Source organism: Streptomyces sp. NPDC057302 (genome assembly GCF_042667685.1).
Lineage (GTDB): Bacteria > Actinomycetota > Actinomycetes > Streptomycetales > Streptomycetaceae > Streptomyces.
Genome location: NZ_JBHUZJ010000018.1, coordinates 1 through 55,412, shown reverse-complemented (window position 1 = coordinate 55,412; position 55,412 = coordinate 1). Strand labels below are relative to the sequence as shown.

Sequence of the window (55,412 nt, the reverse complement as noted above, 5' to 3'; positions counted from 1 at the left end):
GGGTTCGAGGATCCCGTCCGCGTGCAGGGCGAGGAAATCGGCGTCGGAGAGCAGCCGGAGCACCAGCTTGGCGGGATCGACCGGCGGCCAGGCGGCCTTGACGGCCGCTTTCACCGCGGGGTTGCGGGCCACGGCATCCTGCACGCGGTCGTCCGGAGCCTCGCCCGCCTGCTCCATCCGTACGAGGACGGCGTGCGCGATGCGCTGCGGCAGGGCGTCGCGGGCGGCTCCGTAGCGGATGTCGCGGGCGAGCAGCTCTCCCACGAGCTCTTCCACCTCGTACGCGGGAATGCGCCAGCGCCGGGATCCCCGCACCACCACGACGGGCTCGGTGGGCATGCTCACGTGGGAGCGCAGGGCCTTGCGCAGGACGGCGGCCATGCGGGCGTCGCCCTTGACGACGGCGGCGGGGGCGTCGTCGGTGCCCCGCACCTCCACGTGGGCGACGAGGTCGTCCACGGTGGCCTGCTTGACCTCCAACTCACCCAGGGCCGGCAGGACTTGCTCGATGTAGTGCAGGAAGGACTTGTTGGGCCCGATGACGAGGGTCCCGGTCCTGGCGAGCCGCTCGCGGTGGGCGTACAGGAGATAGGCGACACGGTGCAGCCCGACGGCGGTCTTGCCGGTACCGGGCCCACCCTGAACACAGACGGACCCCCCGAGCCCACTGCGGACGATCTCGTCCTGCTCGGGCTGGATGGTGGCGACGATGTCACGCATGGGCCCGACGCGGGGCCGCTCGATCTCCTGCTGGAGCAGTCTGCTGGTCCGCTCCTCCTCGTCGGCGTCGCTGAGGTGCTCGTCCTCGTACGCGGTGAGGTCACCGCCGGTGTATCCGAACCGGCGCCGCAGGGCGACGTCCATCGGGGCCTTCTTGGAGGCCCGGTAGAAGGGCTGCGAGACGGGCGCGCGCCAGTCGATGACCATCGGGTCGCCGTCGGCGTCGTGGACGTGCCGCCGCCCGATGTAGAACTGCTCGCCCTCGGCGCCTTCCGCCTGCTCGGCGCCGGGGGCGTGGAGGTAGTCGAGCCGCCCGAAGAAGAGCGGGGTGTGGGAGAGGTCGGCGAGGGACTTGATGCGCTCGTCGATCTGGCTCTGCAGAACGGCGGCGTTGACCCAGTTCGCGGTGACGTCGCGAATGTCGAGCGCTTCGGCGTCCTCGCGCATGGCTCGGAGGGCCGAGCGGGATGCGGAGAGGTGGTTGCGCTCTCGGGAGAGTGGGTCGGGGTGGGCGTGCACGGGGTGCCTCCGGCGGGGGTGCGGGAACTGGGCTGGCCGGTTGCCGTCCGGTCAGTGGCGGGCGCGATGCACGCGGGCAGACCGGGCATTTTAGGCCCCCCTCCGCAGGGGGTCCACCGAATTCCTCCGGGGCCCGCTCGCCCCGCGTCCCCTGCCCGAACGGCCTCTCCCGCCCACCCGCCCGGCACCCCGCGGCCTCCCCCTGAACGAACAAGCGTTTCCCACCCACCCGCCCGATTGCCCCGCGGCCTCCCCCTGGGCGAACCGCCCCCGCTGCCCCGCCGTAGCCGGGGCCGGATCGGTGCCGCCGCCCCGACCCCGACTGACCGCGCGAACCACTAAGGTGCCCAGCGTGTTCGCCCCGTCACTCCGCGTCAAGGCCCCCGCGCCAGCAGCCGCCGCCACCGCCCTCCTGGCCCTCTCCCTCGCCGCCCTGGCCACCCTCTGCGTAGTCCAACGCATCCCCATGGCCGACACCCTCGTCTACCGGGCCGAAGGGCAGGCCGTCGTGGGTGGGGGTGAGCTCTATGGGTTCACCGTCACCGAGTGGGAGTTGCCGGCCACCTATCCCCCCTTCGCGGCGCTCCTCTTCGTACCCACCACCTGGCTCCCCCTCCCCGCCCTCAAGCTCACCTTCATCGCGGGCAACGTCGCCCTCCTCGCCCTCCTCATCCACCTCTCCTGCCGCCTCACCAAGCTGCCCACCCGCCTCGCCCCCCTCCTCGCCGCCACCGCCCTTGCCCTCTGGCTCGAACCCGTCTTCCAGACCCTCCTCTTCGGGCAGATCAACCTCGCCCTCATCTGCCTCATCCTCTGGGATCTGACCAGGCCCCCGGGCACCCCGGGCAAGGGCTTCGCGATCGGGGTCGCCGCCGGGATCAAGCTCACCCCGGCGGTCTTCATCGCGTATCTCTTCCTCACCGGGCGCGTACGCGAAGGGATCACGGCGACCGCCGCCCTCACCGGCACCCTCGCCCTCGGCGCCCTCGTGCTGCCCGCGGCCAGCGTCGACTTCTGGACCCAGCGGATCTTCGAGACGGGGCGCGTCGGCAAGGCGTGGATCGTCGACAATCAGTCACTCCAAGGGCTCGTCGCCCGAGCCGTCCACGACCCGCACCCCGGCCTTCTCTGGGCCGTCCCCGCCACCCTCGTCGCCGTCGTCGGCCTGTGGCTGGCACGCCGCACCCCCAGCGAGCCCCGGGGTGTCCTCCTGACGGCGGGCACCGCGCTCCTGGTCTCGCCCATCAGCTGGTCCCACCACTGGGTCTGGTGCGTCCCGCTCCTGACCCTGCTCATGGCGGAGGGCCGCCCCCGCCTGACCGCGGCGGTGGCGACCCTCTTCACGGCCCGCACCCTGTGGCTCGTCCCGCACCAGGGCGACCTGGACCTGCGCCTCTGTCCCTGGCAGCAGCCACTCGCGTCGCCCTACCCCCTGCTGGCCCTCGCGCTAGCGACAGCCGCGGCCCTCAGTTGTCGGCCAGCAACTCGTCCGCGTCCACGATCCGGTACGCGTACCCCTGCTCGGCGAGGAACCGCTGGCGATGCGCCGCGAAGTCCTGGTCGATGGTGTCCCGGGCCACGACGGAGTAGAAGCGCGCCTCGTGACCGTCGGCCTTCGGACGCAGCACACGACCCAGCCGCTGTGCCTCCTCCTGCCGGGAGCCGAACGTACCCGAGACCTGGATCGCGACCGTAGCCTCGGGCAGGTCGATCGAGAAGTTCGCGACCTTCGAGACGACGAGCACGGAGATCTCGCCCTCCCGGAACGCGCCGAACAGCTTCTCGCGCTGCGCGTTGGTCGTCTCGCCCTTGATGACGGGCGCGTCCAAGTGCTCGCCCAGCTCGTCGAGTTGGTCGATGTACTGGCCGATGACGAGAGTCTGCTCACCCGCGTGCTTCTTGACGAGCGCTTCCGTCACCTTCCGCTTCGTGGCCGTCGTGGCACAGAAGCGGTACTTCTCCTCGGCCTCGGCCGTCGCGTACGCGAGCCGCTCCGAGTCCGTGAGGTTGACCCGCACCTCGACGCAGTCCGCGGGCGCGATGTACCCCTGCGCCTCGATCTCCTTCCACGGAGCGTCGAACCGCTTGGGCCCGATCAGCGAGAACACGTCCGACTCGCGGCCGTCCTCGCGGACCAGCGTCGCCGTCAGGCCCAGGCGCCGCCGCGCCTGGAGATCGGCGGTGAACTTGAAGACGGGGGCGGGCAGCAGGTGCACCTCGTCGTAGATGACCAGGCCCCAGTCCCGGGAGTCGAAGAGCTCCAGGTGCGGGTAGACGCCCTTGCGCTTCGTCGTCAGGACTTGATACGTGGCGATGGTGACCGGGCGGATCTCCTTGCGCGTACCGCTGTACTCGCCGATCTCCTCCTCGGTCAGCGAGGTCCGCTTGATCAGCTCGTGCTTCCACTGCCGCGCGGAAACCGTGTTGGTCACCAGGATCAGCGTCGTCGCCTTGGCCTCGGCCATGGCGCCGGCCCCGACCAGCGTCTTTCCCGCGCCACAGGGCAGCACGACCACACCACTGCCGCCGTGCCAGAACCCCTCGACGGCCTGCTTCTGATACGGCCGCAGCGCCCACCCGTCCTCGGCGAGCTCGATCCGGTGCGCCTCGCCGTCGACGTACCCGGCGAGGTCCTCGGCGGGCCAGCCCAGCTTCAGGAGGGTCTGCTTGACCTGGCCGCGCTCGGAGGGGTGGACGACGACGGTGTCCGCGTCCACCCGCTCGCCCACGAGCGGCTGCACCTTCTTGGACCGCAGGATCTCTTCCAGGACCGGCCGGTCGGTGGTGGTCAGGACGAGGCCGTGCACGGGGTGCTTGGACAGGGTGAGCCTGCCGTAGCGGGCCATCGTCTCGGCGATGTCCACGAGCAGCGCGTGCGGCACGGGGTAGCGCGAGAACTCCACGAGCGCGTCCACGACCTGCTCCGCGTCGTGCCCGGCGGCACGGGCGTTCCACAGGCCGAGCGGCGTCACGCGGTAGGTGTGGATGTGCTCGGGAGCACGCTCCAGCTCCGCGAAGGGCGCGATGACACGGCGGCAGGCGTCGGCCCGCTCGTGGTCGACCTCGAGCAGGAGAGTCTTGTCCGACTGGACGATCAAGGGACCATTCACGCGCGCACCCTTTCGGTAAGCCAAACGTCCAGTGTGCCGCATGGCGCGCGAATACGGCCCAGCCTCAGTCGCCGGTGACCGGCCGGGGTGCGGCAGGCGACCGGCCGGGGAGCGGCGCCCGGCTAGTCGTCCGCCAGCTCCGCGACGCCCGTGACCCGGTGCAGGGGGTACGTGCGGACCTCGTCCGCCGTGTGGTCGTACGCCGTGACGAAGCCGCCCTCCACCCGGATCGGGGCGATCACGCGCTGGCTCGCCGAGCCCTCCGCGTTGACGTAGCCGATCCAGACCGCCTCGCTCGTCAGGACCGCGGCCTGCATTGTGGCGAGGGTCTCCGCCGCCGTGGTGCGGGGCAGTGTCTCGCCCGGCTCGGGGGCCGCCTTGCGGGGCGCCGTCGAGGCCAGGTCGCCGGCGCGGATGGCGCGTACGGCCGCGCCGATGAGGGTGGCGTCGGCCAGCGGGGGGCCGTCGTGGACCGGCTCGGGGGCGGTGCGGGGCGGGGAGCGGTGGGCGTGCGCCCGGGTGATCAGTACGTCGCCGTCGGCGCTCTCCGCGGCGGGCGCGAAGCCCATTTGGCGCAGGCCTTCGAGGAGCGCGCCGGGGTCGGCCTGCGCGGCGAGCACGGTCGGCGCGAGGCGGCGCAGGCGCAGGTTCTGGGAGCGCTTGTCGGCGAGGATCTCGTTCAGGAGCGCCTCGTCGTCGCAGCGTACGTACGCGGAGGCGACGCCGATCCGCAGGTGGCCGTGTTTACGGGCGACGTCGTCGATGAGGTACGCGAGGGGCTGCGGAACCGGCGTACGGGAGTGCGCGGCGAGGAAGGCGTGCAGGTCGGAGGCGGCCTTGCCCGCGTCGAGCGCGCGCCGCACGGAGCCGGGCGTGAACCGGTACACGGTCGCCCCGCCCTTCGACTCGACGTCGGCCAGCACCGAGAGGGTCTCGGCGAGCGGCCGCTCCAGCGGGCCGGGGGCCACGGCGGTGAGGTCGGCCTGCAGGAGGACGTGGTCGAGCGGTTCGGGGAGCAGGGGGGCCAGGAGGCGGGCGGCTCTTGCGCTGCGGGCGGCGAGTTCGGCCGGGGAGGGGTGGGTGGCGCTCGTCTCAGGTGAGCTCTCCTCGCTCTCGGAGCCGAGCAGCGCCCGGCCGTGCGCGGACAGTGCCCCGCGGCCGGTGAAGCCCAGCAACTCCGCTTCGTTCAGGGTCCATTGGGCGATGCGGGCCCGCAGCTCCATGGGTGCGTTGCCCGCCGACGCGTGCGAGGACACGCCCCCGGCGGAGGCGCCGCCCCCGGCCGAGCCCCGCGGCGGGCGCTCCCACCGCAGGCGGGCCAGGACCGACTCGGGCGTGGGGCTCGCGCCGTCCGGCAGGGTGGTGAGGAGCGTGAGGACGCGGTGGCGGATCTCCGGCGCCGATGAGCGGTCCAGGTGCGGGCCGAGCGCCGACAGCGTGCGGTCCTTGCCGTCACGGCCGCCGATCAGGCCCGCCGTGCGGGTCGCCGTCAGCCAGGCGGTGGCGAGGACCGACCAGCGCTCGGGGGCGGGCAGTGCCTGCCAGTCGTCGTACGCGGGCGTCGCCGCGTACCGCTCGTCGGCGTCGCCGTCCGCTGCCACGAGGCCTGCCGCGTAGGCCAGTTCGACCCAGAACGCGGCCACCGGCTCCGGTACGTCGAGGGCCACCGCCGTCCGCTTCAGGTCGCGCACGCTGAGGCCGCCCGCGCGCAGCACGGTGGGGCCGCCCTCGTCCCAGTCCTTCATGAGCTCCTCGACCGTGTCGAGCGCCATGTACGCCTGGCTCGCCGCTGCCGCGTCCACAGCCTGTGGACGGTGTTCGCGCAGCGGCTCGATCGCCGGGGGCGCGGGTTCGAGCACCCGGTGGGCGCGGCCCGCCCGCAGGTGGAGGGCCGCCTCGCGGGGGAGTACGACGGTGCCGGGCGAGGTGGGGAGCAGGAGCCCCCGGTCCAGGAGCCAGCGCAGGTGGCGGGCCGGGTCGGCGGTGACCTGGCCGTACGGCGGGCCCCAGACGAGCCGCGAGAGCACTTCGACGGACTCGGCGGGGGCTTCGTCGAGGAGGGCGGACATGCGGGTGCGGTCGGTGAAAAGCTCGGTGAGGGAGCGGACCGCGGAGACGGCGTCATGGGTGGAGGGCAGCCCGGCCGCCGCCACGATGTCCTGCATGCGGTTCGGCGACATGCCCGCGGTGGCTTCGGCGACGGTGGGGCCCAGGCCGGTGGGGGAGGGGTACTGCGGGGCCGGGGCGAGGAGTTCGCGTGCGGTGCGCACCAGGCGCAGGCGGTCGGGCGGGCCCCAGGTGAGGGCCTGCTCGCGGAGGGTGGCGAGGGCGCGGGCCAGTGCGGTGTCGACGGTGGTGTCGCCGCCCTCGTCCCCGGCGACCAGGGCGTGCAGTTCGTCGTACGTCGCCGGTTCCGGGGCCACGGCGAGCGCCTCGGCCACCTGCTGGGCGAACCGGTCGAGCCGCTCCAGGGCGCGGACCACGGAGGCGCGGGTGGCCGCGCGGGTGGCGAGCTGGGTGAGGTCGTTCGGCACCGGGTTGAGCAGATCGGGCCGGGCATGGAGCAGCGCGCCGAGGGACGCGTCATCACGGGAGCGGAGTGCCTCGGCGAGGGACCGGGGTGTGTCCGCTGGGCGCTGGGGCTGCTCGTCGGTGCTCATCAGGCTCACGGTAGCGGGTTGGGGTGCGGTGCTGGGCGTTCCTGGGGGTGGGGCGGGCGTGGGGTGGTCGGTGGGGCTCTGTCTACGGGGCAATCGGGTGGGTGGGTGGGAGAGGCCTGTTCGGTCAGAGGCGGATGCGGGGTGATCGGGTGGGTGGGTGGGAAAGGCTGTTCGCCAACGGGGACGCGGTGGAAGGAACTGTTGGAGGCGCCCCGCCAGAAGAAGGTACGGTCGAACCCACCGGGTACAGCGGGCGGTTCGGTAACGGCGCCGCCTCGGAGGGGACTTCGTGGGGATCGAGAGCGATCAGCTCGTCTTCGACTATCTGAGCCGCGTCGGCGACCTGGCCCAGCAGCAACAGCTGCCGTCAGGCACCCGCATGCGCCTCGTCTCCGAGCTGCGGAACGAGATCGACCGGAGCCGGGCGAAATCCACGGCCGAGACCCCGGCCTCGATACGCCGCCTCCTGGACCGCCTCGGCACCCCCGAGGAACTGGTCGAAGCGGCGGGCACAGGCCCCGGCCCGGGATCGGGCGGGAGTTCCCGCACGGCGGCCACGCCCCGCCCCGCCGTCCCCACCCAGCGCACCCCGGAGCCGAAGGAACGCCCCAAGCGTCTGCGCCGCGTGGTTCCCCGGCCCCGCCCGGCCGCGGAGGAACCGGAGCTGCCCGAGGAGGACCCCGGGCCCTCCCCGCCGCACCTCGCGAGCACGGACGAGCTCGGCGCGAGCGGCTCCGAGCCCGACTGGTGGCGGGTGGACAGCAGCCCCTTCGGCCTCGCCGACAGCGTGCCGGGCTTCACCGGCGGCGTAGAGATCCCGGAAATCCTCAAGCCCCCTCACAAGAAGCGCCTCGAAGAGGAGGAGGAAGAGGAGGGGGAGGAGGAAGAGGAAGGGGAGGAGGAAGGGGAGGACGAGGAGGGAGAGGGCGTGGACGTCGCTCCCTCGCGGCGGCCCCGCATCCGCCTCCGCCGCCCCGCCGCCGCGGCCGTAGCCACCCCCCGCTTCACCAACCCCCTCCTCCTGCTCGCCGCAGCCCTCCTCACCGTCGGCGCCATCCTCGGCAACTGGCTTGCCCTCGGCGGCGGATGGCTCCTCGCCTACGCCTCGCGCAGGCTCAGCCGCGCCGAGGCCAAGTGGGCCGTCATCGGTCTCCCCGGCCTCTCCGTGGCGGCCGGGATCACCTGGCTGTGGGGCAGGAACGAAGGACGCTGGGGCGATCCCATCGTCGACGGCCACATGAGCGACGCGATGGCCGAGACCTGGCCGTGGGTGGTGCGCGGCGCCGCCATCGCCTCCGCGCTCTACCTGTTGTGGAGGTCGCAGCGGCGACAGCCGTGAGCCGTCAGCGGGTTGAGGGCCGGTCCGAGGGCGACTCGGCAGCATCGCCGCCGGGCATCTCGGGCGTCCCGGGCGTCCCGGGCGCCTCGGGCTTGGTGTGCAGGATCTCCCGCGCCTGGTCCGCCGCCCGCGCCGTACTCTCGCTGACGAAGTCGAGGAAGCGGGCGATGTTCTCCAGACGGGCCGCGGCCGGCGTGCCGGGGCCCAGGATGCCGACGCCCTGCCGCGCGGTCTCCACCACCTGCGCGGCGGCCCGCGCGCTCGCCATCATCGACTGGTACCAGACGTCGTCGTCGACCACATACCGCTCGCGGCGGCGGTCGTCGCGCTCCCTGCGGATGAGGCCCTGGGCGTCGAGGAACGTGATCGCCTTGGAGATGGACGCCGGGCTGACCTGAAGGTGCTGGACGAGTTCCGACGCGGTGAGGCTGCCCGAGTCGGTGGTGCAGAGGCAGGCATGTACCCGGGCCGTCATCTTGGACATCCCCGACTGCATGAAGACCGTGGTGAGCGTCTCCTCGTACTCGCGAACCGCCTCGGCATCGCGGCCGTGGGCCTGCGGGAGCGCCTGGGCGCCCCGGGACGCGGTCTGCCGGGGGCGGTGGCTGCGGCGTTCGGTGGCGCGGTGGGCCAGGTCGGCGCGGTAGGCGGTGGGGCCGCCGTTGCGCATCACCTCGCGAGTGATCGTCGAGGTCGGACGGTCGAGGCGTCTGGCGATCTCCGCATAGGCGTGGCCGTCGGCCAGCCCCAGTGCGATCTGCTGACGTTCCTGCTGGGTGAGTCTGCCGCCCGGCATCGCGATCTCCTTCGTGGTCCTCGGATGCCCTCACTGTAGCGTTCGCTTCCATTCCATTGCAACGAGTGGGTGGTTGTTGTTGCGTTACTTTCTGATCCGTTGCAACGAAATAGGGCCTCTGAGCTGCGTAAACAACAATCCAATGCAACGAAGTTGTTGGCAGATCAGTGAACGCAACGTAGCTTTTCCATTGTTGGAAACACCGCAACGCGGCAACGCAGACAACCCAGAGGAGAACACCATGCAGAACTTCGACACCCCCACCCCGATCGCCGCCCTCCTCGACGTCCCCGCAGGACGCATCCGGTTCATCGCCGCCGACCGGGCCGACACCGCGGTCGAGGTCCTCCCCGCGGACGCGTCGAGCAGCCGCGACACGAAGGCCGCGGAGCAGATCACGGTCGCGTACGGCGACGGCGTCCTGCGCATCGAGGCCGCACCGGCGAAGAACCGGGTCCTCGGCAGCAACTCCGGCTCCGTCGAGGTCACCGTCCAGCTGCCCGCCGGCTCCCGCGTCGAGGCGAAGGCGGCCAGCGCCGACTTCCGGGGCGTCGGACGGCTCGGTGACGTCGCCTTCGACGGCGCGCAGGCCTCGGTCAAGCTCGACGAGACCGCGGGCGCCCGGCTCACCCTCCAGGCCGGTGACATCACGGTCGGCCGCCTCGGCGGACCCGCGGAGATCAGCACCCAGAAGGGCGACCTCAACATCGCCGAGGCCGTGCACGGCCAGGTCACCCTGCGCACCGAGGCCGGCGACATCTCGGTCGGCGCCGCCCGCGGGGTCTCCGCGTCGCTGGACGCCGGCACCGCCTTCGGCCGGATCCACAACGCGCTCAACAATGCCGCCGGTGCCGACGCCGGCCTGAACATCCACGCGACCACCGGCTACGGCGATATCGCCGCCCGCAGCCTCTGACCTTCCTCACCCGCAGCCCCTGAAGGAGCACACCACCATGACCAGCTTGGCCATCGCGGCGAACGGGCTGCGCAAGTCCTACGGCGACAAGACCGTGCTCGACGGCATCGACCTGGCCGTCCCCGAAGGAACCGTCTTCTCCCTGCTCGGCCCGAACGGCGCCGGCAAGACCACCGCAGTGAAGATCCTCTCCACCCTCGTCACCGCCGACGCCGGTGACCTGCACGTCGGCGGCCACGACCTGGCCGCCGACCCGCAGGCGGTCCGTGCCGCGATCGGAGTCACCGGGCAGTTCTCCGCGGTGGACGGGCTGATCACCGGCGAGGAGAACATGCTGCTCATGGCGGACCTGCACCACCTGCCCAAGCGCGAAGGCCGCAAGGTCACCGCGGAGTTGCTGGAGCGCTTCGACCTGACCGAGGCGGCGAAGAAGCCCGCATCCACCTACTCCGGCGGCATGAAACGCCGCCTGGACATCGCCATGACCCTGGTCGGCAGCCCCCGCATCATCTTCCTGGACGAGCCCACCACCGGCCTGGACCCGCGCTCCCGCCACAGCATGTGGGCCATCATCCGCGAGCTCGTGGCGGACGGGGTCACCGTCTTCCTCACCACCCAGTACCTCGAAGAAGCCGACGAACTCGCCGACCGCATCGCCGTGTTGAACGACGGCAGGATCGCCGCCGAAGGCACGGCGGAAGAACTGAAGCGACTGATCCCCGGAGGCCACGTACGGCTCCGCTTCACCGACCCCGACGCGTACAAGTCAGCCGCCTCGACGCTGCGTGAAGTCAGCCGCGACGACGAGACGCTTGCGCTGCGGATCCCCAGCGACGGCACTCAGCGTGAACTGCGTTCCCTCCTCGACTGGCTGGACTCCGCCGGCATCGAGGCGGACGAACTGACCGTGCACACCCCCGACCTCGACGACGTCTTCTTCGCCCTGACCAGCCCGGCCGACACCATGAACCACCCCAAGGAGACCGTCCGTTGAGCGCCCTGTCCCTGGCCGCGCAGGACTCGTCCACGATGTTGCGCCGCAACCTCCTGCACGCGCGGCGCTATCCCTCCCTGACCCTGAACATCCTGCTGACACCGATCGTCCTGCTGCTGCTCTTCGTCTACGTCTTCGGCGACGTGATGAGTGCGGGCATCGGGGGCGGCGGCGCCGATCGGGCCGACTACATCGCCTATCTCGTCCCGGGCATCCTGCTGATGACCATCGGCGCCACCCCGGCAGGGACCGCGGTGTCCGTCTCCATGGACATGACCGAGGGCATTATCGCCCGCTTCCGCACGATGGCGATCCATCGCGGCTCGGTGCTCGTCGGGCATGTCGTGGGCAGTGTGCTGCAGGGGATTCTCAGCGTGCTCCTCGTCGGGGCCGTCGCCGTGGCCATCGGTTTCAGGTCCACCGATGCCACCGTCCTGGAGTGGCTCGCGGCGCTCGGGCTGCTGACGATGGTCGCCACGGCGTTCACCTGGATCGCGGTCGGGATGGGGATGGCCAGCCCCAACGCCGAGGCGGCCAGCAACAACGCGCTGCCGCTCATGATCCTGCCGCTCATTTCGAGCGCCTTCGTCCCCGTCGACGCGATGCCGGGATGGTTCCGGCCGATCGCCGAGTACCAGCCGTTCACACCGGCCATCGAGACCCTGCGCGGACTGCTCCTCGGCAGCGCGATCGGCGACAGCGGGTGGATCACCGTCGTCTGGTGCCTGGGCCTGGGTGCTCTCGGCTACCGCTGGTCGACGTCGCTGTTCAACCGCGACCCGGAGTAGCCGACATGAGCGCGCGGGCCGCTGCCCACAGCTCGTCGCGCTCCAGGGCGGCGTACTCCGACACGGCGTCGGCGTACCCCGCCCGGTCGGCGTCCTCGGCCGCTCGACGGGCGCGCGCCGCCGACATCGTCGGCTGGAACTCGCGTGGCACCCGCAGCCGTTCGGCAAGCGCGACCATCCGTACGGCGGACATGTCGCCCGACGCGAGCCCGGCCATGCCGAGCGCGTGCAGCACCGTCCCGAACACGGGGAGCTCCGTGGCCGAGCGGGGCGGGCCACCGAGCAGGGTCCGCAGGCGCTGTCGCAGGCGGTCGAGCGGCTCCGCGACCAGTTCGAGACGGCCGGCGTGCGCGTGCGCCGTCACCGCCGCCGCCTGGATCTGAAGCGCCCACGGGTCGAGCCAGGGGTCACCATCGCGCAAGGAGCCGTCCTCGGGCATGCGCTCCATGGCGCCGCGCCACAGGCCGAGGCCCAGCTCCGTCGATCCGCGGGCGAGCGCGATCTCGGCGTGGCTGCCCAGGTCGGGGCTGTAGAAGGTGTCCTCCTGCGGGGGGAGGTCGCCCTGCGAACGCCGCAGCCAGTACTCGGCCTCGTCGGGCTCGCCGCGCTGCAGGCAGGCGAGGGCGAGGGCCGAGCGGATGCCGATGTAGTCGTGCGCGTCGCCGAGCCGCGGCAGCGCCTCCAGGGCGGCTCGGAGATGCTCGTAGGCGGTCTCGCCCCGCCCTGTCCGCAAGCTCAGTTCGCTCAGCCGGGAATGGCCCATGAGCTGCAGGGACGGGTTGTCGACCGGTGCCAGCGCGGCGATCATCCGGTGGGCCGAAGCGAGGGCGCGCTCGATGTCGTGCTCGTACTCCCAGACGTAGGTGGCCACGCACGCGGCGATGGCGGCGACAAGCGGCTGCTCGCTGTCGCAGAGCCGGTGGAGTACGCCGTAGCGGGGCGGCCGCATCTCGGGGATCGCGCCGAGCACTGTCGCGGTGGCGCGCGGCAGCGTGTCCGGCGGGGCCGCGGGCAGCCGCCGCAGGGTGACGAGCTGGCGTACGGCATGCGGGCTGTAGTTCATGAAGAGGCCCGCCGTGCACAACACCGCGGCGGCGCGGGCGACTTCGACGTACTCGGGCGTGGGGCGGTAGTGCGAGAGCGGCGGGCCGGTGTCCGCGGCGAGGGTGGCGAGGCGCGGGTAGTTGGAGTCGGTGGTCCACAGGGCGGCCAGGACGGCGGTCAGGGACGCGATCGTGGGGCTGTCCGTACGAGCCAGGGCGTGCCGCAGGGCCGGCACGAGGTTGTCCTGCTCGGCCCTGATCCGCTCCCGGGCGGCGAGGGGATCTTTCCCGGTCGAGCGCCGCGGAGGGCTCGGGGACGGCTCAGGGCCGAAGAGCGCGTCGTGGTACGCGACCCCGAAGTCCCGCGCCCAGGTGAGGAATTGGGTCACGGCAGCGTCCTCCTCGGCTGCCTCCGCCCGGCGGGCCGCGCTGAACTCCCGTACGGTCTCCAGCATCCGAAACCGCACACCGACCGGTGTCTCGGCGACGGTGAGCAGCGACTGACCGGTCAATTGCTCCAGGAGGAACAGGGCGTCATGGCCGAGCACTTGCTCCGCCGCGTCGCCGCAGAAGCCGCCGGGGAAGACGGACAGCGTGCGCAGCGCCGCCCTCGCGTCCGGCGTGAGCAGATTCCAGCTCCACTCCACGACCGCGTGCAGCGTGCGGTGGCGCTCCGGCACGTCCCGCGCCCCGCCGCGCAGCAGTGCGAACCGGTCGCCGAGACGGCGGCCTATCTCCGCCACCGACAGCACCCGCACCCGCGCCGCCGCCAACTCCACGGCCAGCGGCAGTCCGTCAAGGTGCCGGCACAGCTCGGCCACCGCGTCCGGCGGCAGCTCCACACCGCTCCTGGCGGCCCGGGCCCGCTGGGTGAACAGCTCGACCGAGGTGTCGAGACCGAGCTCGGGCAGCGCGTACACCGCCTCCGACGTGAGGTCCAGCGGGGCCCGGCTGGTGGCGAGCACCCGCAGCTCCTTCGAGGACGCGACCAGGGCCTGTACGAGGGCTGCGGCGCCGCGGATGACCTGCTCGCAGTTGTCGAGCACCAGCAGGGCGGGCCCGGAGCCCAAGGCCCCCAGGACGGCGGAGACCGGGTCGGCCGAGGCGTGGCCGCTCACGACGCCGTGCCGGCCCTCGCCCGCGCCTAGCGCGGCGGCCACCTCCGTGGCCACGTCCTCGTCCGCGGTGACGGAGGCGAGCGGCACGAAATGCACCACGCGCTGCTCGGCCCTGCCGCTGACCGCGTACGCGAGCCGGGTCTTGCCGAGACCGCCGGGGCCGATGACGGTGACGGCGCGCGAAACGCGCAACAGCCCCTCCACCGCTGCGATGTCATCGCCCCGGCCGAGCAGCGGGTTGGGCTCGTGCGGCACGCCGTGCCTGACCACAGGGGCCTCGCCGCGCAGCAACTCCTGCTGTACGGACCGGAGTCCGGCGCCCGGATCCGTGCCGAGCGTCTCGCGCAGTTCACGGCGGTAGGCCTCGTAGCGCGTCAGCGCCGCGGACGGGCCCGCCGTCGCCGCTTCGCCGCGCAGCAGCTCGGCGAGCACCTCCTCGTCGCGCGGACGCCCCGCGGCGACCGCGGCCAGCGGCCCGGCCGCCTCCGCGTGCCGTCCCAGGCGGGCGAGCGCGAGCGCCCGCGCGCGGACCAGCGTGCCGCGGACGGGAGCGCGCTCGGCGTGCAACGCGGCCACCGGGTCGTCGGAGCCGTTGATGTCGCGGGCCCCCTCAGGGACGCCGTCCCACAACGCGAGCCCGGCCTCGGCCGCGTCCAGTGCACCCGCGTGATCTCCGGCCCCGGCACGCTCCGCGCTCACGGTGGCGTGCAGCAGCAGGGCGGAGCTGTCGATCCGGTCCTCGGGGAGGGCGAGCCGGTAGCCGGCCGGCGTGCTCGCGATGACATCGGCGCCCAGCTGCGTCCGCGCCCTGGACACGAGCACCTGAAGCGCCTTTCCCGGCCGCTGCGGCAACGCGTCCGGCCACAGCCCCGCCACCAGCCGCTCGGTGCCGCAACCGGAGCGCACATCGCCCGCCAGCAGCGCGAGCAGGCCGCGGATCCGGGGCGAGGTGACCTCCTGCCCGCGAAAGGCGACACGCGGCAGCAGGATCAAGTCGGTGGTCACCCGTGCAGATTAGCCAAGGGGCCTGCGCCCTGGCCCACGCCATGGATCGAGGCACCATGACCATGTGGCCCTCGTCACATATTGTCACAGCGGTCGATCACGCGGTGTCTTGTGCGTGAACCACCCGCCACGGACGAAGGAGACACCATGACTGAGAACGCCGATGTGGTAGTGATCGGCGGCGGGTACGCCGGCGTCATGGCGGCCAATCGACTGACGCAGCGCGACGACGTGACCGTGACTCTGATCAACCCCCGACCGGCGTTCGTCGAGCGGATCCGCCTGCACCAGCTGGTCGGCGGGTCGCACGACGCGGTCCTGGAGTACCGCAAGGTCCTGGCGGCGGGCGTCGATCTGGTGGTCGACACCGTGACACGGATCGACGCGGTCCAGCGCGGCGTGACGTTGGCGAGCGGCGGCACGGTCGGCTACGACTACCTGATCTACGCGGTGGGCAGCGGCAGCGCCGACCCGAGCGTGCCCGGAGCGGCCGAGTTCGCCTACCCGCTGGGCGGCCTGGAGGAGGCGCAGCGGTTGCGGCCGGTCGTCGACGCCGCGCCCGCCACGGCCGCGGTGACGGTGGTCGGAGCCGGTCCGACCGGCATCGAGACCGCCGCGGAGCTTGCGGAGGAGGGCCGCGACGTAACCCTGCTGTGCGGCGGGGCACTTGGCCCCTACCTCCACCCTCGGGGGCGCCGCTCGGTTGCCAAGCGGCTGGCCAAGCTCGGAGTGACCGTGGTCGAAGGCCCCGACTCGAAGGTGACGGAGGTGACGCGCGACTCCGTGCGGCTCAGCGGGGGGCGTGAGGTGCCGAGCAAGGTGACGATCTGGACCGCCGGCTTCGGCGTGCCGGACCTGGCCGCCCGCAGCGGGCTGACCACCGACGCGCTTGGCCGCCTGCTCACGGACGAGACGCTGACGAGCGTGGACGACACACGCATCGTCGCGGCCGGGGACTCGGCGGCGCCGTCCGACCTGCCGTACCGGATGAGCTGCCAGGCCGCGGTCCAACTGGGTCCGCAGGCAGCCCAGACCGTGCTCAGCCGGCTCGCTGGTGAGCAGCCCGCGCCGGTCGACGTGGGGTTCGTCAGCCAGTGCGTCAGCCTCGGGCGCCGAGGCGGCATCTTTCAGTTCGCCAGCAGGAACGACACCGCCAATAGGTACTACGTCGCCGGATGGCCGGGCGCCAAGGTGAAGGAGGTCATCTGCAAGAGCATCCCCTGGCAGATGGCCTACGAGGCGCGCAAGCCCGGTGCGCGCACCTGGTGGACCAAGGACGCCAAGCGGCAGCAACTCCTGGACGCCAAGCGCGGCGAGACACCGGCCGTGACCGAACCGGCGGCCTAGCATGCCCTTCGTACTGGCTCCGGTCGGCTCCGACGACCCGGCGCCGAAGGTCGCGCGGCGAAGCCCTCGACGCGGGGCGTCGCCGCACGCATACGATCATCGGCGCCGCACGGGGCGACGGGACCGGCAGAGCTGAGCAGCGGGACGCGTCGGCACCTTGGTGGCACGCCTGAGGGTTCCGGGCGACCGTGGCCGGTCGCGATGAGCGAAGGATCGAGACATGAGCGAGAACGCCACCGACCCGGCGACCGGGGTTTTCGTCGCCCAGCGCAACCTGCTCTTCACCGTCGCCTACGAGATGCTCGGGTCGGCAGCCGACGCCGAAGACGTCCTCCAGGAGACGTGGCTGCGGTGGGTCAAGGTCGATCTGGACCAGGTGGACGACCAGCGGGCCTATCTGGTCCGGATCACGACCAGGCAGGCGCTCAACCGGCTGCGCACCATGCAGCGCCGCAAGGAGGCGTACGTCGGCGCCTGGCTGCCCGAGCCGCTGCTCACCGAGCCGGACGTGACCCAGGACGTCGAGCTCGCCGAGAGCGTGTCGATGGCGATGATGCTCGTCCTCGAAACGCTGTCGCCGACCGAGCGCGCGGTCTTCGTACTGCGTGAGGCCTTCGACGTCAGCTACGAGGAGATCGCCGCCGCCGTCGACAAGAGCCCCGCGGCCGTCCGCCAGATCGCACTCCGTGCCCGTCGGCACGTCGACGCCCGGCGCCCACGCCAGACGGTCGCCCCGAACGTGGTCCGCGCGGCTCTGGAGTCGTTCCAGCGCGCCCTCGAAACCGGGAACCCGCAGGGCCTCCTGGACGTGCTCGCCCCGCAGGTCGTTCTGGTGAACGACGGCGGCGGCATCAAGCAGGCCGCACTACGGCCGATCACCGGAGCCGAGAAGGTGTGCCGCTTCATGGTCGGCGTCCTCGGCAAGAACGACCGTCCGGTCACCGTGGCCCCCACCGTGGTCAACGGCAACCCGGCCCTCCTCGTACGGCTGGACGGCGAGATCGACGGCGTCATGGCGGTCCGTGTCGAGGACGACCGCATCACCGGCCTCTACTACGTCCGCAACCCCGAGAAACTCTCCCGCGTCGAGTCCGAGACGCCGCTGACCCTGCGCTAGCCGAGTGCCGATCCCCGACGCAGGTAGTGCCCGGCGGGGGGTAGTAGAAAGATGGCACGTGTCGGTGGGTCGATCAGAGGAGACGGCGTGGCATCGGACGACAAGGACGCGGAAAGTCTGCTGGAGGGCTTGTCGGTGGATGAGGCCCGGCCCGAGCGTCCGGTGCTCCTGGACGGGCAGGGGGAGCCGCTGCGGACCTGGCGGGAGAACTACCCCTACCGGGAGAAGCTGCGGCGCAAGGACTACGAGCGGCGCAAGCGGATCCTGCAGATCGAGCTGCTGAAGCTGCAGAGATCGGTGCGCGAGCAGGGGCAGCGCGTCGTGGTCGTGTGCGAGGGGCGCGACGCCGCGGGCAAGGGCGGCACGATCAAACGCTTCACCGAACGCCTCAACCCCCGAGGTGCCCGCGTCGTGGCGCTGGACAAGCCCACCGAACGGGAAGCCGGCGAGTGGTACTTCCAGCGCTACGTCGCACAGCTGCCGGCCGCGGGGGAGATCGTCTTCTTCGACCGGTCCTGGTACAACCGGGCCGGCGTCGAGCCCGTCATGGGCTTCTGCACGCCACGGCAGCACGAGGAGTTCCTCGAGCAGGCCCCGCTGTTCGAGAAGATGATCACCGATGACGGGATCGTGCTGGTCAAGTTCTGGTTCTCCGTCTCCCGGGCCGAGCAGCGCACACGGTTCGCCATCCGCCAGGTGGATCCCGTACGCCAGTGGAAGCTCTCGCCCACGGACCTTGCCTCGCTGGATCTGTGGGACGCCTACACCCACGCCAAGGTCGAGATGTTCCGCGCCACGGACACCGTCCACGCGCCGTGGTCGGTCATCAAGTTCAACGACAAGCGCCGCGGGCGCCTCGAAGCCATCCGGCACCTGCTGCTGCGGGTCGACTACGAGGCCATGGACAAGGACGCGGTGGGGGAGGCGGACCCCCTCATCATCGGCCCGGCGGACACGCTGCTGGAGGCGGACGAGGATCCGACGGACCTGTCCCCCAGCAGACTCGCCGAGAACCACGGCGGGCCCGGTCAGCATCCGTGAGCCTGCTCGCCGTCTTCGCCCACCCGGACGACGAGTCCCTGTCGGCGGGCGGAACGCTCGCCCGTCACGCAACTGCCGGGGCGCGCACAGCAGTTGTCACGACGACCTGGGCCACGGGCACCACACGCGCCACAGAGCTGGCCCGGGCTCTCCGGATCCTCGGTGCCGGTGAACCGCGGATGCTCGGGTACGCCGACGCCCGCGTCCCGCATTCGGCCCCGGGAAAGGCGCGGTTCTGCGATGCGCCGATCGACGAGACGGTCCGCGAACTCGTCGCGCAGCTGCGGGAGTTCCGCCCAGAGATCGTCATCACCCATGACGCCTACGGCGGGCTGACCGGTCACCCGGATCACGTCCACACGCACCGGGTGACCACACTCGCCTTCGAGGCGGCGGGACTTGAGCGCCTCTACCCGGACGCCGGTCCGCCCTGGCAGCCGAGCGCCCTGTACCTGGCCACGCACCCGCATGCGGCCGTGCGCGTGTGGGGCGGGTACCTGGCCGCAGCGGGCAAAGCGATGCACAGCGTGCCGGACGCGTGGATCGCAGCGTCGGTCGACGTCCGGCCCTGGCTGGCGCGGAAGGTCGCTGCGGTCCTTGCGCACCGCTCCGAGGTGGAGAGGGGAGCCGTCCCGGGGCTGATCGCCGGTCTCTCGCCGGACGATCGGGAACAGTTGCTCCGCACCGAGTGGTTCATGCGCCACGACCCGGCGGCCACCGGGACGGTGCGGAGCGAGCTCACGGTCTGAGCGGTGCCGATGAGCGGTGGCGGAGCGTCAGTGCGTCGCGAGGTTCGCGAGCAGGCGGGCGGCGGGCCCGGGGTGGACGAGCCAGCTCAGGTGGCTCGACTCGAGGGTTGCGACATCGAAAGGGTTGTCGGGCGTGAGCACGTCGGCCTCGCGGATCATGCGGTCCTGCATGGCGAGCGGAATGCTGGCGTCGTCGGCCAGGCGTACATACGTCCTGGGAATGCGACCCCACGTCGCGGCCCGGGTCCGGTCGGCCGACGTGCCGACATCGAGGTTCTCATCGGGCTGGAAGGTGTTGAGGAACGTCCGGAACTCGTCATCGGTGAGGTCGGCGGCGATGGCCTGCTTCATCGCGGCGAGTGTCCGCGGCTCCGCGGTGCGGAAGTTGACCCGGAGCACACCGAGCTCCGCCGGGTTCCCGACGAGTGCCGAGAGGAAGGCGCCCGGGTCGACATCGGCCATCTCCGGCTCGGCGTAGTAGCCGTTGACGTCCAGGTCGACGGGACACCAGGCAGAGACATAGGCGATCCGGTCGATCAGATCGGGCCGGGCGTTGCCCACCGCGGTGATCGTGGCGCCACCCCTGCTGTGACCGACGAGGATCGTCGGCCCGTTCTGCTTCGCCCGCTCCAGGACCTCGATCACGCGGGCGGCATTGTCGGCAAGGGTGACCCCCTTGATTCTTCCTGGTTCCGTGGCGAGCGCGTCGAGATCCTGAGGCGCCTGATAGGCCGCGGCGAAGGTCGCGTCGAACCCGTGCCCCGGAAGGTCGAGCGCGACCGAACGGTGGCCGAGCAGGCAGAGCTCCGCCTGAAGCGGCGCGAACGAGAAGGAGTTGGCGAAGGCGCCGTGGACAAGTACGAAGGTCGGCTGATTCGGCATCCCCGTAGCCTCCAACGGAACGATCTTAGGAGCAAGGGGAAATCGGATACGCCCGCACCGGCCTGGCCCCCACGGCGGCTCGCCGAGGTCCCGGAGATCTTCACCCGGCGCGGATGGTCGTGGGGGACCGCCGCGCCCGAGCCGGCGTGCTTAGCATGGCCGCATGACCGTAGATCTGTTCGCGGGAATTCCCGTCAGTGACTACACCGTGGCGGTGGCCTGGTACGGGCGGCTCCTGGGCATGCCGCCGTCCTTCCTGCCCAATGAGACCGAGGCGGTGTGGGAGCTCGCCGAGCACCGGTACGTGTTCATCGAGGTGCGGCCCGAACACGCGGGGCACGCCCTGCACACCGTCTTCGTCGGGGACTTCGACGCCCGCCTCTCCGAGATCGCCGAGCGGGGTCTGAAACCGGATGTGCGTGAGACGTACGCCAACGGCGTCCGCAAGGCCACCTTCCGCGACCCGGACGGCAATGAGATCGGGTTCGGCGGCGGCGCCGAGGAGTGACCGAGAGGGACCGACGGCTCTCGCGCCCTGAACGGCTCTCGCGCCCTGAGGCGGGGAGCCGTCAGCTCTGCGGACGCGTCGCCGACGACGGCTTGGCGCACAGGTACGGGCGCGCGAGGAGCAGGCCGGTGCCGGTCAGGGCGATGCCGAAGTAGACCGGCGCGAGGTGCATGAAGTCGGTGTAGTGGATCGTGCCGTGCACCACGACGGCCGGCAGGAAGCCGGCGGCCGCCGCTGCGGCCAGGGTCCAGAACACCCAGGCCTCACCGCGCCGCCAGCCCCACGCACTGAGCAGGACGATCGCCACCGCGGCAGACATCAGGGCGCCGCCGAACCCCGCACGGTCATGGGCGAGGAACGGCACGAGCCGGGAGTTCACGGCTTCCAGGGTCGGTGCGTCCGTGCCCAGGAAGGTCAGGTCGGCGGGGACGAAGACGTCCGTCAGGCCGACCACCGAGATCACGGCCCCGCCGGCGAACAGCCCCGCTCCCGTGAGAATCATCAGGAGTTGCCCGACCAGCGCCCGTCGTCGCTCAGGCTCCGGCCCTTCGGCAGCCGGGCGCCACCTCGGGACGTGCGGGGCGCGACGGACCGCTGCCACGAACATCGGGAACAGCACGAGGGCGGTCGCCGTGTGCAGGGGTTCCACGAAGCCGGTGGCCAGGAAGTAGAACAAGGTGGGGAAGCCGATCGCCCCCGAGAGCAGATACGCCTCGCGGGCCCAGGGCCAGCCGCGTCGGATCCCGCCCACGGCGAGGCCGGTGTAGAGGGCGCCGATCGCCACCATCGTGCCGGCCATGGTGATCCGGTCGTGCTGGAGGAAGTGCACCAGGTGGTGGTTGGCGGCGTGCAGTTCGTGCAGCGTCATGCCGAGGTAGTCGCGGTCGTACCAGAGCAGCACCGGCCCGAGCGTGATCGCCGCGGCGCCGAGACCGGCGACCGTCATGCCGAGCCCGACGAGCAGCGCCCACCACCAGGCGGGCCAGCGGCGGGGATCGCGGCCGACCTCTCGCAGTACCGGAGCCGGAGCGGTGGGCGTGGCCGCCTCGGTGACGCGCGCGAACCAGCCCGGTCCCGCCGCTACGAGCACCTCCGGGCGGGCGAGCACGACGGCGCCCGGCTGCCTGAGCGCGGCAGCAGCGGCGGTGACCGACGCATCGGACACGTGAACGATGCGCGGGTCGTCGCCGCCGGTGAACCCGTCGACGTGGGGTTTGAGGGCGGCCTCGGCCTCCGGGTCCGCGGCGCGCACGACCAGCGGGATCGAGCGTCCCGCCGCGGCCTCGCGTACGGTCTGCGCGTCGTCCACCGAGACGGGGGCCACCTCGACGACACCGGCGCCGAGCGGCGACATGGCGCGGATCGTGTCACGGGCCAGCGAGGGCGGCACGGATATCCCGACACGGACGGCCACCGGCACACCGCCGATCTCCCCGGCGAGCTGCTCCGGTGGATGGCGGTGACCGAAGCCCCGGGCGATCAGCCGCGCCCCCGCGGGACGGGAGCCGACCGAGGCCAGCAGCCGCAGGGCGGTTCGCTGCGAACGGCGCAGGCCGAGTACGGCGGCTGCCGCGCCACGCAGGGGGTGATACGTCCAGTCCGGCATCAGGGTCTCTCGTTCTTCGTCGCGGCATCCCGGTCGCCGGGTGCGGTCCAGCCGAGCACCGGCGTCATGGAACGCAGCGTGGCCCGCTCGGGCATCAGCCGGGCGGCCGTGTCACGCAGCAGTACCGCGGGCGGCCACGACAGTTGGCCGATCGAGCCGAGCCGGGCGGAACGGCGCGCGATGGCCTGGGTCCGCGGGCGGCGCAGCAGGTCGTACGAGCGCAGGGCGTCGGTCACGTCCGGGGCGTCGTCGAGGCAGTGGGCGAGCGTGACCGCGTCCTCCAGCGCCTGGCACGCGCCCTGGCCCAGGTTCGGGGTCATGGCGTGGGCCGCGTCGCCAAGGAGCGCGACCCGGCCACGGACGAACGAGGACAGCGGCGGCAGGTCGTACAGGTCGTGGCGGAGCACCGCGTCTTCGGGGACGGCGGCCAGCAGCGCGGGGATGGGATCCGGCCAGGCCCCGAACCGGCGCACCAGCTCCGCGTATTCGGACGAACCGCTGACGGTTCCCGCCGGAAGCGACGCGGTCCCGAAGCAGTACATCCGCCCGCCCGGCAACGCGGTACAGCCGAACCTCTCCCCGCGCCCCCAGGTCGCCGCCCCCTCGGACGGGGGATCGGCGAGGGGTTCGGTGACCATGCGCCAGGCGGTGTAGCCGGCGTACCGGGGACCGGCCGCGTCGGGCCACAGCGCACCGCGGACCGCGCTTCGCAGCCCGTCGGCGCCGACCACGAGGTCGGGCCGGGACGTGCCCCCGGGACGCTCGACGACCGGTCCGTGGCGGTCGTCGCGGACCGCGGTCACCTCACTGTCCGGCCGCAGACACGCGGCGGGCAACGCCTCGGCGAGCACCCGCAACAGGTCCGCACGGTGCAGGACCACGAGCGGATGCCCGAACCTGCGGGACAGCTCCGCATTGTCCGTACGAGAAAGCCAGCGTCCCCGGCGATCGCGTACACCGCCACCGGTCTCGACGGCGCCCAGCGCCCGGACGGGACCGTCCAGGCCGAGCGCCTCAAGGGCACGCAGCGCGTTGGGCCACAGGGAGATACCGGCGCCGATCTCGGTGAACTGCGGGGCCCGCTCGAGCACTTCGACGCGCCAGCCCCGCCGATGCAGGGCGATGGCCGCCGCGAGGCCGCCGATCCCGCCGCCGACGATGGTCGCGGCGCGCTGTGCCATGGTGTTCCTCGCTCTGCGGTGGGGAAGGGGTTGCCCCCGGTCAACGGGGACCGGACGCGTCTGTGGGTGAGGATCCGGTCGGCGCTCTCTAGAGTCGGCGTCGTGCCGTCTCGACGCTGTCCGCGCCGTTGGTGTTGAACGCGATGGCGGCCTGGGGAGCATGGCGGTGGATCAGATTCACGATCTGCTCGAAGAGCGGAAGCAACTGCTCCGTCTTGCGGATCCCGGCCCCGACGACCACCACGTCCCACGCACGCTCGGTCAGCGCCGCGACGAGCGTGGCCTCGGCAGAATCGCCGAACACGACGAGCGTCATGGCCGCTTCGATGCCGTGCTCCCCGAACCGGGTCAACTCTTTGTCCAGGGCCGCGCGAAGGCCCTCCGCGTCGACGCCGGGTATTGCCTGCGGGTCATAGCCAACAACAAGTACGGAGGACATACGGACAACTTACTTGGGCCTCTCGGAGCGTGATCCGCGGGGCAAGAGGTCGATACGCCTGTGACAGAACGATGACGTCGCGGAGCACGGGCTGTAACTCGGTGCGAGATACAAATACTTCTGACCGCATGCACCGACCACGCTCCTTCTGGGGGAACACCGTGAAGTACACCCGCATCGCCGCTCTCGCCGCCATCAGCGTCGCCGCCAGCCTCTCGCTCACCGCCTGTGGCGGCGACGACTCCGGCAAGGACTCGTCCTCCAAGGGGTCCTCGTCCTCGTCTTCTTCTTCCTCCGGCTCCGACTCCGACAGTGGCTCGCAGTCCGAGGCCGGCGACGCGAAGGCGGACTCCGGACAGGACACCAAGGCCAACACCGACGCCGCGAACGGTGCGGCTGAGACCAGCAGCAAGGTCACGTTCTGCAAGACCGAGGACCTGGCCATCGACGCCCAGGACGCCGCGCCCGACGAGGCCTCCGGCCGGATCGACATCACCATGATCAACCGGGGTTCGACCACCTGCTCGGCGACCGGCTTCGCGGGCGTCGACATCAAGGACGAGGACAACACTTCGAACCCCATCGAGCGCGGCCACGCCCAGCCGCGTGTCACCACCCTGAAGCCCGGCGACGCCGCCGTCTTCAACCTCGCCTACGACATCGACGACAGCGGCGAGAGCCTCGCGCACCCGACCAACATCCTGGTCACGCCCCCGAACGAGACCCACTCCGTGACCCTGGACTGGCCCGCGAGCGCGGGCGACGTCAAGGGTGCCTACACCGATGTCCAGGTCTACCCCACGCACACGACCAAGTAGGTGTCACGGGCCCGTGCGGCCTCACATCCGGGATCGCAGCACGTCGACCTCGCAGCCCGGCGCGTGGGGGTCGAAGCCGTGCTCGACCAGCCAGCGAACGCTCAGCAGGCTCCGCAACGACCACCAGGCGCGGATCACGTCGAGGTCGACGTGGGTGCCGTAGCCCGCGATGACGTCGTCGAGGTGTTCCTCGTGGCCGAGCGTGAAGGTGGCGAGGTCGTACAGGGCGTCGCCCTGGCCTGCCTCGGACCAGTCGATGATGCCGGTGACCTCGCCGCCGTCGACAAAGACGTGAGCGATCTGCAGGTCGCCGTGCGTGAACGCCGGAGTCCAGGGCCGGAGCGCGGCCTCGGCGACCTGGCGGTTGCGGGTGACCAGGCCGACGGGCAGGACGCCCTGCGTCACGAGCAGCGCGCACTCGTCGTCGAGTTCCGCCGCCAGCGCGACGCGGCTCCGCCCGGCCCGGCCGGGCCGGGGCGGCAGTGGCGCGTCGTGCAACTGCCGGATGGTGGCGCCCGCCGCGGCCCACGCGGCCGGTGACGCGGTCGACGGCTCGCCGAGGCGGCCGAGCGTCGTCCCCGGGAGGGCGGCGATGGCGAGCACGGGCGGCTTGCGCCACAGGACCTCCGGGGTCGGGACCGGCGCGAGGGACATCGCCTCGACCTCGGCGTCGATGCGCGCCTGATCGGCGTCCACTTTCAGAAACACGTCGCCGACGCGCAGGGTCGCGCGCTCGGAATGGGCGACGACGACTTCGACTTCATCCATGGGGGACCAGTATCCCGGGGATGATCGTCGACGTCGCCGGGTTTGTGTCGGCGCGGGGAGCGGGCGGCGGTGTCGTGATAGCCGCGTTCCTCCCAGAAACCGCGCCGGTCCTGCGTCATGAAGCTGCCGTGCGGCTGGCCGACGCGGACGTCGTCATCTCGCAGCTGGTTCCGGCTCGCCTGCCTGACGGCGGAGCGCATCGCCGCCGCCAAGAACCTCAAGCCGGCCGCCACCGCCGGTCAACACCGCCCGCACGAAGTTGGCCGGGACCTACGGCCTGCCCTGGTCGTTCACCCGCTCCGGAGCGGCGGAACGCGGCACGCCGTCGCTCGAAGCGACGACTCGGCCCGACCGGGTGCCCGAGAGTGCCGCGACCGCGACCGCCGCCAGGGCGAGCACGGCTCCCGCGACCGTGGCCGCCGTGACCTGCGTATCGCCGTGCGGCAGCAGCAGGTCGAGGGCGAGTGAGCCGACCAACTGGCCGGTGATCGTGCACAGCCCCAGGAGCAGCACGCCGAGCTTGTGGACGGCGGCGACCGCGATGGTGATGAAGGAGATGCCGACCAGGCCGCCGAGATAGAGGTACGGCTCGGACGGCAGGTGGGGCGGAAGGCCGGTGGCCGCGGCATGCACCAGGAAGACGACTGCCAACGCGCCGGTACCTGCGGCGAAGTTGAAGAACGTCCCCGCGTAGGCGGATCCGGCGGCATTCTTCACGTGCCCGTTGACGGCCTGCTGCCAACTCACGCAGACACCTGCGACCAGCGGCAGCACCAGCATCAAGTACGGGAATCCGCCGCCCAGTTTGTCCGCCATCGACAGGCCCACGGCCGCGAGCACGAGCATCGCACCGACGACCCTGCGCCGCGTGGGCCGCTGTGGTCCGGCAGGACCGAGCCCCATCCGGTCGAAGAGCAACCCGCCGGTGACCTGGCCCGCGACGATCGCGACGGTGAACAGTGCGACCCCAAGGGCCCCGACGGTCAGCCCCTGCGCGAGCAGGAAGGCCGCTCCTCCGAAGCCGCCGAGCACCTGCCACCACTTGAGCCGCCTGCTGCGTACGTCCGCGAGCACCAGGCCGGCCCCGCGGCGCGGTCCGCGCAGTACCAGAAGCCCGAGGGTCAAAACCACGAACCCCGAGCCGAAGGAGATCACCGCGGCTGCGAACCCGTCGCCACCGAGCCCGGCGGCGAGCTCCCCGGTGATACGCGCCTGCAGGGATATCAGGGTGCCGGAGAAGACGGCGAGGAGCAGCCAGGGGGCTGCGGCGGCGGGCATGTGCGGACAACCTCTGGTGGGGGAGCGGTGGTGGGAGGGCGTGTTCCGACAGCGATACGACGGCCGGACCCTTCCCATACTGACTGATCACTCCTTTCTAACTGATCGCTCCGTCGTCGGACAGGGAGGGCCGTATGACGAGACGGTACGGGGGGCGGGCCGAGCGGCTCAGTGGCACCGCGCTCCTTCGCCGACGCACTGCGGGACGCCACCGGCATCCGCTTCACCGAGATGCCCGTGACCCGGGACCTGGTCTGGCTGGCGCTGGACCAGCAGGCAGCACGCCGGGCCGGTGGTTCCGCGACGCGGTGATCATTTCGGTTGCCGGCATCCCTCCCCACGAACGATCCTGGGCACCGGGCAAACAAGGGGGACAAGATGGGACTGATGCTCTTCCCGGGCGACGACGACGTGACGAGCCCCGACATCTCCTGGTCCTACACCGGCTTCAGCATGTTCAGGAACTGGCTCGCCCAGGCCGAGGGAGTCACTCTCTCCGAGATGCAGGGCTTCGACGGGGATCGCCCGTGGCACAGCGTCTCCACCACGCTGGCGCCGCTGCTCAGCCACCCGGACGACGACGGCCCCGACCTCACGCCCGCTCAATGCGCGGCGATGTTGCCCCGCCTGGGAGTAATTCTCGACCAACGCCGACCCGACGCCGACGACCCCGTACTCCAACGACGCACCGACGACCTCAGGCAGCTGATCATCATCCTGCGCCTGTGCGTCGACAAGGACGTCGAGCTCATCTTCGGGTAGCCGCACGGCCGCACCGTTGCTTACGAACCGCCCCGAGGGTCACGTGGCCAGGCACCCAGGGCCGGGATTCGGGAGGGAGCTAGGTCGCCTGCCGTTGCCGGGAGGCGTAGGAACGGGACTTGTTGCGGTTGCCGCAGACCTTCATCGAGCACCAGCGGCGGCTTCGGTTCTTCGACACGTCCCAGAACGCCCAGCCGCAGGTGTGCTCGGCGCAGCGCTTGAGCCGGGCGGCGTCCCCGGTCGTGACCAGCTCGCTCCACGCGATGGCCAGCACGGCCAGCGGTCCGCGCTCCGGAGGCAGACCCGCCGCAGGGGTCAGGGCGCCGCGGGCCGTGACGAGCACCGGGTGTTCGGCCAGCACCCGGTCCGCAGCGGCGAGCAGCCGTGGGTCAGGAGTGTCGCCCACGTGGGCGCCCAACTCCTCGCGGATGCCCGAGCGAAGGGCGACGTAGCTCGCGTGTGCTTCGGCGGAGACCTCGCGGGGCGCGTCGAGCAGGCCGCGGTCCTTCAGCCAGCCGGACAGTCCGGCCGGTGTGGCGATCTCGTCGCTCGCCTCTTCCACGTCGACCGTGTTGGCGAATGCCTCCACCAGGACGGCTGAGGCCGGGGGTTCCAGCATTGCGCGTCACCTCCTGCACGTTCCCGTCCTGCACGTTCCCGCCATTCTACCGCCTAAGCGTTTTACCGGTTGCGGATGGGGCGGCGTGTGCGGCAGAGTGGTCTCACCGGCTAAAGGCTTAGACGGTTACGGGGCGAGGGGGCGGTCATGGCCACGGCGATACCTGCGCGGGCGGAAGCCGGCGAAGATCTCGGCACGTTGAAGCAGAAGGTCTCCCTTCCGCCAGGCGCAGGACCAGGCTCAGGGTCAGGGCCAACTCCGGCACCCGACCCCGGCCGCCGCAACACGGTCGTCCTGGTCGGCTTCACCGCCGCGACCAACCTCGCCGACGGCGTGATGAAGATGGCCCTCCCGCTGCTCGCCACCCAGCTCACCGGCTCTCCGGCCCAGATCACCGCCGTATCGCTGACCCTCACGCTGCCCTGGCTGCTGATCGCCCTGCACGTCGGCGTACTCGTCGACCGCTTCGACCGGCGGCGGCTGCTCGGGGGCGCCAACGGCATGCGGCTGGCCGCGATGGGCTGGCTCGCTGTCTCCGTCGCGACCGGCGGCCTCACGCTCGGCCAGCTCTTCGCCGCCGGGGCGATCCTCGGCGTCGCCGACGTACTGGCCTCGACCTCCTCCTCCGCGCTGGTCCCTGCCGCGGTGCCGGAGGCGGGGCGGGCGCGCGCCAACACCTGGATGGTGGGCGCCGAGACCGTGGGCCAGGAGTTCGCCGGGCCCTTCGTCGGCGGTCTGCTGCTGGCGGCGGGGACCGGTCTGGCGCTGGGGGTGACAGGCGTCGCGTACGCGGTCGCCGCCCTCGCCCTGTTCTTGCTGGTGGGCCGCTTCCGGCCCACCGGGCCCGCACCGGAGGCGGCCCCCGTCTCGGTCAACAGCCGCATCGCCGAAGGGCTGCGCTTCCTCTGGCGCGACCGGCTGCTGCGCACGCTGTCGGTGGTCGTCGCCGTGCTCTCGGCCGTCTGGGGCGCCTGGCTGGCGATCATGCCGCTCTACGCCAAGCAGGCCATGGAGCTCGGGCCGCAGGAGTACGGCATCGTGCTCAGCGCCCTCGGGGTCGGAGGGCTGGCCGGCGCGGTGACCGTGACCTGGGTGAACCGGCTGCTCGGTGCGCACCGGGCGATGTTCGCCGACCTGATCGGCACCATCGCGATGGTGGCACTGCCCGCCCTCACCACCAGCATCTGGGCGGTCGCGGCCGGTGCCTTCCTCGGCGGTATGGGCGGCACGCTCTGGTCGGTCAACGCCCGCACCCTCACCCAGCGCATGGTCCCCGACGAGATGCTCGGACGCTATGGCGCGGCAGCCCGGCTCTTCAGTTTCGGTGCCATGCCGCTGGGCGCGGCGCTGGTGGGCATCCTGGCCGAACTGGGCGGCATGCGGATGGCCTTCGGGGTGTTCGCGGTGGCCACGGCGGTGACGCCGGTGCTGTTCCTGAGGAACGTCAGCCGGTCCGCCCTGGAATCCCGGTAGGGAAGCGTCCCGGAACGCTCAGCCGATCGGCTTCGGCAGCGGTACCACCTCGTAGGCGAGCCGGATCGTGTTGCCGGTGGCGGGGTCGCCGAGTTCCACTCGCCAGCCGTCGGCGAACTGGTCCACGCCCTCGGCCATGGGGATGGTGCCCGAGATCAGGACCGTGCCGGGGATCAGTTCGCCGCGCTCGCGCAGTACGCCGGCCCAGTAGGCGGGGGTGAGGAGTTCGGCGAGGGTGCCGTGCTGGATCTCGGTCTCCCGGCCGTCGACGTGGGTGACCCAGGCGCGCAGGGTCAGCTCGTCGATGCGCGGCTCGACGTCGGCGAGGGGCCAGGCCTGCCGGGCCAGGACGTCGGGCGCGGCGTTCTTGCTCCAGGCCACGCCGTGGACCTCGAGGTCGCGGTCGGTGTGGTCGCACGCGGCCGTGAGGAGCAGCTCGCCGCCGTCCGCGACGACCAGCGCCCATTCGGCCTCGCCCGACGTGCGGGCGTGCGGGGCGGCGACCCGGTCGGTCTGCTGCGCCAGGTAGGGGGAGACGGGGTAGAGGGCCGGGGTCACCGACGGCGCGGGCACCCCGAGCTCGGCCAGCTCGGCGACGTGCGCGGCCACGTCGGCCTGCTGCCGCCCGGCGTACCCGGCGTTGAGCACCTGCACGACGTCGACCTCACGGGTCGAGCCGTCGGGGAGTTCGAAGGTCAGCACGGTCATGGGGCACTCCAGGAAAGGGGGGGCGGGTCTCGACACGGTCAACTTCCGGCGAGGGGGTTGCGCATACGACCTGTATACAAGAAGTATGCCGGAAGGTCGATATCCGAATCGATGCCCAGGTCGATGTCCCTCGACGCAAGGATCGGGAAGCATGCAGCACACCCCTCAGGGCCCGGCGGCGGTTTCGCCGGACCGCTCCGGCATCCGCCGGGCCTTCTTCGCCAGCCTCACCGGGACCGCTCTGGAGTGGTACGACTTCGCGGTCTACTCCGCCGCCGCGGCACTCGTCTTCGGGGATCTCTTCTTCCCCTCGGAGGACCCCCTCACCGGCACCCTCCTGGCGTTCTCCACCTACGCCGTCGGCTACTTGTCGCGCCCGCTCGGCGGGATCGTCTTCGGCCGCCTCGGCGACGTGATCGGCCGCAAGAAGGTCCTCGTCGCCACCCTGGTCCTCATCGGCGCGGCCACGTTCCTCATCGGGGTCCTGCCCACCCACGCCACCGCGGGTGTCGCCGCCCCCATCGCCCTGGTCCTGCTGCGGTTCGCGCAGGGCGTCGGGGTCGGCGGCGAATGGGGCGGCGCGGTCCTGCTGTCCAGCGAGTTCGGTGACCCGCGCCGTCGCGGCTTCTACGCCTCGGCCGCACAGATCGGACCGCCCGCGGGAAATCTCCTGGCCAACGGCGTCCTCGCGGCCCTGGGCGTGCTCCTGACCGAGGAGCAATTCCTGTCCTGGGGCTGGCGCGTGGCCTTCCTGCTGTCCGGCGTCCTGGTCGGCTTCGGCCTGTGGATCCGGGCGAAGCTGGAGGAGACCCCGGTCTTCAAGGCCATGGAGGCCGAGGAATCCCGGCCCGAGGCGCCGATCCGCGAGGTCTTCACCACCCAGCCGCGCGCCCTGTGCGCGGCGATTCTCAGCCGGGTCGCCCCCGATGTGCTGTACGCGATGTTCACCGTCTTCGTCCTCACGTACGCCACCGACGAACTGGGCATGACCCGCGGCTCCGCGCTGACGGCCGTCCTGCTCGGCTCCTTCCTGCAGATCTTCCTCATCCCCCTGGCGGGAGCCCTGTCCGACCGGGTCAACCGCCGTCTGCTGTACGGCTGTTCCGCCCTCGCCGCGGGGGCGTGGCCGTTCGTGTTCTTCCTCGTGGTCGACGGCAGCAGCTGGATCCTGCTGGTGTGCGGAGTCGTGGTGGCACTGGCCATCCACTCCTTCATGTACGGGCCGCAAGCGGCTTTCGTGGCCGAGCAGTTCTCGCCCCGCCTGCGCTACACCGGCTCCTCGCTCGCCTACACTCTTGCGGGCCTCATCGGCGGTGCGATCGCCCCGCTGCTGTTCACCGCCCTGCTCAGTTCCTACGACAGCTGGGTCCCCCTGGCGCTCTACCTCGCCGCCGCGGCAGCCGTGACCCTCATCGGCCTCTGCCTGGGTAGGGACTCCGCGCACGCCGAGAAGGAGGACGCGCTGCTCGCCAACGCCGGAGCCGAGGCGCCGCAGACCGTGCCCGCCGCCCCCTGATGTTCGTCCCACCCGCCCTCCCGACGCCGAAAGGCGGTCCACCGTGCGCATCGCACTGAGTCAGCTCACCACCGGACCCGAGCCCACCAAGAACCTCGCGCTCATCGAGGAATGGACCTCACGCGCGGCCGACGCGGGCGCCGACGTCGTCGTGTTCCCCGAGGCGTCGATGGCCTGCTTCGGTACCCCCCTCGCGCCCGTCGCCGAACCCCTGGACGGCCCTTGGGCCACCGCGGTCCGCGCCATCGCCGAGTCGGCGGGCATCACCGTCGTGGCGGGCATGTTCACTCCGGCTCCCGGCGGCCGGGTGGCCAACACGCTGCTGGCCACGGGCCGCGGCACCGAAGCGACGTACGACAAGATCCATCTCTACGACGCGTTCGGCTACGCGGAGTCCGACACCGTCGCCGCCGGGTCGCAGGTCGTCACGATCGACGTGGACGGCGTCCGCCTGGGCCTGGCCACGTGCTACGACGTGCGCTTCCCCGAACTGTTCCGGGCGCACGCCGACGCCGGGGCCACCGCGACCCTGCTGGCGGCCTCCTGGGGCGCGGGCCCCGGCAAGATCGATCAGTGGGAGCTGCTGGTGCGGGCCAGGGCGCTGGACGCCACGCTGTGGGTCGCGGCCGTCGGCCAGGCCGATCCGGCGACCGGGGGAGTCGAGCCCCGAGGCGCGGCGCCCACCGGAGTCGGGCACAGCATGCTCGTCGGCCCGGACGGGACCGTACGCCACCGCCTGGGCGCCGAGCCGGAACTCCTGCTGACCGAGATCGACGCCGACGAGGTCGCGGCGGTCCGCGAGAAGATCCCGGTGCTCGCCAACCGCCGGCTGGGGACCTGAACCGAGCGGACCGAACCCCCAACTCCCGCTGCCCGTCCGGCCGGAGGGCTCCCGCCAGAGCCCTCCGGCCCGACGGTGTGTGTCGGCGGACCCGAGAATCCGCCCGCCCGTCCGCCTACCCGGCGAGCAGCACCTTCAGCGTCGACTCCAGGTGGCTGTCGATCGCGGCGCACGCGGCCTGCGCGTCACCGGCCGTGAGCGCGTCCACGATCGCCTGGTGCTCGTGAAGGACCGCTTCCTGGCGGCCCTGCTGGTTGTACAGGGCCACGACGCCGGCCCGCACCTGGCGGCTGCGCAACCCCTCGTAATGCCGGTCCAGGAGTGTGTTGCCCACGGCCGAAACGAGCGCCGAGTGGAACAGGTGGTCCACGTCGATGAACTCCTTGGCCTGGTCGGGGCCGCTGAGCACGCGCTGCCGCTGCAGGAACGCGCCCAACTCCCGCACCGGAGCCACCCCTGTGCCGATGACGTGCTGCGCCGCGTACCGCTCGACGATCCCGCGGAGTTGCATCAGCTCGGTGATCTCACGCCCCGACAAGGGAGACACCCGCGCACCGCGCTTGGGCACCAGATCGACCAGGTCCTCGGCGGCCAGGAGGAGCAGCGCCTCGCGGATCGGGGTGCGAGAGACGCCGATCCGATTGGCGATGTCCTGCTCCGAGAGGAACTCGCCCTGCATCGCCGGGTCCGTCAGCACCGTGTCCTTGAGGTACGCGTACGCCTTCTCCCGACCCGATGCCACCACTACCCCCAGAGATCGCATACACCTTGTATACGGAAGTTACCACGTGGTTCGAAGCATCGCGGGGCCTTGGGCGAAATCGAGGGCCGTCACCGTCGGGAAGCCCTCGCCGTCAGCCCTCCGCGCGCTCGGCGGCGGGTTCGCTGCCCAGGACGTAGAGCTCCGGCAGGTTCACCACGATCGCCTCCTGCGTGCTGCGGGCGATGACCACGACGGCCTCGGCGTCGGGGCTCGGGTTCTCCTCGCGGTGCGGGACGTATGGAGGGACGAAGATGTAGTCGCCCGGAGCCGTGCGGATCCGGATCTCCTCGGGCGTGCCGCCGGAGTCGTCAAGGAAGACGAACTCCGGGTGCCCCTTGATGACGTGGATGGCCGTCTCCGACGCCCCGTGGTGGTGGTTGGAGGACGCGGTGTCCGGGGCGACGTGGGTCTGGCCCATCCAGATGCGCTCCGAACCGACGCTCCCGCCGCTGATCGCGGCGAAGCGCCGCATGCCGCCCGTCTGCGCCGTGTCGCCGTCGAGGGCGTCGGCGCGGATGTGGTGGAGGCGGGCGCCGAGCGGCAGGGAGCCGGCGCCGTGGCCCGGGAGGTCCGGGTGGAACGCGTCGCGTCGAGCGGCGGCGGCCGACTCGTCGTCGGAAGGCGAGGGCGAGGGTGAGGGCGTGGTGTGCGGGGCCATGGGAATCCTGCTCGTCGGGGCGGGCCGAGACGGCCGGGCTGAGATGGGGCGGGCCGAAATGGGGTGGGCACGCAGCCGACGGACGACGTGCCCCAGATCCTTGGCCGACGCTAGGGAGCGGGGCGAATCGACGTCAAGGCGTGCCCCCCCGTAACGGTCAACTCCCGCGCCGCTGAGAGCGAGTGGCGGGGTGAGGCCGCGCTCAGGTAGAGGCGGGGACGGCGTACGGGGTGACTTCGCAGTGGTCGACCGAGTCGACCAGACCCTCGCCGCCGATCTCCACCCGGGTGGTCGCCTTGCCCTTCCCGGCCACCCTGACCTCCTCGCTCTTTTCGGTGATCGTGATGCCGCCGGCGTCCACGAAAGTGACCGACACCAAGAAGCGGCCCGTCTTCTCGTTGCCGTTCGTGACCTTGATCGTCGCGTACGGGGCGGTCTTGGTCGCGCAGCTCACCAACGTGGCCTTCGCGTCCTTCATCCGCTCGCCGCCCGGGGAGCTGGAGGAGGTGGAGCCGTTGTTCGGCCGCCGGTTGTAGGTGCCGCCGCTGGTGCTGCTGCTTCCGTCGCCGCTGCTGCCGTACGCGTCGTCATCGTCGTCGTAGCGCGACCCTGATGTCGTCGATCCGGACGACCCGGAGCTGGTGGACGACGAACTGTCGTGGTTCTGGCTCGAACTGCTGCAGCCGCCTCCGCCGCCCCCGCCGTGGCGACTGCCCCCGCCGTGGCCCCGGCCCGTCGTGAAGCCGGTCAGCGCGAGTGCCGACAGCACCAGTGTTGCCGTGACCTTGAGTGTGCGCCCCCGATTTGTCATTGGATCATCGTACCCGCGGCAGCGGTCAACTCCGGCCGCGGCGGCAGCGGTTAGGGCCTGACCTCATAGGAGTACGGGTCGGTCACCGGCGGATGGGCGCACGGTACGGCTCTCGGCGTAAATGAAATTCATGGTCAATGGAGCGCCGGGGGCGGTGCGGTCCGGTTCCCCCCGTCACTTCCTACGGGCCGGTGATCGATGACGACCGCCCGGCGACTTCTCCGGTGGCGGGGTGAAAGAAGCGTGCATAGAACGGGATACACGTACACCTGTGGGATGAGGACGTCCCGCTGAAATGGAGAGTCGAAATGGCCGCTGAGTCATTTTCTGCCGCGGGGGATCCTTCCGGGTCCGGCGAACCTTTGGTTACGACGTCGGTTCACTGGGGCACCGCGCAACTCGGCGCCCCGACCCGTGACCAGCCTGCCCCGTGGCCCCAGGCAGTCGACCACGACACCGACGACGTGCCCCCGGAACCGACCGCGCCCGACGTCGGCGGTGGGCCCGCGCGACACGCGGCCCCCGAAGCCGACGACGGCCGGCCAAAACCGGTGGCTCCCGACGCCGACGACGAGGCCGTGCAAGAGCTCATACGTGTCGCCGTGGTGTCCAGGCCCCTCGACGACGTCGTCGACCTCGTCACCCTCCTGGAGCAGTCACCTGACGGCGTGACGACCGCCGCCTCGGTACTGCGTCTGGCCGCGGTGGCCCGCTCCGTCGACGACGTCACCCGGCTGGTGGAACTGCTCGGTCCGCCGAAGCACTCCGCCGAGCACATGGACGAGGCCATCCGGCACGCGGTCGAGGAGCGGCCCATTCCGGAGGTGAGCCGCCTCGTCCACCTGCTGTCGCGCCCGCCCCACGATCCGCACAGCGGCGCCGAGGCGGTGCAAGCCGCGGGCACGGCCAGGTCCGTCGAGGATCTGATGCAGCTGATCGGCAGGCTGAGGGAACACAAGGACATCGACATCGACAGCGCCGGGGCCGGGGTCACCGGGACCCAGGCCGCGTTCGAGGCCGAGACCCCGCAGGCGCCGTCCGCGCCGCCCGCCGAGGCCGCCCACGCCGCGCCCGCTCCTGCCGACGCGGTCGCGCAAGCACCCGGCGGTACGCCGCTGGTCTGGCTGCGTCGCGCGGCGGGCGTACTCCTCCTGCTCTGTGCGGCGGCTCATTTCCCGCTGAACTGGTCGGACGCACCCAGCCTCGGCCTGCCGGCGGCGCTCGGCGTCTCCATCGTCTGCGCCCTGGCCGGCGTGACGCTGTTCCTGAGCGCGTCGCCGGTCGTGGCCGTGGTGAGCACCTTGGTGGCCGGAGCGCTGGCCGTCGGCCACCTCGTGGACGACCGGGTCGACTCCACGACGCTCGCCTACGTGCTGCGGCCCGACGGAGTGACCGCGCCCATCCCGGCGCTGTCCGCGGTGGTGGCCGCGCTGGCCTCACTGCTGGTCGTGGCCTTCACGGTTGCCGGTCTCAGGGCCGCGGCCAACCGGGAACCCGCCCCGCGCGGCTAGGCGTACGCACGCAGTTGCCCGCGCCCGTCGACGACACCGTCGATGGGCGCGAGCGCTGCGCCGGACCGGCGGTCGAGGCCGGAGCCTCGCTTGCCCTCAGCCGTCGGAGACGTTCGCCGCGTCGAGCCACGTACCGATGCTCGGCAGCGCCTGGGGCCCGCTGTCCTGCTCCACCGAGCCGACCAGGTCGGCGATGGAGACCGACTCCAGCGACGCGCGCCAGGCGGCGTCGGCCGCACTCATCGCGCGGGCGATGGGGCACTGCTTCGTGCAGTCCTCGGGCGGCGTCCCGAAGGGGCCGCGCTGACGGATCTCGGTGCACGTGAACGCCGGGCTCGCCCCGTCGACGGCCTGCACCACGTCCAGGACCGCGATGTCCGAGGCCGGCCTGGTCAGTACATATCCGCCGGTCTTGCCCTGGATGGACTTCACGAGGTCCGCCCGGGACAGGGCCTGCATCTGTTTGGCCAGGTAGCTGGGCGAGACGTCGTGCAGCTGCGCCAGCCGGGCAGCCGGGACCGGCTCGGTTGCCGCGGTCAGCACCACACAGCAGTGCAGTGCCCATTCCACGCCGCCGGACAGTTTCATACGCCCTCCCAGTTGACTCGGACACAGGCTATCCGAGTATTATCTCGGACATCAGATATCCGAGTTTGAGTGGCCTCAGGCAACCTCTGGGGCGGCAGAGGAACTCGGTCCACAGAAGGGCACGAGCATGAACATCACGGTCATCGGCGGTACCGGACTGATCGGTTCGCAACTCGTCTCCCGGCTTCGCGAGGCAGGCCACGAGGTGGTCGCCTCATCCCTGTCCACCGGAGTCGACCTGCTCACCGGAGAGGGCCTCGACGAGGCGCTCAAGGGCGCGGACACGGTCGTCAACGTGTCGAACTCGCCCACGTTCGACGAGGCATCCCCGGACTTCTTCCGCACCACCATGGGGCAGCTGCTGGCCGCGGGGGAGCGCGCCGGCGTCCGCCATCAGGTCACCCTGTCCATCGTCGGCGTCGACCAGGTGCCGCAGCTGGACTACTACCGCGCGAAGACGCTCCAGGAGGAGCTGCTGCGGCAGGGCCCCACCCCGTACTCGATCGTGCGCGCCACCCAGTTCTTCGAGTTCATGGACGCGGTGATGTCCTGGACCGCCGACGAGGAGACCGTCCGGCTGCCCGCCACGCGCATTCAGCCCATCGCGACGGCCGAGGTGGTCCAGGCCCTCGCCGACGTCGCGACCGCCCCGCCGCTCAACGGCACGCTCGACGTCGCCGGCCCCGACGTCTTCCGGCTCGACGAGCTCGGCCGCATCACGCTGGCGGCCCGTAAGGACAGCCGAGACGTCGTCGTGGACGAGAAGGCGGGCATGTTCGCCGCCGTCGACGGTGACGTGCTTGTCGCGGGACCCGACGCGCGCGTGGCCGCGACCCACTACGAGGACTGGCTCGGCACCACTCGCTAGCGGCCCGCGTGCTCCCGCACGCATGCCCCGGCTCCCCGGCGCGCACGAAGCGCACCGGGGAGCCGGGGCTTTGTGCTGGAGGCGTGGGGGCTGTGAAGCGGCTGACCTGCACCTTCGCGGTGAGATCGGCCTGGTGGGGCGCCGAGTCGGCCGGGTGAGGCCTCAGAAGAGGTCGTCTACCCCACTGGCACCGTTCTCAAGCTCCTCGGAGCCGAAAAACACCGCCGAAGCTGTGAGCCCACCCATAGGAGCCACGTCACATGCTAACGACGGTAGTAGTCCCGGCGGGGCGCCCGCGGTGGGCCGTGGGTCTCTTGTAGGGCCTCTGACCAGGGCGTCCTGCGTACCGGGGTAGTACGTCACATGATTGCGTCCCGCTCGGGCCAGCGCTAACCCTTGCTGAAGTTCCGGAGAGCCGGGATCGCACCGGGCGAATCTCGCTCGCGTCGACCAGGCCCTCCATCCCCTTCGCATTGGAGAGTCACCCCCGCATGGCCACCACCCAGACGCAGACCAGCACCAGCCGCACCACTCGACTGCGCAAGATCTCCGTCGCGGGCATCGCCACCGCCGGTGCCGCTGCCGCGGCCCTCACGTTGATCCCCTCGCAGGCCCAGGCCGCCGAGCCGACCGCGGCGAGCGCCAAGGCAGCCCAGGCGGCTCAGGCGGCCAAGGCCGCCGCGGACGACAAGAACTACGGCAACAACCTCGACGGGTGGATCCGCGAGTCCCTCGACATCATGAAGGACAAGGGCATCCCCGGGTCCTACGAGGGTCTGCACCGCAACATCATCCGCGAGTCCGCGGGTAACCCGAACGCGCAGAACGGCTGGGACGTCAACGCGCAGAACGGCACCCCGTCGAAGGGCCTGCTCCAGGTCATCCAGCCGACCTTCGACACGTACCACGTGTCGGGCACCCCCAATAACCTGACCGACCCGGTCGCCAACATCACCGCGGCAGCCAACTACGCCGCCGACAAGTACGGCTCGATCGACAACGTCGACTCCGCCTACTGAGCAACCGGTCAACGAAAAGGGGCAGCGCATGCCGCACGAGAGCGGTGACGAGCAGCAGGCGCACATGGCCGACGGCCCCGCAGTGCCCGACTACGGGCCCGCCCGTGTACGGGGCTCCCGGCGCAAGCCGCGGAAGAAGACTCTGCGCTACGTCGCGTGGGGCGCCCTGGGAGCGGTCCTGATCGGCGGAGGCGGTGTGGCCTACGCCTGGCAGCACCTCAACGGCAACATCCAGGGCACGGACATGAACGCGGCCCTCGGGCACGACCGGCCCAGCCAGCAGAAGAACGGCTCGATGAACATCCTCCTGCTCGGGTCCGACTCCCGGGCGGGAACCCACGGCAAGTACGGCAGCGGCGTCAGCGGCGCGCGCGCCGACACGGCGATGGTCCTGCACGTCGACAAGACCCACAAGAAGGCTTCGGTCGTCAGCATTCCGCGCGACACGATGGTCGAGCGGCCCCAGTGCGCCAAGACGCACGGCGGCAAGGCGGCCGGCGCGCAGCAGGCGATGTTCAACTCGTCCTACCAAGTGGGCGGACCGGCGTGCACCGTGAAGACGGTCGAGAAGATGTCGGGCGTCCGCATGGACCACTACCTCGAAGTCGACTTCAAGGGATTCCAGAAGCTCATCGACGAGCTCGGCGGCGTGGACATCACCACCCGCAAGGCGATCCACGACCCCAACAGCGGTCTCGCCCTGAGCTCCGGCAAGCACACCCTCAAGGGCAAGCAGGCACTGGAGCTCGTGCGCACCCGGCACGGCGTGGGCGACGGCAGTGACCTGGGCCGCATCCAGCTCCAGCAGGCGTTCATCAAGGCGCTGATCCACCGCGCCGAAACCGTCGATCCGCTGGGCAGCCCGGCCAAGTCGTACGACCTGGCGGACACCGCGACCAAGACGATCAGCGCCGACTCCGAACTGGCGTCCGCGGACAAGCTCCTCGGTCTGGCCAAGGAGCTGAAGGGCATCAGCCCCGACCGCACCAACATGGTCACCATGCCGGTCACCTACGACTCCCAGGACTCGGGACGCGTCCTGCCGCTGGACAAGGCGTCGCACAAGGTATGGACCGCTCTGCGCGAGGACCGGCCCATCCCGAAGTCCGCGACACAGGACTCGGTGGGCGACAAGACCGACTCGCCGGTGACCGCGGGTACCTGACCCGGGCGGCGCCCGGCAAGGTCACGGTGGTCATGGGCTCGCTGCCCGGCGTTCCCACGGCACACGGCTCGATGTCGGACTCGACGTCGCCGGACAGCAGTCAGCCGAAGCGATCGCCGGGCAGCCCGGCGGCCTCGTCGCGCTCCGGTGCCTGCGGGGCCATGGAGTCGGAGATGGGCAGCAGGGCAGGGGGCGTATAGGTCACCCCGTACACCCGGGCGAAACGGTTGGCGGCCGCCGCCGAGCCACCGAGCCGTTCCAGAAAGAACGCGCGCGCCATCGAGTCCATCTGCTCACCGCTCACGTACACGACCCATCGGTTGGACGCCGCGTTGAAGCGGGCCGAGTCCACCGCCGATTCCAGCCCCGGAGCGGGCCCGCACCGCAGTCGTCCGGCCAGGGCGAGGAACCGCCTCAGGGCGTCCAACTCCGAGCGGCGCAGGCCCACCAACTGCAGGCCGGGCGCGGGAGCATCTACGGTCGGCGGAGCCGCCCGCATCTGGGCGTAGAGGAGCGCATCCCACCCGTCGTCCGTCAGCTGCACCGCCCAGTTGATCGGCCTGCCGGCCCTCGCCGATAGCTCCGCCCGGTCCTCGCGGTGCGCCACCCGGGCCAGCCCGAGTTTCACCAGGGGGCCCGTGGTACGTCCGTCGAGTCCGGGCCCCGCCGCGGCCCATCCATCGGTTGTGCGCTGCACGTCAGCCACGTATCGCAGCAGCACGTCATGCCCGGCCGAGCGCCGCATCCCTGCCCCTCCCGCCAAACGGTGCGTTGCGGCGACGCTAGCGTGCGGGCCTGCCTGTAGGGGTGCTGTTGAGGTGGTCTACGCCCGAATCGGGGTGCGGCCGGAGACAGTCGAACATGCGCTCTTGCGAACGGGCGGACGTGCCGCACCCGCCGCTTGCGTGGCCGACTTGGGCCTGCCCGAGCAGGTGGTCGGCGCTGCACTTGTTTGAGATCAACGCAGATGGCTACTCGATCACTGCGAATGCGCAGCGCTGTGCGAACGTAGGCGCCGGTCGGTTGGGACAGACAGCCACCGGCGCTGTCGCATGCACGGAAACAACAAACTCTGGCCATGGATGTGTGGGATCTGCGATGCTCACCTCAGCAGCAGTCCTGCCGACGCGACAGTGGCGGCGTGAGCAGACGAGAGGCAGAGCGGGTGGCTTCCTCATCGGACTCCCTCAACACACCGGCGCTGAACCCCCCTTGCGATCGCGTCCCCGAGCCGCAGGCTCCCGACGCCGATTGCGCGGATGAGGCCGCCGAGATCAAGGCGCTGCGCACCGAGGTCAACGACCTGCACCGCGCCATGGAGTCCCACCCCTCCATCGACCAGGCGCGGGGCATGCTGATGTCGCTGGGCCCGTGCACCGCGGACGAGGCGTGGGGGATTCTCGTCGAGGTGTCGCAGAACTCCAACACCAAACTGCGAGCGGTGGCGGACGAGTTGATCGCCACGACGGAGGGCGAGCCGCTGCCCGGCGCGATCCGCACGGCGCTCGGCGAGGCGCTGAGGAAGCGGCAGGAAGCCGCGGGCTGAGCCGGGCCGTCGCACTCGGGCTGCCAAGCCCGTCAGCCCGTCACGGCATCAGGCCTGCAGCTCGGCGAGGTCGGCGGCGTCGAGGCGCAGACCTGCCGCGGCGAGGTTCTCGGTGAGGTGGGCGGGCGAGCCGGTGCCGGGGATGGCCAGCATGTTCGGAGAGCTGGCGAGCAACCAGGCGAGGGCGACCTGAGCGGTCGTCGCGTCGTGCCTCTTGGCGACCTGTGCGAGACGGTCGTGCTCGATCGGATCGAAGCCGCCACCGAGAGGGAAGAACGGGACGTAGGCGATTGCGTGTGCCTCGCAGCGCGCGAGCACGGCGGCGTCATCGGGACGATGCACGTGATACTGGTTCTGCACCGCGACGACCGGCGCGATGCCCCGCGCCTCGTCGAGCTGCGCCACGTCGACGTTGCTGACCCCCAGGTGGCGAATCAGTCCCTCCTCGCGCAGCTCGGCCAGCGCCGCGAACCGGTCGGCCACGCTCTCGCCGCCCGGCTCGCTCATCCCCCCGACCCGCAGGTAGACGAGGTCGAACCGGTCGAGACCGAGGGCGCGCAGATCCTCGGTCACCAGCTCGCGCAGCTGCTCGGGACCGGCCTGACCGGTGGGCATGCCGTCCGCTCCGCGCAGCGGGCCGACCTTGGTGGCGATCAACAGGTCGGCCGGGTAGGGCGCGAGCGCCGTGCGGATCAGGTCGTTGGCGCTGACTTCACCCCGGGCGTAGAAACCGGCCGTGTCGATGTGGTCGACACCCGCCTCGACTGCCTGCCGCAGGACAGCGACACCGGTCTGCGGGTCGCGGGCAGGACCGGTGAACGTGCCTGCCGCCAGGCGCATCGCGCCGAAGCCGAGGCGGTTGACGCGGCGGTCGCCGCCGAGCATGAACTGGCCGCTCGCCGCGGCCGTGATCTGTGTGGTCATGGCCCTACCCTCGACCCGCCAGGCCCCGCCGGCGACCGGATGGCAACGTTTTGCCAAGAGTGTGAGGACGGGCGGGAACACGGCCGGGAGCACCGGTGTGCGCCGGACTGAGTGACACTGGGAGGGTGACCGACACCACGACGACGACCGTGCACGGCGAGAGGGCGTTGGCCGAGCGGACCGCCCAGCTCTTCGGCGAGACGACGCGGGAGTTCTTCTGCGCCGCCAACGACCTGCACACCTGGACGCGGCCGGAGGCCAGAGAGACGATCGTGCGGCGCCTGCGACCCCGGACCGCGGACGGCATGGTCGTACGCAAGCTCTACACCCCCGCGGTGCTGGCCGACGAGGAACAGCGGTTGCACCTGTTCGGCATCGAGGCGGCAGGCGGGCAGGTGCGCCTCCGCGCCGCGGCGCTGCCGCACGAGACGATCATCATCGACCGCCGGGTGATGATCCTCGCCGGCCGCAACGGCGCCCGCGGGCGCGAGTTCACGATCACGACCGCACCGGCCCTCGTCGGCGGCGTCCACGCCCTGATGTGCGCGACGTGGGACGCGGGCACCCCTCTCGCGGACTACCTGCGGCGCGAGACCGAGGGCCTGGACGCCCATTCGCTCGCCGTGCTGCGAGCGCTCGCGGACGGGCTCACCGACGCCGTGGGCGCGCGCCGCGTCGGCATGTCCGTACGGACCTACCGCAGGCGGATCGCGGAGTTGATGACCGCGCTGGAGGCCGACTCGCGGTTCCAGGCCGGCGTCAACGCGAGCCGCCGCGGCCTCACCGGCAGCTGACTTTCACCTGGCGGCGCCTGGGACATCAGGTCCTGGCCTCCACGCGGTGACCCCGGCGACCGGCCGCGTCCGGTCGCGGCCGGGACCGCCGCTCCGCCGCCCGCCTCCTCTGTGAGCATCGTCCTCCCGACGGTGGCGCGCGGCTCTGGAGGCAGGGATGCGTACGTGGCAGGAATGGACCGCAGCAGTGCGCCTGTTGTGGCGGTCCGGGCCCCGGCACACGGTCGCACTCGCCGCGGTCGTGGTCTGCGCGGCGCTCACCGGACCGCTCATCGTGGTCGTGACCGGACAGCTCGTGGGGGCGCTGCCCGGAGCCGTGGAGGAGGGCGCGGGGTCGGCCGAGGCCCGGCGCGCGCTGGTCGCGCTCATCGCGTTCGGGGCACTGGCCCTCGTACGCACGGGACTTCGCGCCCTGGAGAGCGGGCTCGCGGCGGTGCTGCGGCTGCGGGCGGCCAGTGTGGTGGAGGACCGGGCCATCGCGGCCGGGACCGGCCCGGACGGCATCGGGCACCTCGAAGAGCCGGGCTACGCCGACACGCTGCGCCTGGCCACCGAGCAGGGCACCCGGCCCGATCAACTCGCCTCCCTGCTGCCCGAGATCGTACGTCCGAGGCTCGAAGGGGTCGGTCTGCTCGTCCTGTTGGCGCCGCTCGCCTGGTGGGCGCCGCTCCTGCTCGGGCTCGCCGCGGTGCTGACCTACCGTTCCTATCTCCGCCTGTCGCGCCAGGTGCACGGCAGCATGGAGGCGGCGAGCGCGGTGATCCGGCGGGCGGGCTACCTGCGGTCGCTGACCGTGGACCCCGAACCGGCCAAGGAGATACGTGTCTTCGGGCTCGGTGACTGGCTCGCCGACCGGATGACGGCTGTCTGGCAGTCGGGCATGGCCAGGGTCTGGGCCACCCGCGGGAGCGCCGCGCGCAGGGCCTATGGCGCCGTCGGGTTCGTGGTCCTCGCGGAGGGCGCGGTCCTCGGGTACGCGGCCTTCGGCGCCGCCCGCGGCGACCTGGGGCTCACCCAGCTCGTGATCAGCACTCAGGCGGCGCTCGCGCTGCCCGCGCTCGGCTGGGTCGGCGACGACGACCTGATGGTGCGTGACGCGCTGCTGGGGCTGCGATCGCTTGCCGCGCTGGAGTCGCGGGGGACCGCGGACAAGGGCGCGGGGCCTGCCCGTGGGCCGGGGGCCTGCGTCGACGCGCGGCGGCCGGGAGCGAACGGGCGCCTGAGCGGCCAGGCCATGGCGGTCCGCGGCCGCGTTGCCTTCGAATCCGTGGACTTCACCTACCCGGGAACGGAAAGGCCCGTACTGCGTGGGCTCGATCTGGAGATCCCGGCCGGGACCTCCGTGGCGATCGTCGGGGCGAACGGTTCCGGCAAGACGACGCTGATCAAGCTCCTCGCGCGGCTGTACGAGCCGGACGCCGGGCGCATCACGGCGGACGGCGCGGACGTGCGGGAGTGCGACGCGCGGCAGTGGCGCCGAGGAATCTCCGTCGTCTTCCAGGACTTCGTGAAGTATCCGCTGACGCTGCGCGACAACGTGGCGATGGGCGCCCCGGACATCGGCGGCGACGACCCGCACACCCTGGAGCGAGCCCTGGAGCGCGCCCTGGAACTGGCCGACGGCGGCGACCTGCTCAACAGGCTGGGGGCGGGCTGGGACACCGTGCTCTCCCGGCAGTTCGCGGGCGGCGCCGACCTGTCCGCGGGCCAGTGGCAGAGGGTGGCGCTCGCCCGCGCGCTGCTGGCCGCACGGTCGGGGGCCGTGCTCGTCCTCGACGAGCCCACCGCGCACCTCGACGCGAGGGCGGAGGCCGACTTCTTCGACCGGTTCCTGACGGTCGGCGGCGGCGCCACCACGATCCTGGTCTCGCACCGCTTCTCCGGCGTACGCAAGGCCGGTCTCATCCACGTCATGGACGGCGGGCGGATCGTGGAGAGCGGCACACATGATGCGTTGATGGCGCTGGGCGGCAAGTACGCCCGGATGTACCGGCTGCAGGCGCAGAGGTTCGAAGGCGACGACGCGGGCCCCGGCGCTGTCGGCGGTTTCGGTCCCCGGGACGGCGCCACTGCCGCGCCCGTGCGATCCGGTGCCGCCCGCCCGGTGGAGCGCGAGATACCGGAAGACCCCGACGGCGCAGACCCCCCTGAGGGGTCCGAAGGCGGCTGGCGCAGCGTGCTCGACGCGCTGCGCACCCTGGTCGTCGAGTCCTTCCGGGAGTCCTGGAAACTCGCCGTGCTCGGGCTGCTGCTCGTGCCCGCCGCCGCCGGGCTCGCGGCTCTGCAGGCCCTGTGGCTGCGGTCCCTGGCCGAGGGCGCGGAACAGGGGCTGCTGGAATCCACCGTGACGGCGGCGCTCCTGCTCGTGGTGAGCCTCGGCGTGTGGGAGGCGGTCGAGCTGGCGGCCATCGGGGCCAGGATCGGGCTCAGCGAGCGCGTGGGCTTCGCCTTCGACCGCTTGCTCGCCCGCATCGCCGCGGGCATCCCCGGCCTTCGCCACCAGGAGTCGCCCGCGTTCCAGGACCGGCTCCACCTGCTGCGCGACCGCACCCTGGCCATGGGCGCCCTGCTCAACTGGGTGCTCAACCTGCTCGAACAGCTCGGCGGCTTCCTGGTGACCGCCGCGCTCCTGGCCACCGTCCACCCCGCCTTGCTGGTGCTGCCGCTCATCGGCGCGCTCGCCCTGCGTCTGCAGGTCTCCGCCCGCGGTGTCGTCGCCCGCGCCCAGGAGGCCACGGCAGCCGACTACCGGCTCGCCGCACGCCTTGCCCGCCTCGCCACCTCACCGGATGCCGGAAAGGAACTGCGCGTCTTCGGAGCGGGGCCCGAACTGTGGGCCAGAGTGCGCGAGTTGCGCAGCCGTGCGGACGGCGTCACGAGCCGGGCGCAGTGGCGGTTCGCCGCGATCGGATGCGTGGCCGGACTGCTCAACTCGCTCGGTCTGATCGGTGCGGTCGCCTTCGTCGTACATCTCGCGGTGACCGGCCACACCGGCCTCGGCGCGGTACTGCTCGCAGTCGTCCTTGCCGGACGGTTCACCGGCCACGTAGGCGGACTCGTGCAGGCCACGGGGGCCGTCGTCGAACTCCTGCAGAGCGCCGAGCGGTTGCGCTGGCTGCGGACGTACGCGGAGCGGGCGAGCCTCGCGCCGGCGGTGAGCGCCCCGGGGATCGCTCCGGGCGTCGAGTGGGCGCCGGTGCCGTCGCGGCTGAGGCAGGGCATCGCCGTCGAAGGGCTGTCCTTCCGCTATCCGGGCACGGCGGCCACCACCCTGCGGGACGTCGCGCTGCGGCTGCCCGCCGGGGGAGTGGTGGCCCTGGTCGGCGAGAACGGCTCCGGAAAGACCACCCTGGTCAAACTGCTCTGCCGGATGTACGAGCCGACGCTGGGCCGGATCACGGTCGACGGAGTGCGCCTCGACGCCCTCGCCCCGGAACGGTGGCGCGAGCGGATCGGCGCCGCCTTCGAAGACTTCGTACGCTTCGAATTCCTGCTCCGCGAGACGGTCGGCGTCGGGGATCTGTCGCGGATCGCCGACCCGCCTGCGGTCTCCGGCGCTCTTCGCCGGGCCGGTGCCGCCGACCTGACCGGCACACTGCCGGAGAGGTTTGAGGCCCAGCTGGGCAGCCGCTGGGAGCGCGGGACCGACCTGTCCACGGGACAGTGGCAGAAGCTGGCGCTCGCGCGTGCGCTGATGCGGCAGGCCCCGCTCCTGCGCATCCTGGACGAGCCGACGGCCTCCCTGGACGCGGAGACCGAGCACATCATCTTCGAGCGCTACATCGAGGCCGCGCGCCGACCGGGGCCGCACGGCGGCCGTCCGGACACGGTCACGCTGCTGGTCTCGCACCGCTTCTCGACCGTGCGCAGCGCCGACCTCATCGTCGTACTCGACCACGGCCGGGTCGCCGAGACGGGCAGCCACGAGGAACTGCTCGCGCGGGGTGGCCTCTATGCGCGGATGTACGGGCTCCAGGCGCGCGCCTACCGGTGACGGTGCGGACTCCGACATATAAGCATTGGCTTATATAAGGAGAGGGTGGCATGCTGGGGGGCGTGCACGCATTCGATGTGTTGAGCGATCCGGTCCGGCGTCGCATCCTGGAACTGCTCGCCGAAGGCGAACAGACCTCCGGGGCGGTGACCGCCGTGATCCGGGAGGAGTTCGCGATCTCCCAGCCGGCCGTGTCCCTGCATCTGCGCGTCCTGCGCGAGAGCGGGTTCACGACGGTACGTGCCGAGGGCGCCCGGCGGCTCTACGCCGTCGACGCGGCGCCGCTGCGCGAGGTGGACGCCTGGCTCGAGCGCTTCCGCGGCTTCTGGGAACAGCGCCTGGACGCGCTCGGTACGGAACTCGCCCGGGGCAAGCGGGCCCGGCGACCGCACGGCGGCACACCAGGGGGCGGAAACCGTGGTGCGCGGCGACGCACTGCCCCGAACGAGAACGAGGAGACCCCCGGTGACTGACACCGTCGGCCAGATCAACGCCATGCACCGCCGGCTTCGGGACACCGAGACGCCCAAGGGCACCGGCCGCAGCATCATCATGCGCCGCACCTTCGACGCCGGCGTCCACGACGTCTGGGAGGCGTGCACCGATCCGGAGCGCCTCGGCCGCTGGTTCGCGCCCGTCACGGGCGAGATGAAGCTCGGCGGCCACTACCAGGTGGAGGACAACGCGGGAGGCGAGGTGCTGCGCTGCGAGCCGCCCGGGCTGCTGCGGGTCAGCTGGATCTTCGGGGAGCCCAAGGAGGGCGAGCACAGCGAGGTGGAGGTGCGCCTGACGCCCGAGGGCGAGGACCGCACCGTCTTCGAGCTGGAGCATGTGGCCATCGTCGACCCGGAGTTCTGGGACACCTACGGCCTCGGTGCCACCGGCGTCGGCTGGGACCTGGGCCTGGTCGGCCTGGCCGCGTACCTCGCCGAGGGCGAGGCGTTCGACCGCGAGGCGACGCAGGCGTGGAGCGAGTCCGATGAGGCCCGGACGTTCCTGGCCGCCAGCAGCGAGGCCTGGGGGAAGGCGAACGCGGCGTACGGGACGCCCGCGGAGACCGTCGCGGCGATGACGTCCGCCACCACGGACTTCTACGTGCCGCCGGCCTCTGGGGCGTAGTCCTGCGGGGTGCCGGCCGCCTGCGTGGCGGCGGCGCCTCACACCCCGCGAAAGGAGCGCCGGCCCGGGCCGGCGCTCCTCCGTACTGCCCACGGTCTATCCACGGATCTGCCCACGGACGACTACGCGGCGGCGTCCCGCGCGATCACCCACGCCGGGTCCCGCGGCTCCACCTTGTTGGCGAAGGCCACGAGCTGCGTGTACGCGGCCAGGTCGGCCATCGCGGACTGGATCCGCGGCAGCACGGTGTCCGCCGCCGGGGCGTCGATCCGCTCCAGCCAGTCACCGATCAGCGCGGCCACGGCGAGCGTGCGGTCACGCATGTCGTGGCAGATGCCGAGCGGGCCGCCCGTCGTGGCCTGCCGGGTGAACGCCTGCCACAGCTCGGCCGCGTGCGGCACCGCGCCGAGGCTGATTCCCGAGCGGTAGAGCCGGTCGTAGTCGAGCCTGCTGTACCACGCGGCGGTCTCCGGGGTGAGAGTGCCCTTGACGAGGATGTCGGCCACCTGGGCCAGCATCCGGGCGGCGCCGTCGAGCCGGTCGCGCGCCGCCGCGGCGTACACCGCGGCGCCGGCCACCCCGTCGCCGTGCTCGGCGAGTTCGAGGGCCCTGCACAGCTCACTGGTGGCCGCGGTCACCTCGGTGCCCGCTGCCTGCGCGAGCTGCTTCTTGCTGCGCAGATCCTCCTCACTGAGGCTGAGGAGCTTGTTGCAGACTGCGCTCATATCCTGGTGCTCCTTTCGTGCCCGGTGCCTGCGACGGCGACGGCGCCGGGGGCCATGCCGAGGATGTTGACGACGGCCAGGGCCTGACCGTAGATCCGGATGCGGTCGAACCCGGTGAGCAACTGCCAGGCCAGGCGCTGCCAGTCGGCGGGACCGGCGGCGGTGGCCTGGGCCGCGAAGCCCTCGAGCTCCGCGGAGAAGCCGGTCAGCTCGGTCACGAAGTGGCCGAACGCCGCCTCGTCCCCGCCCTCTTCGTAGCGCCGCGCGACAGCCTCGATGGCGCCCTGGTCCAGCTGGACCAGGTCCGCGTCGCGCGCGGTGCCGAGCGTCTCGCGCACGGCCGCGGTCCCGCCGCCCGCGACCCGCAGCCGCTCGTCGTGGACCGGGTAGAAGCCCAGCTCCTGGGCGACGCGGTGCGAGGTGCGGTACTCCACCAGCGCGGCCCGGACGGCGGCGGCAGCGCAGCGCACCCGCAGGGCGGCCTGGCGCACGTCGTTCAGTTCCAGGTCGGAGTGCATCAGGTGCAGCTCACTGCCCGCCCGCATGAAGTGGGCCGAGCCGGTGGCGATGGGACCGTCCACGCGCTCGTACAGAGACTGGTCGGCCACGCTGCCGTCAGGCAGGTTGGGGGCTTTGTTGCAGACCCTACTCATATAGGTCGTGCCTCCTTGGTTGTCCGATGTCGGTTGTCAGGTGTCGGTTGTCCGGTGTTGCGACGCTCGGCCCGCGGTATTCGCCGGGAAGCCGCACCAAACCGGAGGGCGGTATTCCACGAATGCCGTAGTGACAGCCGGTGCGGTGCCCGGTCGCCGGTACGCGGGATCCGAGCGGTAGAGGGATGCTCGCAGCGCGTCCCGGGCGGCGATCCGCGAAAGCGGGCACCACCGGACAGATCCGGATGGCCTCGGCCAGGCGACGCCCACTCTTGGTCGCCCGGCGCGAACCGGTGCGGAGGGTGCGAACCATGCCAGGGGGAACGGGGGCGGCGGGACACCCGCCGGACGGGGGAGCGCGGGCGGCGGCGGACGTCGGCCCGGTCGAATCCGTGGACACGGCCGATGCGTTGGCCGCACTGCTGCGGCAGTTGCGCAGACGCGCCGCGCGCAGGGACGGGGGCGCCCAGCTCACCTACCGTCAGCTGGCGGCGCGAACGGGCTGGGCACATGGGGTGATCGGCGACTACTTCGCGGGCAAGACCCTTCCACCGACGGACCGCTTCGACACCCTGGTCCAGCTGCTCGGCGCCACCGGCCGCGAGCTGCGCCTCCTTGCGACGGCCAGGGACCGGGTGGAGGAAGCGCGCCGCTCGCGCACGGCTGCCAACGGCCGGGCGGGCCCGCCCGGGATGAACGGCATGAACGGCATGAACGGCATGAACGGCACGGACGGCGCTGACGGTGCCGGCCGTCCGTCGGCCGTGCCACGCCAGTTGCCCGCGGACATCCCCGAACTCCCCGGCAGGGAAGGGGAGCTGGCGGCGCTCGACGTGCTCCGTCCGATGCCGCGGGGCAGCGGTCCTCTCGTGGTCGCGCTCGACGGCCCCGGCGGCGTCGGCAAGTCGGCGCTCGCCGTGCACGCGGCGCACCGGTTCGCCGAGCGGTACCCCGACGGCCAGCTCTACGCCGACCTGCGCGGCTCACGCCACGACGAGCATCCCGTGCCGCCCTTCGTCGTCCTGCGGCGTTTCCTCAGTGCCCTGGGGGCGCCGAGGCCGACTCCCGTCAGCGAGGCGGACGCGGCGGCGGCCTACCGCACGCTGCTCACCGAGCGACGGATGCTGATCGTCCTCGACAACGCCCTGGACGCGGCCCAGGTGCGTCCCCTGCTGCCCGCGGCGCACGGCTGCGCGGTCCTCGTCACCAGCCGCGGTGTCCTCGCCGCCCTGAACGGCGCCGTCCACCTCCATCTGACGCCCCTGCCGCCCCCGGTGTCCGTCGAGGTGCTCGGCCTCTGGGCGGGGCCGGGGCGGCTGACCGCCGAGCGCGGCGCCGCCGAGGCGGTCGCGCAGCACTGCGGTCACCTCCCGCTCGCCCTGCGCATCGCGGGCGCCCGCCTGGCGGCACGCCCCCGCTGGCCGGTGCGGGAACTCGCCGACCGGCTCGCCGACCCCGCGCGGCGCCTGGCGGAACTGTCCTTCGCGGATCTGGACATGCGGGAGGCTCTGGAGGCGGGGCACCGGGAGCTGCTGGCCCGCGGCCCCACCGGCCGGACCGCGGCGCTCGCGCTGCCGCTACTGGCCGGGGAGGAGGGCGAGTTGACGGTGGCGAGGGCGGCGGCGACGACCGGTGGGGCGCGCTCGGCGACCGAGGTGATCCTGGAGCAGTTGGTCGACGTGCAGTTCCTGGAGTCCCCGGCGCCGGGCCGCTACCGCTTCCACCCGCTCACCCGGCTGTTCGCCCTGCGACCGGCGGTCGGTGACACCCTGGGTGGCCGCCCGGTCGCGAGCGCGAACCGCTTTATCCGTCCCAGTAGTTGAGCGGCGCCGACCCCACGCTGTGCCCTCTGCGGTCGAGCACCCGCCCCACGTGCTTGACCGTGCGCAGCACCACGGCGCGCTCGGTGATCCTCAGATCCAGGTGCGCGAGGCGGCTGTTGAGCAGTGCCTCGGTGGTGTGGACCTCGGACAGGGTGGGCAGCCAGGTGTCGAGCATCAGGTTGTGCGCGCCCGCCGTGACGCTGTACATGCGAAGGCCCGGCAGGGTCCGCAGCGCGCTCACCGTCTCGTCGAGATGCTGGGCCGGCACCGAGCCGAAGTAGACGACCGAGACGGGACATCCGGTCAGCGGCCTGGCCGGCGCGCAGCGCAGCGAGACCCGCCCGGTGCCGGTCAGGACGCGCAGCCGGCGCCGGAGGGTCGCGGCGGACGCCCCGACGGTCCCGGCCAGCTCGGTGAGGGGCATCCGGCCGTCGGTGCCGAGCGCGAGCACGATTGGGCGGTCGAGGGGCCGCAACGGCTCGTCGGGCAGCGCGTGCCGCTCCACGGCGAGCGCGCCGCGCTGCTGCCGGGTGAGGCAGCGCAGGCGCCACGAGGCCCCCCTCGAAGGGCGCCGCGGTGATGACGTGGCTGCGTACGGCGCGTACTCCCGGCAGTTGCGACAGGCGCTCGCCGGAGAGCCTGGCGAGGCCGTCGAGGTCCGCGGCGGCGACGATCGCGAGCAGATCACGCCCGCCCGAGGTCTGCTCGAGGCTCAGCACCTGGCGGTCACGGGCGAGTTGGCCGAAGGTGTCCTCGCTCAGCCGCCCGTCCATATTTTACTTTTCCAGTACTTCGGTGATGGCGATGTGGTCAGTGCCATAGGTCGGTTTCGACATGTTCCGTCTCCAGTCTGAGGTTGCGGCGCACGTGCGCCGAGCAGGGTGGGACGTGGGTCAGGTTGCGTCGGCGGCCATGTGACCGAGACCTGCGCTACGCCTGTCCGGGTAGGTGAGCCACCCGCCCATTAACGGCTGGGTACCTGCAATGCGTTCACGGCCGCGGCGCGACGTAGGGCCCTGGCGTCATGGCGTAGCGAACACCTGGGAGTCGTCGGCGAACGCCTTGAACTCCAAGGCGTTGCCGGCCGGGTCGAGCAGGAACATCGTCCACTGCTCGCCGGTCTCGCCTGCGAAGCGCACGTAGGGCTCGATGACGAAGTCGGTGCCCGCGGCGCGCAGCCGGTCGGCGAGCCGGTGGAAGGCGTCGATGGTCAGGATCAGCCCGAAGTGCGGTACGGGGACGTCGTGGCCGTCGACCGGGTTGTGTATCTGTTCGGTGCGGGCCGGGGCGAGGTGGGTGACGAACTGGTGGCCGTGCAGGTTCCAGTCCACCCAGGTGTCGGCGCTGCGGCCCTGTGTCAGGCCGAGCGTCTCACCGTAGAAGCGGCGGGCGGCGTTCAGGTCGTCGACCGGGACGGCGAGGTGGAAGCGGGGAATGGGGGAGGCGGGAACGGACATGGGTGGTGTTCCTTCCGAGCGGCGTGGAGTGCCTGGCGCTTACCAGTTCTGACGGGTGGGGGAGATGATCAGGTCGTTGACGGTGACGTCGGCGGGCTGGTCGAGGGCGTAGACGACGGCGTCGGCGATGGCCTCGGGGCTGATCGCGATGGCGTTGAGCTCCTGGGCGGCCTTGCGTCCGGCAGGGTCGGTGACCTTGTCGGCCCAGCCGGTGTCGATGACGCCGGGGCTGATCGTGGAGGCCTTGATGCCCTGGTGGACGCCGAGTTCCCTGCGCATGGACTCGGTGATGGCCTGCACGAAGAACTTCGTCGCGCTGTAGACACCGGCGCCGTCGCCGACCTGGTGGCCGGCCACCGAGTCCATGTTCAGGATGTGGCCGGACTTCTGGCGGAGCATCACGGGCAGGACGGCGTGGACACCGTTGAGGTAGCCCCGGATGTTCACGTCGAGCATCCGGTTCCAGTCGTCGAGCGCGAGGTCCTTCCAGTACGAGAAGAGCATCAGTCCGGCGTTGTTGACGAGGACGTCGATACGCCCGTAGGTGGCGAGGGCGAAGTCGGCCAGTGCCTGCATGTCGGCGGCGTCGGTGACGTCGGTGAGCCTTGCGGCTGCGGTGCCGCCGGCCTTTTCGATGTCGGCGACCAGCTGGTCGAGGTCTTCCTGGCCGCGGGCGGCGGCGACGATCGTGGCGCCACGGGCGGCGAGGGCCTTGGCACTGACGGCGCCGATGCCGGAGGAGGCGCCGGTGATGACGACGACCTTGTCCTGCAAGTGGTTCATGGGGATCTCCCGGTGCGGTGGTTCAGCGCACCTCCCCTGAGGGCGGCGCGGCGGAGTCTGTAGCTGTACGGGGTAGGGAGGTCAGTGCTTGCGGCGCTTGACGGCGTAGGCATACTGGTCCGGCCAGGTCGGCTCGGCGCCGAGCGTGAGCGCGGCGTGCTGGGCCCAGTAGGGGTTGCGGAGCAGTTCCCGGCCGAGGAAGACGGCGTCGGCCTGCCCGCCTGTGATGATGTCCTCGGCCTGCTGCGGCTCGGTGATGATGCCGACGGTGGCGGTGGGAATGCCGGCCTGGTTGCGGGCCTGGTCCGCGAAGGGCACCTGGTAGTTCGGCCCGGCGACGATTTTGGCGTCGCGGACCATGCCGCCGGTGGACACGTCCACCAGGTCAACGCCGTGGGCGTGGAGTTCCTTGGCGAGGCGGACGGTGTCCTCCCCGGTCCAGCCCTCGCGCTCGTCCTCCGGGTTCTCGGTCAGCCAGTCGGTGGCCGAGGTGCGGAAGAACACCGGCAGGTCCTCGGGCCACACCGCGCGGACGGCGTCGACGACCTCCAGGGCGAAGCGGATCCGGTTCTCGAAGCTGCCGCCGTAGGCGTCGGTGCGGTGGTTGGAGGCCGGGGAGAGGAAGGAGTTGATCAGGTAGCCGTGGGCGCCGTGCACGTCGACCACCTGGAACCCGGCGGCCAGCGCGCGCCGGGCGGAGTCCGCGAAGTCACCTACGAGCTGCTGGATCTCCTCCACGGTCAGCTCGTGCGGGACGGCCAGTCCGTCGTACGCGACCGGGCTGGGGGCGACGGGCTGCCAGCCGTTCTCGTCCTCGGTCAGGTAGCGGTCGGACAGCCAGGGCTTGTCCACCGACGCCTTGCGGCCGGCGTGCGCAAGCTGGATGGCAGGGACGGCGCCGTGGGCTGTGATGGCCTCGGTGATGCGGGTGAACGCCTCCTGCTGACGGTCGTTCCACAGGCCCAGGTCCCAGGGGCTGATGCGCCCGTCGGGCCGCACGCCGGTGGCCTCGGCCATCACCAGACCGGCGCCGCCGGCGGCACGGGAGGCCAGGTGGGTGAGGTGGAAGTCGGTCGGTGCGCCGGTGTCCGGGCCTTCGGGGGCGGCGGAGTACATGCACATCGGGGACATCCAGACCCGGTTGGGTATCTGAAGGGATCGCAGGGTGAGGGGGGTGAACAGGGAACTCATGCGGGGGGTGCTTCTTTCGTGCTGGGTGGTTGATGACAGTGCGGGGTTTGCTGCCGTCGGAGGTCAGGCGATGATCGTGTGGAGGCCCGCGATGGCCGGGGCGTAGGCCGCTTCGAGGACCGCGGTGGCTTCCTGGGCGGTGGTTCCCGGGGCCGGGTCGAAGGTGGCGTGCCAGCTGAGGAAGGCGCCGCCCGTGTCGGCGACGGGCTGGACGTGCAGCGTCGAGCGGTAGCCGCGGACCGGCAGCGGTGCCTCGACTACGCGGTGGCCATCAGGCGGGCAGACGGGTGTCGAGGACGAAGTTGGTCTCGATGAGCTGGCCGGGGAAGAACAGCGAGGCCACGCCGATGGTGCTGCTG

Annotated in this window: 50 protein-coding genes and 3 pseudogenes (1 of these 53 running past the window's edge); 26 read left to right on the top strand and 27 right to left on the bottom strand. The window is 71.7% G+C overall.

Translation table 11 applies throughout. The features are described from left to right. Positions 1-1,167, bottom strand: partial view of a HelD family protein gene (locus ACFUPX_RS15910; protein ID WP_383321607.1) — the 5' portion only. The gene continues 804 nt to the left of window position 1, outside the view; only the first 1,167 of its 1,971 coding nucleotides appear in the window; the start codon lies at positions 1,165-1,167; its stop codon lies off the left edge, out of view. Between the two features lie 424 nt (positions 1,168-1,591). Between ACFUPX_RS15910 and ACFUPX_RS15905 the strand changes: the two are divergent. Further along, positions 1,592-2,800 (top strand): annotated as a pseudogene (locus tag ACFUPX_RS15905) (glycosyltransferase 87 family protein); the annotation flags it as partial. Here the strand turns inward: ACFUPX_RS15905 and ACFUPX_RS15900 are convergent. Both ACFUPX_RS15900 and ACFUPX_RS15895 read right to left on the bottom strand, forming a co-directional pair. Next, positions 2,706-4,349, bottom strand: coding sequence for a DNA repair helicase XPB (locus ACFUPX_RS15900; RefSeq protein ID WP_383321604.1), 1,644 nt, complete (start codon positions 4,347-4,349; stop codon positions 2,706-2,708). The pseudogene ACFUPX_RS15905 and the gene ACFUPX_RS15900 overlap by 95 nt on opposite strands. A gap of 122 nt (positions 4,350-4,471) precedes the next feature. Next, complete coding sequence (locus ACFUPX_RS15895; RefSeq protein WP_383321602.1) at positions 4,472-7,009, bottom strand: helicase-associated domain-containing protein; 2,538 nt, start codon at positions 7,007-7,009, stop codon at positions 4,472-4,474. A 289-nt stretch (positions 7,010-7,298) separates the two neighbouring features. Here ACFUPX_RS15895 and ACFUPX_RS15890 point away from each other — a divergent pair, with 289 nt between their 5' ends. Then, on the top strand, positions 7,299-8,348 hold the full coding sequence (locus ACFUPX_RS15890; protein WP_383321599.1) for a hypothetical protein: 1,050 nt from the start codon (positions 7,299-7,301) through the stop codon (positions 8,346-8,348). A 4-nt stretch (positions 8,349-8,352) separates the two neighbouring features. Here the strand turns inward: ACFUPX_RS15890 and ACFUPX_RS15885 are convergent, their stop codons facing one another. After that, on the bottom strand, positions 8,353-9,144 hold the full coding sequence (locus ACFUPX_RS15885) for a helix-turn-helix domain-containing protein (protein WP_383321595.1): 792 nt from the start codon (positions 9,142-9,144) through the stop codon (positions 8,353-8,355). Positions 9,145-9,385: 241 nt separating this feature from the next. Here ACFUPX_RS15885 and ACFUPX_RS15880 point away from each other — a divergent pair, with 241 nt between their 5' ends. The 3 genes from ACFUPX_RS15880 to ACFUPX_RS15870 are packed head-to-tail and all read left to right on the top strand — an operon-like array spanning position 9,386 to position 11,842. Next, positions 9,386-10,060 carry a DUF4097 family beta strand repeat-containing protein gene (locus tag ACFUPX_RS15880; protein WP_383321592.1) on the top strand — a complete coding sequence of 225 codons (675 nt, stop codon included), beginning with the start codon at positions 9,386-9,388 and terminating at the stop codon, positions 10,058-10,060. A gap of 37 nt (positions 10,061-10,097) precedes the next feature. Next, a complete protein-coding gene (locus tag ACFUPX_RS15875) occupies positions 10,098-11,054 on the top strand; it encodes an ATP-binding cassette domain-containing protein (protein ID WP_383321589.1) in 957 nt (318 codons plus the stop codon). Beyond that, a complete protein-coding gene (locus ACFUPX_RS15870) occupies positions 11,051-11,842 on the top strand; it encodes an ABC transporter permease (protein ID WP_383321586.1) in 792 nt (263 codons plus the stop codon). Before ACFUPX_RS15875 ends, ACFUPX_RS15870 begins: the two co-directional genes overlap by 4 nt. Here the strand turns inward: ACFUPX_RS15870 and ACFUPX_RS15865 are convergent. Then, positions 11,823-15,008, bottom strand: a complete 3,186-nt coding sequence (locus ACFUPX_RS15865) for an ATP-binding protein (protein ID WP_383321583.1) — start codon at positions 15,006-15,008, stop codon at positions 11,823-11,825. The two genes, ACFUPX_RS15870 and ACFUPX_RS15865, sit on opposite strands and share 20 nt — an antisense overlap. Positions 15,009-15,155: 147 nt before the next feature. Between ACFUPX_RS15865 and ACFUPX_RS15860 the strand changes: the two genes are divergently transcribed. From ACFUPX_RS15860 to ACFUPX_RS15845, 4 genes are all read left to right on the top strand, one after another. Further along, on the top strand, positions 15,156-16,355 hold the full coding sequence (locus ACFUPX_RS15860) for an NAD(P)/FAD-dependent oxidoreductase (RefSeq protein ID WP_383321580.1): 1,200 nt from the start codon (positions 15,156-15,158) through the stop codon (positions 16,353-16,355). 220 nt (positions 16,356-16,575) lie between these two features. Further along, a complete protein-coding gene (locus tag ACFUPX_RS15855; RefSeq protein ID WP_383321577.1) occupies positions 16,576-17,472 on the top strand; it encodes an RNA polymerase sigma-70 factor in 897 nt (298 codons plus the stop codon). Between the two features lie 51 nt (positions 17,473-17,523). Further along, positions 17,524-18,513, top strand: coding sequence for a polyphosphate kinase 2 (ppk2, locus tag ACFUPX_RS15850; RefSeq protein ID WP_383321574.1), 990 nt, complete (start codon positions 17,524-17,526; stop codon positions 18,511-18,513). Continuing rightward, on the top strand, positions 18,510-19,262 hold the full coding sequence (locus ACFUPX_RS15845; RefSeq protein WP_383321571.1) for a PIG-L deacetylase family protein: 753 nt from the start codon (positions 18,510-18,512) through the stop codon (positions 19,260-19,262). The genes ppk2 and ACFUPX_RS15845 overlap by 4 nt, the downstream gene beginning before the upstream one ends. 27 nt (positions 19,263-19,289) lie before the next feature. On the opposite strand, the gene ACFUPX_RS15840 is transcribed toward ACFUPX_RS15845, so the two are convergent. Beyond that, positions 19,290-20,144: an alpha/beta fold hydrolase gene (locus ACFUPX_RS15840; protein WP_383321569.1), complete on the bottom strand. Its 855-nt coding sequence runs from the start codon at positions 20,142-20,144 to the stop codon at positions 19,290-19,292. 163 nt (positions 20,145-20,307) lie between these two features. Here ACFUPX_RS15840 and ACFUPX_RS15835 point away from each other — a divergent pair, with 163 nt between their 5' ends. After that, complete coding sequence (locus ACFUPX_RS15835) at positions 20,308-20,652, top strand: VOC family protein (RefSeq protein ID WP_383321566.1); 345 nt, start codon at positions 20,308-20,310, stop codon at positions 20,650-20,652. A gap of 61 nt (positions 20,653-20,713) precedes the next feature. On the opposite strand, the gene ACFUPX_RS15830 is transcribed toward ACFUPX_RS15835, so the two are convergent. The 3 genes from ACFUPX_RS15830 to ACFUPX_RS15820 form a co-directional block, all read right to left on the bottom strand. Then, positions 20,714-22,258: a hypothetical protein gene (locus ACFUPX_RS15830; RefSeq protein WP_383321563.1), complete on the bottom strand. Its 1,545-nt coding sequence runs from the start codon at positions 22,256-22,258 to the stop codon at positions 20,714-20,716. After that, a complete protein-coding gene (locus ACFUPX_RS15825) occupies positions 22,258-23,439 on the bottom strand; it encodes an FAD-dependent monooxygenase (protein ID WP_383321560.1) in 1,182 nt (393 codons plus the stop codon). Before ACFUPX_RS15825 ends, ACFUPX_RS15830 begins: the two co-directional genes overlap by 1 nt. A gap of 88 nt (positions 23,440-23,527) precedes the next feature. Continuing rightward, complete coding sequence (locus ACFUPX_RS15820; RefSeq protein WP_383321557.1) at positions 23,528-23,878, bottom strand: hypothetical protein; 351 nt, start codon at positions 23,876-23,878, stop codon at positions 23,528-23,530. A gap of 128 nt (positions 23,879-24,006) precedes the next feature. Here ACFUPX_RS15820 and ACFUPX_RS15815 point away from each other — a divergent pair, with 128 nt between their 5' ends. Then, positions 24,007-24,696 carry a DUF4232 domain-containing protein gene (locus ACFUPX_RS15815; RefSeq protein ID WP_383321554.1) on the top strand — a complete coding sequence of 230 codons (690 nt, stop codon included), beginning with the start codon at positions 24,007-24,009 and terminating at the stop codon, positions 24,694-24,696. Positions 24,697-24,717: 21 nt separating this feature from the next. Here the strand turns inward: ACFUPX_RS15815 and ACFUPX_RS15810 are convergent, their stop codons facing one another. Together ACFUPX_RS15810 and ACFUPX_RS15805 are read right to left on the bottom strand one after the other, a co-directional pair. After that, positions 24,718-25,464, bottom strand: a complete 747-nt coding sequence (locus tag ACFUPX_RS15810; RefSeq protein WP_383321551.1) for a phosphotransferase family protein — start codon at positions 25,462-25,464, stop codon at positions 24,718-24,720. 270 nt (positions 25,465-25,734) lie between these two features. Further along, positions 25,735-26,742 (bottom strand): DMT family transporter, encoded by a 1,008-nt coding sequence (locus tag ACFUPX_RS15805; protein ID WP_383321548.1) that lies wholly within the window; start codon positions 26,740-26,742, stop codon positions 25,735-25,737. Positions 26,743-26,913: 171 nt separating this feature from the next. On the opposite strand from ACFUPX_RS15805, the gene ACFUPX_RS15800 reads away from it, so the two are divergent. Continuing rightward, positions 26,914-27,054 carry a hypothetical protein gene (locus tag ACFUPX_RS15800; RefSeq protein WP_383321545.1) on the top strand — a complete coding sequence of 47 codons (141 nt, stop codon included), beginning with the start codon at positions 26,914-26,916 and terminating at the stop codon, positions 27,052-27,054. Positions 27,055-27,120: 66 nt separating this feature from the next. Then, positions 27,121-27,504: a hypothetical protein gene (locus tag ACFUPX_RS15795; RefSeq protein WP_383321542.1), complete on the top strand. Its 384-nt coding sequence runs from the start codon at positions 27,121-27,123 to the stop codon at positions 27,502-27,504. Between the two features lie 79 nt (positions 27,505-27,583). On the opposite strand, the gene ACFUPX_RS15790 is transcribed toward ACFUPX_RS15795, so the two are convergent. Then, on the bottom strand, positions 27,584-28,123 hold the full coding sequence (locus ACFUPX_RS15790) for a CGNR zinc finger domain-containing protein (protein WP_383321539.1): 540 nt from the start codon (positions 28,121-28,123) through the stop codon (positions 27,584-27,586). 147 nt (positions 28,124-28,270) lie between these two features. Between ACFUPX_RS15790 and ACFUPX_RS15785 the strand changes: the two genes are divergently transcribed. Beyond that, positions 28,271-29,596, top strand: coding sequence for an MFS transporter (locus ACFUPX_RS15785; RefSeq protein ID WP_383321536.1), 1,326 nt, complete (start codon positions 28,271-28,273; stop codon positions 29,594-29,596). Between the two features lie 18 nt (positions 29,597-29,614). On the opposite strand, the gene ACFUPX_RS15780 is transcribed toward ACFUPX_RS15785, so the two are convergent. Then, the gene (locus ACFUPX_RS15780) at positions 29,615-30,304 is read right to left on the bottom strand and encodes a DUF2848 domain-containing protein (RefSeq protein WP_383321533.1); all 690 of its coding nucleotides are present in this window, start codon (positions 30,302-30,304) and stop codon (positions 29,615-29,617) included. A 151-nt stretch (positions 30,305-30,455) separates the two neighbouring features. Between ACFUPX_RS15780 and ACFUPX_RS15775 the strand changes: the two genes are divergently transcribed. Together ACFUPX_RS15775 and ACFUPX_RS15770 are read left to right on the top strand one after the other, a co-directional pair. Further along, positions 30,456-31,820 carry an MFS transporter gene (locus tag ACFUPX_RS15775; protein ID WP_383321530.1) on the top strand — a complete coding sequence of 455 codons (1,365 nt, stop codon included), beginning with the start codon at positions 30,456-30,458 and terminating at the stop codon, positions 31,818-31,820. 43 nt (positions 31,821-31,863) lie between these two features. Next, entirely contained in the window at positions 31,864-32,661 is a 798-nt protein-coding gene (locus ACFUPX_RS15770) for a carbon-nitrogen hydrolase family protein (protein WP_383321527.1), read from the top strand. A 115-nt stretch (positions 32,662-32,776) separates the two neighbouring features. Here ACFUPX_RS15770 and ACFUPX_RS15765 read toward each other — a convergent pair whose 3' ends face one another. The 3 genes from ACFUPX_RS15765 to ACFUPX_RS15755 form a co-directional block, all read right to left on the bottom strand. Then, positions 32,777-33,424 carry a GntR family transcriptional regulator gene (locus ACFUPX_RS15765; protein ID WP_383321524.1) on the bottom strand — a complete coding sequence of 216 codons (648 nt, stop codon included), beginning with the start codon at positions 33,422-33,424 and terminating at the stop codon, positions 32,777-32,779. 91 nt (positions 33,425-33,515) lie between these two features. Beyond that, positions 33,516-34,082, bottom strand: a complete 567-nt coding sequence (locus ACFUPX_RS15760) for a cupin domain-containing protein (protein WP_383321522.1) — start codon at positions 34,080-34,082, stop codon at positions 33,516-33,518. A gap of 202 nt (positions 34,083-34,284) precedes the next feature. Continuing rightward, complete coding sequence (locus tag ACFUPX_RS15755; RefSeq protein WP_383321519.1) at positions 34,285-34,893, bottom strand: hypothetical protein; 609 nt, start codon at positions 34,891-34,893, stop codon at positions 34,285-34,287. Between the two features lie 464 nt (positions 34,894-35,357). Between ACFUPX_RS15755 and ACFUPX_RS15750 the strand changes: the two genes are divergently transcribed. After that, a complete protein-coding gene (locus ACFUPX_RS15750) occupies positions 35,358-36,404 on the top strand; it encodes a hypothetical protein (RefSeq protein WP_383321516.1) in 1,047 nt (348 codons plus the stop codon). 96 nt (positions 36,405-36,500) lie between these two features. Here ACFUPX_RS15750 and ACFUPX_RS15745 read toward each other — a convergent pair whose 3' ends face one another. Continuing rightward, complete coding sequence (locus ACFUPX_RS15745; protein WP_383321513.1) at positions 36,501-36,992, bottom strand: RrF2 family transcriptional regulator; 492 nt, start codon at positions 36,990-36,992, stop codon at positions 36,501-36,503. 127 nt (positions 36,993-37,119) lie between these two features. Between ACFUPX_RS15745 and ACFUPX_RS15740 the strand changes: the two genes are divergently transcribed. The 3 genes from ACFUPX_RS15740 to ACFUPX_RS15730 all read left to right on the top strand — a co-directional run bounded on the left by ACFUPX_RS15740 (position 37,120) and on the right by ACFUPX_RS15730 (position 40,044). Continuing rightward, entirely contained in the window at positions 37,120-37,860 is a 741-nt protein-coding gene (locus ACFUPX_RS15740; RefSeq protein ID WP_383321510.1) for an SDR family oxidoreductase, read from the top strand. 491 nt (positions 37,861-38,351) lie between these two features. Beyond that, positions 38,352-38,879, top strand: a complete 528-nt coding sequence (locus ACFUPX_RS15735; protein WP_383321507.1) for a transglycosylase SLT domain-containing protein — start codon at positions 38,352-38,354, stop codon at positions 38,877-38,879. A 28-nt stretch (positions 38,880-38,907) separates the two neighbouring features. Beyond that, a complete protein-coding gene (locus ACFUPX_RS15730) occupies positions 38,908-40,044 on the top strand; it encodes an LCP family protein (protein ID WP_383321504.1) in 1,137 nt (378 codons plus the stop codon). A gap of 100 nt (positions 40,045-40,144) precedes the next feature. Here ACFUPX_RS15730 and ACFUPX_RS15725 read toward each other — a convergent pair whose 3' ends face one another. Next, positions 40,145-40,741, bottom strand: a complete 597-nt coding sequence (locus ACFUPX_RS15725; protein ID WP_383321501.1) for a DUF6417 family protein — start codon at positions 40,739-40,741, stop codon at positions 40,145-40,147. A 444-nt stretch (positions 40,742-41,185) separates the two neighbouring features. Between ACFUPX_RS15725 and ACFUPX_RS15720 the strand changes: the two genes are divergently transcribed. Then, positions 41,186-41,590, top strand: coding sequence for an ANTAR domain-containing protein (locus tag ACFUPX_RS15720; protein ID WP_383321498.1), 405 nt, complete (start codon positions 41,186-41,188; stop codon positions 41,588-41,590). Between the two features lie 48 nt (positions 41,591-41,638). On the opposite strand, the gene ACFUPX_RS15715 is transcribed toward ACFUPX_RS15720, so the two are convergent. Continuing rightward, positions 41,639-42,514 carry an oxidoreductase gene (locus ACFUPX_RS15715; RefSeq protein WP_383321495.1) on the bottom strand — a complete coding sequence of 292 codons (876 nt, stop codon included), beginning with the start codon at positions 42,512-42,514 and terminating at the stop codon, positions 41,639-41,641. A 125-nt stretch (positions 42,515-42,639) separates the two neighbouring features. Between ACFUPX_RS15715 and ACFUPX_RS15710 the strand changes: the two genes are divergently transcribed. The 4 genes from ACFUPX_RS15710 to ACFUPX_RS15695 all read left to right on the top strand — a co-directional run bounded on the left by ACFUPX_RS15710 (position 42,640) and on the right by ACFUPX_RS15695 (position 48,421). Further along, the gene (locus ACFUPX_RS15710) at positions 42,640-43,308 is read left to right on the top strand and encodes a DNA-binding response regulator (RefSeq protein WP_383321492.1); all 669 of its coding nucleotides are present in this window, start codon (positions 42,640-42,642) and stop codon (positions 43,306-43,308) included. 157 nt (positions 43,309-43,465) lie between these two features. Continuing rightward, positions 43,466-47,302: an ATP-binding cassette domain-containing protein gene (locus ACFUPX_RS15705; protein ID WP_383321489.1), complete on the top strand. Its 3,837-nt coding sequence runs from the start codon at positions 43,466-43,468 to the stop codon at positions 47,300-47,302. A gap of 53 nt (positions 47,303-47,355) precedes the next feature. Continuing rightward, positions 47,356-47,775: an ArsR/SmtB family transcription factor gene (locus ACFUPX_RS15700; RefSeq protein ID WP_383321787.1), complete on the top strand. Its 420-nt coding sequence runs from the start codon at positions 47,356-47,358 to the stop codon at positions 47,773-47,775. After that, positions 47,768-48,421, top strand: a complete 654-nt coding sequence (locus ACFUPX_RS15695; RefSeq protein ID WP_383321486.1) for an SRPBCC family protein — start codon at positions 47,768-47,770, stop codon at positions 48,419-48,421. Before ACFUPX_RS15700 ends, ACFUPX_RS15695 begins: the two co-directional genes overlap by 8 nt. Positions 48,422-48,543: 122 nt before the next feature. Here ACFUPX_RS15695 and ACFUPX_RS15690 read toward each other — a convergent pair whose 3' ends face one another. Next, positions 48,544-49,146 carry a hypothetical protein gene (locus tag ACFUPX_RS15690; protein ID WP_383321483.1) on the bottom strand — a complete coding sequence of 201 codons (603 nt, stop codon included), beginning with the start codon at positions 49,144-49,146 and terminating at the stop codon, positions 48,544-48,546. Next, entirely contained in the window at positions 49,143-49,799 is a 657-nt protein-coding gene (locus ACFUPX_RS15685) for a hypothetical protein (RefSeq protein WP_383321480.1), read from the bottom strand. Before ACFUPX_RS15685 ends, ACFUPX_RS15690 begins: the two co-directional genes overlap by 4 nt. A 311-nt stretch (positions 49,800-50,110) precedes the next feature. Here ACFUPX_RS15685 and ACFUPX_RS15680 point away from each other — a divergent pair, with 311 nt between their 5' ends. Further along, positions 50,111-51,622: a helix-turn-helix domain-containing protein gene (locus ACFUPX_RS15680; protein WP_383321478.1), complete on the top strand. Its 1,512-nt coding sequence runs from the start codon at positions 50,111-50,113 to the stop codon at positions 51,620-51,622. On the opposite strand, the gene ACFUPX_RS15675 is transcribed toward ACFUPX_RS15680, so the two are convergent. The 6 genes and pseudogenes from ACFUPX_RS15675 to ACFUPX_RS15650 all read right to left on the bottom strand — a co-directional run. Continuing rightward, the gene (locus ACFUPX_RS15675) at positions 51,603-52,127 is read right to left on the bottom strand and encodes an Lrp/AsnC family transcriptional regulator (protein ID WP_383321475.1); all 525 of its coding nucleotides are present in this window, start codon (positions 52,125-52,127) and stop codon (positions 51,603-51,605) included. The genes ACFUPX_RS15680 and ACFUPX_RS15675 overlap by 20 nt on opposite strands. Before the next feature lie 133 nt (positions 52,128-52,260). Next, positions 52,261-52,395 (bottom strand): annotated as a pseudogene (locus tag ACFUPX_RS15670) (transcriptional regulator); the annotation flags it as partial. A 249-nt stretch (positions 52,396-52,644) separates the two neighbouring features. Next, positions 52,645-53,079 carry a VOC family protein gene (locus ACFUPX_RS15665; protein ID WP_383321473.1) on the bottom strand — a complete coding sequence of 145 codons (435 nt, stop codon included), beginning with the start codon at positions 53,077-53,079 and terminating at the stop codon, positions 52,645-52,647. Between the two features lie 39 nt (positions 53,080-53,118). Beyond that, on the bottom strand, positions 53,119-53,862 hold the full coding sequence (locus ACFUPX_RS15660) for an SDR family oxidoreductase (protein WP_383321470.1): 744 nt from the start codon (positions 53,860-53,862) through the stop codon (positions 53,119-53,121). Positions 53,863-53,943: 81 nt separating this feature from the next. After that, entirely contained in the window at positions 53,944-55,053 is a 1,110-nt protein-coding gene (locus ACFUPX_RS15655) for an NADH:flavin oxidoreductase/NADH oxidase (protein ID WP_383321467.1), read from the bottom strand. 63 nt (positions 55,054-55,116) lie between these two features. Beyond that, positions 55,117-55,412: pseudogene (locus ACFUPX_RS15650) on the bottom strand (hypothetical protein); the annotation flags it as partial.

Coding starts and splice junctions, on each gene's coding strand:
- ACFUPX_RS15895 (WP_383321602.1), bottom strand. CDS start 7,009: ATGAGCACCGACGAGCAGCCCCAGCGCCCAGCGGACACACCCCGGTCC.
- ACFUPX_RS15885 (WP_383321595.1), bottom strand. CDS start 9,144: ATGCCGGGCGGCAGACTCACCCAGCAGGAACGTCAGCAGATCGCACTG.
- ACFUPX_RS15880 (WP_383321592.1), top strand. CDS start 9,386: ATGCAGAACTTCGACACCCCCACCCCGATCGCCGCCCTCCTCGACGTC.
- ACFUPX_RS15875 (WP_383321589.1), top strand. CDS start 10,098: ATGACCAGCTTGGCCATCGCGGCGAACGGGCTGCGCAAGTCCTACGGC.
- ACFUPX_RS15860 (WP_383321580.1), top strand. CDS start 15,156: ATGACTGAGAACGCCGATGTGGTAGTGATCGGCGGCGGGTACGCCGGC.
- ACFUPX_RS15855 (WP_383321577.1), top strand. CDS start 16,576: ATGAGCGAGAACGCCACCGACCCGGCGACCGGGGTTTTCGTCGCCCAG.
- ppk2 (WP_383321574.1), top strand. CDS start 17,524: ATGGCACGTGTCGGTGGGTCGATCAGAGGAGACGGCGTGGCATCGGAC.
- ACFUPX_RS15840 (WP_383321569.1), bottom strand. CDS start 20,144: ATGCCGAATCAGCCGACCTTCGTACTTGTCCACGGCGCCTTCGCCAAC.
- ACFUPX_RS15835 (WP_383321566.1), top strand. CDS start 20,308: ATGACCGTAGATCTGTTCGCGGGAATTCCCGTCAGTGACTACACCGTG.
- ACFUPX_RS15830 (WP_383321563.1), bottom strand. CDS start 22,258: ATGCCGGACTGGACGTATCACCCCCTGCGTGGCGCGGCAGCCGCCGTA.
- ACFUPX_RS15825 (WP_383321560.1), bottom strand. CDS start 23,439: ATGGCACAGCGCGCCGCGACCATCGTCGGCGGCGGGATCGGCGGCCTC.
- ACFUPX_RS15820 (WP_383321557.1), bottom strand. CDS start 23,878: ATGTCCTCCGTACTTGTTGTTGGCTATGACCCGCAGGCAATACCCGGC.
- ACFUPX_RS15815 (WP_383321554.1), top strand. CDS start 24,007: ATGCACCGACCACGCTCCTTCTGGGGGAACACCGTGAAGTACACCCGC.
- ACFUPX_RS15810 (WP_383321551.1), bottom strand. CDS start 25,464: ATGGATGAAGTCGAAGTCGTCGTCGCCCATTCCGAGCGCGCGACCCTG.
- ACFUPX_RS15805 (WP_383321548.1), bottom strand. CDS start 26,742: ATGCCCGCCGCCGCAGCCCCCTGGCTGCTCCTCGCCGTCTTCTCCGGC.
- ACFUPX_RS15795 (WP_383321542.1), top strand. CDS start 27,121: ATGGGACTGATGCTCTTCCCGGGCGACGACGACGTGACGAGCCCCGAC.
- ACFUPX_RS15790 (WP_383321539.1), bottom strand. CDS start 28,123: ATGCTGGAACCCCCGGCCTCAGCCGTCCTGGTGGAGGCATTCGCCAAC.
- ACFUPX_RS15785 (WP_383321536.1), top strand. CDS start 28,271: ATGGCCACGGCGATACCTGCGCGGGCGGAAGCCGGCGAAGATCTCGGC.
- ACFUPX_RS15780 (WP_383321533.1), bottom strand. CDS start 30,304: ATGACCGTGCTGACCTTCGAACTCCCCGACGGCTCGACCCGTGAGGTC.
- ACFUPX_RS15775 (WP_383321530.1), top strand. CDS start 30,456: ATGCAGCACACCCCTCAGGGCCCGGCGGCGGTTTCGCCGGACCGCTCC.
- ACFUPX_RS15765 (WP_383321524.1), bottom strand. CDS start 33,424: ATGCGATCTCTGGGGGTAGTGGTGGCATCGGGTCGGGAGAAGGCGTAC.
- ACFUPX_RS15760 (WP_383321522.1), bottom strand. CDS start 34,082: ATGGCCCCGCACACCACGCCCTCACCCTCGCCCTCGCCTTCCGACGAC.
- ACFUPX_RS15755 (WP_383321519.1), bottom strand. CDS start 34,893: ATGACAAATCGGGGGCGCACACTCAAGGTCACGGCAACACTGGTGCTG.
- ACFUPX_RS15745 (WP_383321513.1), bottom strand. CDS start 36,992: ATGAAACTGTCCGGCGGCGTGGAATGGGCACTGCACTGCTGTGTGGTG.
- ACFUPX_RS15740 (WP_383321510.1), top strand. CDS start 37,120: ATGAACATCACGGTCATCGGCGGTACCGGACTGATCGGTTCGCAACTC.
- ACFUPX_RS15735 (WP_383321507.1), top strand. CDS start 38,352: ATGGCCACCACCCAGACGCAGACCAGCACCAGCCGCACCACTCGACTG.
- ACFUPX_RS15730 (WP_383321504.1), top strand. CDS start 38,908: ATGCCGCACGAGAGCGGTGACGAGCAGCAGGCGCACATGGCCGACGGC.
- ACFUPX_RS15715 (WP_383321495.1), bottom strand. CDS start 42,514: ATGACCACACAGATCACGGCCGCGGCGAGCGGCCAGTTCATGCTCGGC.
- ACFUPX_RS15705 (WP_383321489.1), top strand. CDS start 43,466: ATGCGTACGTGGCAGGAATGGACCGCAGCAGTGCGCCTGTTGTGGCGG.
- ACFUPX_RS15690 (WP_383321483.1), bottom strand. CDS start 49,146: ATGAGCGCAGTCTGCAACAAGCTCCTCAGCCTCAGTGAGGAGGATCTG.
- ACFUPX_RS15685 (WP_383321480.1), bottom strand. CDS start 49,799: ATGAGTAGGGTCTGCAACAAAGCCCCCAACCTGCCTGACGGCAGCGTG.
- ACFUPX_RS15680 (WP_383321478.1), top strand. CDS start 50,111: ATGCCAGGGGGAACGGGGGCGGCGGGACACCCGCCGGACGGGGGAGCG.
- ACFUPX_RS15665 (WP_383321473.1), bottom strand. CDS start 53,079: ATGTCCGTTCCCGCCTCCCCCATTCCCCGCTTCCACCTCGCCGTCCCG.
- ACFUPX_RS15660 (WP_383321470.1), bottom strand. CDS start 53,862: ATGAACCACTTGCAGGACAAGGTCGTCGTCATCACCGGCGCCTCCTCC.
- ACFUPX_RS15655 (WP_383321467.1), bottom strand. CDS start 55,053: ATGAGTTCCCTGTTCACCCCCCTCACCCTGCGATCCCTTCAGATACCC.